This is a genomic window from Streptomyces tibetensis (assembly GCF_007655005.1).
Lineage (GTDB): Bacteria > Actinomycetota > Actinomycetes > Streptomycetales > Streptomycetaceae > Streptomyces > Streptomyces tibetensis.
Genome location: NZ_SZVW01000002.1, coordinates 169,193 through 226,863 on the forward strand (window position 1 = coordinate 169,193; position 57,671 = coordinate 226,863).

Below are 57,671 nucleotides of genomic sequence, written 5' to 3' on the forward strand. Positions count from 1 at the left end.
GGGCCGAGCGCGAGGGGCGTGGCCTTGCCCTGGTGCACGAAGCCGGACTTGTAGAAACCGATGAGGGCGATGAACAGGCCGATGCCCATGGTGATGCCGTGCTTGAGCGCGAGCGGGATCGCGTTCATGATCATCTCGCGCAGGCCGGTGACGACGAGCAGCATGATGACCACGCCGTACATCACGCACATGCCCATCGCCTGCGGCCAGGTCATCTGGGGGGCGACCTGGGAGGCGAGCACGCCGGAGACGGAGAGGCCGGCGGCGAGCGCGAGCGGCACCTTGCCGACGAAGCCCATCAGCAGGGTGGTGAAGGCCGCCGCGAACGCGGTCGCGGTGATCAGGGCCGGCTGGGCGAGCGTCGCCCCGGCCGCGTCCTTGCCGGACAGGATCAGCGGGTTGAGCAGGAGGATGTACGCCATCGCCATGAAGGTCGTGACGCCGCCGCGCACTTCACGGGCGACCGTGGACCCTCTGTGGGATATGTGGAAGTACCGGTCGAGCCAGGACCGCCCGGCCGGGACGCGGGTGCCTTCACCCGCGTCGTCGGCTGTGGTCCTCGGCTCTACTGACTGCTGGGTCATGTGGGCCTACTCCCAAGGTTCAAAGGGGCACCCGCGTCTTGCCTTGGCGCTTGCGGGATTTGGGAAGGTGCTGCGGCCGCACGACCCGGGGGACGGCCCGAGGCGAACGATGCGATCTTGCGGGGACCGCGAGCGGTGCGGTGCCCGGTACTCCGGGCGGCGCGGAGTGTGTGACGTTCCGTTGCGCCGCCCGGAGAGCTCTTACGCGGTGCCGGTCAGGTGCTCGGGGCGGACCGGCGTCCTGTTCAGCTCCAGACCGGTCGCCGCGCGGATCGCCGCGAGGACCGCAGGAGTCGACGACAGGGTGGGTGCCTCGCCGATGCCGCGCAGCCCGTACGGGGCGTGCTCGTCGGCGAGTTCGAGGACGTCGACCGGGATGGTCGGCGTGTCGAGGATGGTGGGGATCAGGTAGTCGGTGAAGGAGGGGTTCTTGACCTTCGCCGTCTTCGGGTCGACGACGATCTCCTCCATGACCGCCACGCCCAGTCCCTGCGTGGTGCCGCCCTGGATCTGGCCGAGCACCGACAGCGGATTGAGCGCCTTGCCGACGTCCTGGGCGCAGGCCAGTTCGATGACCTTGACCAGGCCGAGCTCGGTGTCGACCTCGACGACCGCCCGGTGCGCGGCGAAGGAGTACTGCACGTGCCCGTTGCCCTGGCCGGTGCGCAGGTCGAAGGGCTCGGTCGGCCGGTGCCGCCACTCCGCCTCGACCTCCACCGTCTCGCCCTCCAGCACGTCGGCCAGGTCGCCGAGGACCTCGCCGGCGTCGGTGACGACCTTGCCGCCCTCCAGGAGCAGTTCGGCCGTCGCCCAGGCGGGGTGGTAGGAGCCGAACTTGCGGCGCCCGATCTCCAGGACCTTCTCGCGGACCAGCTCGCAGGAGTTCTTCACCGCGCCGCCGGTGACGTACGTCTGCCGCGAGGCCGAGGTCGAACCGGCGCTGCCCACCTGGGTGTCGGCCGGGTGGATGGTCACCTGCGTGACGCCCAGCTCGGTGCGGGCGATCTGCGCGTGGACGGTGACGCCTCCCTGGCCGACCTCCGCCATGGCGGTGTGCACGGTGGCGACCGGCTCGCCGGCGACGACCTCCATGCGCACCTTGGCGGTGGAGTAGTCGTCGAACCCCTCGGAGAAGCCCACGTTCTTGATGCCCACCGCGTAGCCGACCCCGCGTACCACGCCCTCGCCGTGCGTGGTGTTGGACAGGCCGCCCGGCAGCTGCCGTACGTCGGCGCCCTCGCTGGACTCCCACTGGCGCTCCGGCGGCATCGGCATCGCCTTGACGCGGCGCAGCAGTTCGGCGACCGGGGCCGGGGAGTCGACGGGCTGCCCGGTCGGCAGGAGCGTGCCCTGCTCCATGGCGTTGAGCCGGCGGAACTCCACCGGGTCCATGCCGAGCTTCGCGGCGAGCTTGTCCATCTGCGCCTCGTAGGCGAAGCACGCCTGGACCGCGCCGAAGCCGCGCATCGCGCCGCAGGGCGGGTTGTTGGTGTAGAGGGCGATGGCCTCGATGTCCACGTCCTCGACCACGTACGGGCCGACGGACAGGGAGGAGGCGTTGCCGACGACGGCCGGGGAGGCGGAGGCGTAGGCGCCGCCGTCCAGGACGATCCGGCACTTCAGGTGGGTGAGCTTGCCGTCCTTGGTGGCCCCGTGCTCGTAGTACAGCTTCGCGGGGTGGCGGTGGACGTGCCCGAAGAACGACTCGAACCGGTTGTAGACGATCTTGACGGGCTTGCCGGTGCGCAGGGCCAGCAGGCAGGCGTGGATCTGCATCGACAGGTCCTCGCGGCCGCCGAACGCGCCGCCGACGCCGGACAGCGTCATCCGCACCTTGTCCTCGGGCAGGCCGAGCACGGGCGCCATCTGGCGCAGGTCGCTGTGCAGCCACTGGGTGGCGATGTACAGGTGGACGCCGCCGTCCTCCTCCGGCACGGCGAGTCCGGACTCGGGGCCGAGGAAGGCCTGGTCCTGCATGCCGAAGGTGTACTCGCCCGTGACGATCACGTCGGCCCGCTCGCGGGCCGCGGCGACGTCACCGCGGACGATCGGCTGGCGGTGGACGATGTTGGGGTGCGGGACGTGACCCGCGTGGTGGTCGTCGCGGTTCTCGTGGACGAGGAGCGCGTCCGGGGCGGTGGCGGAGGCCTCGTCGGTGATGACGGGCAGTTCGCGGTAGTCGACCTTGATCTTCGCGGCGGCCCGGCGCGCGGTCTCCGGGTGGTCGGCGGCGACGAGGGCGACCGGCTCGCCGTGGTGGCGGACCTTGCCGTGGGCGAGGACCGGGGTGTCCTGGATCTCCAGCCCGTAGTTCTTCACGTCGGTCGGCAGGTCGTCGTACGTCATGACGGCGTACACGCCCGGCGTGGCCAGGGCCTCGCTCGTGTCGATGGACACGATCTCGGCGTGCGCGACGGTCGAGCGGAGGATCTGCCCCCACAGCATGTCCTCGTGCCACATGTCGGACGAGTACGCGAACTCGCCGGTGACCTTGAGGGTGCCGTCGGGGCGGAGCGTGGACTCGCCGATGCCGCCCTTGGTCTGGGAGCCCTGGGTGATCTTCGTGGGGGTTCCGCTGGGGGAAGCCATGATCAGACCGCCTCTGACTGCCGGGCGGCCGCGAGGCGGACCGCGTCCATGATCTTCTCGTAGCCGGTGCAGCGGCACAGGTTGCCCGACAGGGCCTCGCGGATGTCCGCGTCGCTCGGGTTCGGGTTGCGCTCCAGCATCTCGTCGGCCGCGACCAGCAGACCGGGTGTGCAGAAGCCGCACTGCACCGCGCCGGCGTCGATGAACGCCTGTTGGATCGTGGACAGCTCGGTGCCCTCGCCGGTCTGCGAGTCGCTGCCCTTGGCGTCCCAGCCCTGGGCGTTCTGCGACGACGTACCGCAGGCGCCGGAGGCGCAGCCCCCCTCGGCGCGCTGCTTGGCGAAGTCGGCGAGCCCCTCGACGGTGACGACCTCGCGGCCCTCCACCTGCCCGGCGGCGACCAGGCACGAGCACACCGGCACGCCGTCCAGACGGACCGTGCACGAGCCGCACTCGCCCTGCTCGCAGGCGTTCTTCGAACCGGGCAGCCCGAGCCGCTCCCTCAGCACGTACAGCAGGGACTCGCCCTCCCACACGTCGTCGGCTTCCTGCGGACGGCCGTTGACCGTGAAGTTGACACGCATCACGCAGCTCCCTCGGTGAGGCGGCGGGCGCCGCGGTAGGACTCCCAGGTCCAGGTCAGCGTGCGGCGGGCCATGACGCCGACCGCGTGGCGGCGGTAGCTCGCGGTGCCCCGGACGTCGTCGATCGGGTTGCAGGCGGCGGAGCACAGGTTCGCGAACTGCTTGGCGACCGACGGGGTGATGATCTGCCCGTTGTCCCAGAAGCCGCCCTCCTCCAGCGCGGCGGTCAGGAATTCCTCGGCGGCCTTGGCCCGGACGGGTGTCGGGGCGGCCGAGCCGATCCCGGTCCGCACGGTCCGCGTCTCGGGATGCAGCGCGAGCCCGAAGGCGCACACGGCGATCACCATCGCGTTCCTGGTGCCCACCTTGGAGAACTGCTGCGGTCCGTCGGCCTTCTTCACGTGCACGGCGCGGATCAGCTCGTCGGCGGCCAGCGCGTTGCGCTTCACGCCCGTGTAGAACGCGTCGATCGGGATGCGGCGCGAGCCGCGCACCGACTCGACCTCCACCTCGGCGCCCGCGGCGAGCAGGGCGGGGTGGGCGTCACCGGCCGGGGAGGCGGTGCCGAGGTTGCCGCCGACGCCGCCGCGGTTGCGGATCTGCGGGGAGGCGACCGTGTGCGAGGCGAGGGCGAGACCCGGCAGCTCGGCGCGCAGGTTCTCCATGATCTTCGTGTACGGCACGGAGGCACCGAGCCGCACGCTCTCCTCGCCGACCTCCCACTCGCAGAGGTCGCCGATGCGGTTCAGGTCCAGAAGGTACTCGGGCCGGCGGTGGTCGAAGTTGATCTCGACCATTACGTCGGTGCCACCCGCAATCGGCACAGCGGTGGGGTGCTCGGCTTTCGCTGCGAGCGCCTCCTCCCAGCTGGCGGGGCGAAGGAAGTCCATGACCGGCTCTCTTCTTCGTCTTCTCGTGGGGCGTTCAGATTGAGCCAATCCGTGTGCGGCGGTCCCGGCTCGTTCATGTGCTGTTTACGCGTAGTGGCCTCAGTACACAGCGCGCTGCGCCGAGCGAGTCAGTCACGGAAACCATGAAGGAGTTGGCTGGCCACGACAGGCATCTTGTAGATTCGTATGAACGGAGGCCCTTGGAAACCTCCTCGTTCTCCTGTGGAAACGCGCGACACAGCCGCGTGACCTGGGACACAGCCGGAGCGCGGTCCGGGGGTCGACGGGCATCGCCCACCAGCCCGCCGAACAGGCGTTCCCCGCACATCCCTCCAAGATCCACCATAGATTTCGAGACAAAGAACGGCGGCGACGAGAATGCGGCTGCGCGCACTGCTGGACACCGACGCGCTGGGCCTCAAGCTGCTCGGCGGCGAGGACGAGCTGGACCGCACCGTGCGGGGTGTGATGACCACCGACCTGCGCGACCCCAGCCGCTACCTCGGGGGCGGCGAACTGGTGCTCACGGGCCTGGCCTGGCGCCGGGACGCAGGCGACTCGGAGTCGTTCGTCCGGATCCTGGTGCAGGCGGGTGTGACGGCGCTCGCCGCGGGCGAGGCCGAGCTCGGTGATGTGCCGGAGGACCTGGTCGTGGCCTGCGCCCGCCATCGTCTGCCGCTCTTCGCGGTCCACGAGTCGGTGGCTTTCGCGACGATCACCGAGCACGTCGTACGGCAGGTCTCCGGCGAGCGCGCCGGAGACCTCGCGGCGGTGGTCGACCGCCACCGCCGCATGATGACCGCGGGCCCGGCGGGCGGCGGCCCCGACGTGGTCCTGGACCTGCTCGGCACGGACCTGGACCTGCGGGCCTGGGTCCTCTCCCCCACCGGCCGCCTGATCGCGGGCTCGAAGGCGACAGGGCCCGCTCTGCCGGCCGAGGCGTGCTCCCGGCTCGCCGGGGAGCACCTGGCCGCCACCCGGACGGGCCGCCGCGGTCCCCACCGCGTCGTCCTGGGCGCCACGACGTACTCCCTGTTCCCGGTGCGCTCCACGGGCCGTTCCCCGCAGCCGGCCCGGGACGTGCGCGGATTCGTCCTGGCAGACTGGCTGCTGGCCGTGGAGGCGGACGCCGGGGACTGGCCCGAGGAGCGCCTGGACCTGCTCTACGGCGTCACCCAGCTGATCGCGGTCGAACGCGACCGCCGCGACGCGGCCCGCACGGTCCGCCGCCGCCTGGCCCAGGAGGTCCTGGAACTGGTCCAGACGGGCGCGGCACCCGCCGAGATCGCCGCCCGCCTGCGCGTGGCCGCGCCGGTACTGCTGCCCGGTCTGGGCACCGCGCCGCACTGGCAGGTGGTCGTGGCCCGCGTCGACTGGGAGGGCGGGGAGATCGAGGGCGGCCCGGTGGCACAGGCCCTGCTGGAGGAGGTCCTCGTCGATCCCGCGGTCGCGGGACCCGAGCACTCCGACCGCATCGCGGTGGCCCACACGGGCGACGAGGCCATCGCCCTGGTCCCCCTCGCTGCCGTCTCGACGGAGCACGACGGCTCGGAGACGGGCGTCCTCGCGGACACGCTCCTGGCATCGGTACGGGACCCCCTCACAGCGGGCCTAGACGACGACGGCCGGCTCACCCTGGGCGTCAGCGCGCCCGTCCACTCGGCGGAGGGTCTGCGCGGCGCGCTGGAGGAGGCCCGCCACGCCCGGCGCGTCGCCGCGGCCCGGCCCGGCCGGGTCTGCGCGGCGGGCCACCAGGAACTGGCCTCGCACGTCCTGCTGCTGCCCTTCGTCCCGGACGACGTCCGCCGGGCCTTCACGGCCCGCCTCCTGGACCCCCTGCGCGACTACGACCGCCGCCACCGCGCCGAGCTGATCCCCACCCTGGAGGCGTTCCTCGACTGCGACGGCTCCTGGACCCGCTGCGCCGCCCGTCTGCACCTGCACGTCAACACGCTGCGCTACCGGGTCGGACGGATCGAGCAGTTGACGAGTCGTGACCTGTCACGCCTCGAGGACAAGCTGGACTTCTTCCTGGCACTGCGCATGAGCTGATACGCGGGGTGTCCCGGCGGCAAACCCGGGGCGCCCCCGCGTCCCACGACTTTGTGAAATCCTTCACCCACCCCCTTGGCCCGGCACGCCGATTCATGCTGAGATGCCGCCACCACTCAACAGCTCGATGGCGTGCTCGGGGAGGGCAACGTGGCGCATACCGCCATGTCTGGTAACGGAACGACCGCCGGTGACGATCCCCTCCAGACCGCGGTATGGCGGCTGCGCTCCCGCGGGTGCTGGGCCGACGCGGCGGCCCTGCTGCTGCCCGCCACACCGGCGGCGGCGCTGCAACGCGCGTCGCTGCTGGTGGAACGGTGTCTGTACACCGAGCAGGGCTGGGAGGAGGCCGAGGACGCGCTGCGCACGGCCGAGGCGATGGCCCACAGCGACGACGAACGGGGCGCGGCCGCTTGTGAACGCGGGTACTTGGCCTACGCGGCGACACTGCTCGCGGTACGGGACCGGGCCGACGAGGCACGGGCCGCGCTCGGCCGGGCGGCGGCGCTGGTCCCTCCGGGGGCTCCGGCGCGGGCTCTGCTGGACTTCCGTCGCGGGCTCCTGGCGGAGAACCTGACGAGCGCGCCCCAGGCCGCACGGGCCGCGTACCGCCGGGCCCACGCGGGCGCGACGGCGCACTCCGACCCGCTGCTGCTGTCCTTCACATGGCGTCACCTCGCGGGACTCGCCCTGCGGGAAGGGGAGTTGGCGGAGGCGCGGCACGGTTTCGCGGAGTCGCTGCGGATCCGGGAGGAGCTGGGCTATCTCGTCGGCACCGCCCCGGCGTTGGTGTCCCTGGCCGACACCGAGACGGAGCCGGAGGCGTCCCGGTTGCGCGAGGAGGCCCGCCGCCTGTTCCGCCTCCTCGGGGGCGTACCGACGTGGCTGTCCCGCCAGTTGGCTCCGCCGGTACCGCCGGCTGCGACGGCTTGACACCCGGCGGCGGGGCCGGGGGCGGGTGGGTCCGCAGCCCGGCGTAGCGGCGTACTCGGCGTCGGTGCTGAGGCGGGGTGGGCCGCGACCCTGCGTCGCGGGGTGCCGGTGCGTGGACGCCGGGGCGGGTGGGTCCGAAGCCCGGCGGAGCGGGGTGCCGCTGCGCCCACCGGTGCCGCCCCTGGCGGCATGCATGCCCGCAGCCAGGGCGAGGGGCACGTATGCCCGCAGCCGGGGCGAGCCACGACGCTCCCGCGGCCGCCGTCGTACGGAAGGGGACGTGTCGGGGGGTGTCCGCCCGCAGCGGTTGGCGCGTCGACGCCAGTCAGTCGGTAAAAGGGTCCATCGCGCCGTTCCGAGGACGGACACCCCCCGGCGCGGCCCCGACCCACACCCGGCGTCACGCGAAGACGCACACCCCCACCCGGCGCGGCACCGACCCGCACCCGCGTCCTGCGAAGACGCGCACCCTCACCCGGCGCGGCCCGACCCACCACCGCCGAGAAGGCGCGACATCACCGCTCAGCCCGCGGCAGCCGCCCCCGCGAAGTGCTCGCCCACCAGCGCCCGCACCACATCCAGATCCCGTACGACCAGCGCGTCCAGCAACGCCGTGTGCTCGTGCGCGTCCGCCAGCAGCTCGGCCCGCCCCCGAACTCCCCGTCCACCCCCGACCAGCGGCCACTGCGCCCTGCGGTGCAGGTCCTCCGCGATCTGGACCAGCTGCACGTTGCCCGAGAGGGACAGCACAGCCCGGTGGAACCCCCGGTCGGACTCCGCGTAGGTCGCGCGGCAGCCCGAGGACGCCGCGCGGACCGTCGCCTCGGCGAGAGGGCGCAGCTCGGCCCAGCGTTCGGCGGGCACGGTACGGGCCAGCCGCAGCATCACCGGGACTTCGATCAGCGCCCGGACCTCGGCCAGCTCGGCCAGTTCCCGCACGCCCCGCTCGACCACCCGGAACCCACGGTTCGGCACGACCTCGACGGCCCCTTCGAGGGCCAGTTGCTGCATGGCCTCCCGGACCGGCGTCGCCGACACCCCGAACCGCTCGCCCAGCACCGGCGCCGAGTACACCTCTCCGGGCCGTAGATCCCCCGCCACCAGCGCGGCACGCAGCGCGTCCAGGATCTGCCCGCGCACCGAGGCCCGCTGGACCACCGGCCGCACCCGGGGGGCGACCGGCGCGGGCGGCTCACTGTGCGTGTGCTCGCCCCGCACGGCCCCGGTCTGCCGCGGCACCCGCGTCTGCCCCGCCCCCACCGCACCACCCGACGCAACCGGCCCACCTGAGGCGACCGGACCACCCGGCGCGGCCGCTTTCGCCGCTGACCACGGAGTCCCCGTTCCCGCGGAGCCCTGCGCTCCCTGCCTCACGGGTCCTCCTCCGGACGTATCGGTACTTGGCGTCATTACGGCGGGTTGTTACTCGTCCGTCAAGCACCATAAGCGTCCCGGCCCCCAGTTCAAATCCTCCTTCAACTTTTCAGGATCTTGAGTAAGGTTAGGCTTACCTTCAAGAATCCCGTTTTCACCCGACGGATCGGTGATCACATGCCTGCGCCCCTCTCGGCCGTCTCCGGCGCCTACGCTCGCCTGGCCGAGGTCCTCCCGGGGCTCGCCGTCACCGAACTGAGCGCAGCCGACGAGACCCCGCACGGCCACGGCTGGACCACGGCCGCCGACCTCGCAGCCGCCGGCCCCGCCCTCGACCGCTTCCTGGCGTGGGACGTGGACCAGATCCAGCGGGACTACGGCACACAGGCCCGCCCCGACGTCGTCGCCGGCTTCGGCCTGCACCGCTACGCGTGGCCCGCCTGCCTCCTGATCACCGTGCCGTGGTTCCTGCACCGCCGGGTCCCCCGCTACCCCGTGACCCATGTCTCCTACGACCGCACCGCCCCGGGCCACACCCTCGGGCACCTGGCCGTCCGCCCCGCGGGCTTCACCTGCCTGCCCGGCGACGAGGCAGCCGCGCTGCCGGGCGCCCGGGTCGTCCCCGACGAGGAGGCGCTACGGGCCGAGGTCCGGGCCGCGGTCGCCGAGCACCTGGAACCGGTACTGACCGGTTTCGGTCCCCTGATGCGGCGCCGTGGGCGCGCCCTGTGGGGTATGGCGACCGACGAGATCGTCGAGGGGTTGTGGTACATCGCCCAGCTGCTAGGCGAGATCGAGGAGCGGCGCGCGATGCGCGAACTGGAGCTGCTGCTGCCGGGGGCGACCAAGCCGTACGTCGGCACGGCGGCGTTCCGGGAGCTGACCGGCCCCGGCGGCGAGCCGCTGCTCACCCGGGACCGCGCGAGCTGCTGCATGTTCTACACACTGCGCCCGGAGGACACCTGCACCACCTGCCCGCGCACCTGCGACACGGGCCGCGTCACCAAGCTGCTGGCGACCGCCGGTTGAGGCACGGGCGAGGGTCGTCTCGTCTCCCCCGCCGTCCCGTAAGGTCATCGCGGAACCGGGCACCCTCCTACCCACAGGCGATTCACATCATCCTCACGTGTCACGGGAACTTTCCGGAGAACCACTCGTACAGGTAGTCTTGTTCGAACTCAACTCCCGAACCTCAAGCGGCAGTTCGAGCAGAACGCCGCCTTTGGCATTCCCTTGCACTTCCTTGGCGGCCTCTTGCCCCGAAACCCCCTGAGGGTCGATGGGATTGGGCCACTATGGCGGGCGTTACGCCCTATCCCAATGCAAGGGACCACCCAGATGAGACTGACCGACATATCGCTGAACTGGCTGCTTCCGGGCGCCGTGCTTCTCCTGGGCATGCTGGCGGCGGTGGCGGTGCTCGCGCGCGGCAAGCGCTCCTCGGTCAAGGACACGAGCGCGGACGACTCCTGGGAGCGCAGCGAGGAACGCCGCAGACGCAAGGAAGCCCTCTACGGCACCCTTTCCTACCTTCTCCTCTTCTGCTGTGCGGCTGTCGCCGCCCTGCTCTCCTTCCACGGTCTGGTCGGCTTCGGCGAGCAGAACCTCGGACTGTCCGGCGGCTGGCAGTACCTCGTCCCGTTCGGCCTGGACGGCGCGGCGATGTTCTGCTCCGTCCTCGCGGTGCGCGAGGCCAGCCACGGTGACGCGGCGCTCGGCTCCCGGATACTGGTCTGGACGTTCGCCTTCGCCGCGGCCTGGTTCAACTGGGTGCACGCGCCCCGGGGCATCGGCCACGCGGGTGCCCCCCACTTCTTCGCGGGCATGTCCCTGTCGGCGGCGGTCCTCTTCGACCGCGCGCTGAAGCAGACCCGCCGCGCCGCACTGCGGGAGCAGGGTCTGGTGCCCCGTCCGCTGCCGCAGATCCGCATGGTGCGCTGGCTGCGGGCCCCTCGCGAGACCTACCGCGCCTGGTCGCTGATGCTTCTCGAAGGTGTGCGCAGCCTGGACGAGGCGGTCGACGAGGTGCGCGACGACAGGCGCAAGAAGGAAGAGACCCGGCAGCGGCGGCGCGACCAGCAGCGTGTGGAGCGAGCCCAGTTGAAGGCCCTCAGCCGCGGTCACCGCGGCCACTTCGGCCGGGGTGGCGGACGGGAGCTGGAGGTACAGGTGGAGCGCGGCTCCTCGCAGGTCTCCGCGGAGCCTGCCATATCCGCGCCGGACCCCCTGCCCGTGCGCTCGCGTCCCTCCCTTCAGCCGGTGCGCAAAGGAGCTGACCCGGTGACCGTCGACCTCACCGCGGAGGACGACACCATGGCGCTGCCGCGTCTGGACTCCCTGGAGCGCAAGCTCAAGGACCTTGAGCAGCAGTTCGGTTAGCCGGGCCGTAGCGGAGCGGCGAGGGGGGCGTGGCCTGCGGGCCGCGCCCCCTCGGCGTTCACGCCGCCTCGGCCCCCAGCTCGAACCAGACGGACTTGCCCACGCCGTGCGGCCGGACACCCCAGGCGTCCGCGAGGGACTGGACCAGGAACAGACCCCTGCCGTTCGTGCCCTCGTCGGCGACCGGTGCGCGCAGTCGGGGTCTGCGGGCGACGAAGTCCCGGACCTCCACCCGCAGTCCGCGAGGTCCGACGGTGGCCGTGAGAACCGCGTCGTGGTCGGTGTGGACGATCGCGTTGGTGACGAGCTCGCTGGTGAGCAGTTCGGCCACGTCGGACTGCCCCTGCTTCCCCCACTGCCCGAGCAGTTCCCGCAGGGCCCTGCGGGCTTCCGGGACGGCCCGCAGGTCCGCCCGCCCGAGTCGGCGCCTCAACTGCGGCCCCGCTTCGTGTTCCGTGACATCGTCGGTCCTGTCCTCCACCGTCTTCGCCGAGAAGCCCCCGATCGCTATGGGACCGCCTCGTCGTGCCTGCCTCTCCATGACCCCCGCCCGCGCGCCGATGTCGGTTCCCCTCCTGCTCGAACACGTTCACGGGGATCCATGCCCCATCAAAAACGCGGCAGTCATGTCGAATCGTCAACGACCGGGTGTTCGGCCACTGGAACGCGGCGGGTGGCCCGGGTGGCGGGTCGCCGAGCGGTAGGGCGAGGAAGGGAAGGGGGACAAGAGGGTAGCCGGTCATCGTCCCCGGACGGACCCTGACCGCCGGAGATCGGACGATGGGCCGACGGCCGGCTGCCGATCGCTGCGTACGCGGTGAAGGGCCGGGGCGACACGCCCCCGTGCGCCGCACTCCGGTGAAGTTGGCCGAAGTACGACGGTCTTGACAGCCGCCGGAACCGGTACGGGGCCGTCCTCCCCACCCCCGTGGCGGGAGGACGGCCCCTGGTCTTCCGTCGGGCTCGGTCAGTACAGCTTGTTGACGGCGGTGGTCGTCGTCTTCTTGAAGGCGCCGACGGGGGCGTCGTCGAAGTCGCCCATCTGACCCCACCGCACGACGGTGACCGTCCTGCCGTCGCGCCCGACGGACAGCAGCGAGATGTCCGTGGCGCCCCACGACGTCTCGGTGTGCAGGCCGCGAACGCGGGCGCCCTCCTCGACCGGCAGGGTGCCGTAGTCCCGGCCCTCGGCCTCGACCTCGGGGTCGTTCTTCTCGATGCGGTCGGCGCAGGTGCGGATCAGGTCGTCGTAGTGCTTCGCCAGCGCCTTGGCCAGGGCGGCCGTGTCCGCCACGACGGTCAGCTGCACGGCGCCCGTGTCCACGTCGGTCCGGAACTCCCGGTGCCGGTAGTCGTAGGAGGGCACGCCCTCCGTGCTCACGCAGGAGCCGAGTCCCTCCGGGAACCCTTCGGTGACCGGGCCGGCCGTCCAGGCCGAGGTCGGGTGCGGCGGCAGCTGGGACGCCGACAGGAACTTCGGTGCGGCGGCGTTCGGCGCGGCCCCGGCGGCCGGTGCCGTGAGGACGGTGCCCGCCGCGAGGGCGGCGACGGTGAGTGCGGTGAGCGCGCTGGCTCGGATGTGCTCGGGCATGGGTGTCCCCCGTGGGTGAATGCGTGGATGTCGGATGCCGCTCCGAGGCCGGCTGGTCGGCCCGGACCTGGTCGGTGCGGCACCAAGAGCATCAGCGGTCCCACCGGGCGGATGCAACAGCCCGCATCGGATCGGTCCCGGTGGAACCATCCCAGCCCATCTGACGTGCAGGTACATGGAGTGCCTGGGATACCGTTCCGGGCCCGGTCGGACCTGGGAGACGGGGGAACGGTGTCGGCACAGCACGACGTCGACGACGTCGGGGAGTTCGCGGCGCTGCTGAGGACGTTCAAGGAGCGCACGGACCGCAGTTACGGTTCGCTGGCCCGCCGCCTGGCCATGAACACCTCGACCCTGCACCGCTATTGCGCGGGCGACGCGGTCCCGGTCGACTTCGCCCCCGTGGAGCGCTTCGCCGCCCTGTGCGGGGCGTCCCCGGAGGAACGCCTGGAACTCCACCGCCGCTGGCTCCTGGCGGTCGCGGCCCGCCGGCGGCCCCGAGCGGTGGGCCCGGCCGGTACGGCACAGCAGGAGACGGCCTGCGCCACGGCGGACGAGCCGGAGCGCGCACCGGACGTCGTCGACAGCCCGGCCGGCCGCCCCGCGCCGGAACCCCCGCCGCCCGGCCACCGGCCCTGGTACCGCCGCAGACGCGTCGCGGTCGGACTGGCCGCCGTCTGCGCGGCGCTCGCGGCCCTCGGGAGCCTCGCCGTGCTGCCGGACGATCGGCGTACCACCGGCGACCGGACCCCTGTGACCGGGCCGGCCCCGTCCGGCACGGCGACGGCCGAAACCCGGGACCGAGAGAGCGCCTCACCCACCCCGAGCGACAGCTCCTCCACCACTCGGCGGCCCTCGCCGTCCGCAACCCCGAAGCAGCCGAAGCCCTCACCGTCCCCCTCTGCCCGCACCAGCCCGCCACCCGGAGGACCCGCCTCCGCCCCACCTCTGACCTGGTCCGCCGACTCCCAGGCCTGGAAGCTCGGCTGCGGTCACGACTACGTCGTCGCCAAGCCGCCCGCGCAGGTCCCACCGCCGCCGGTCCCCCAGGACGCCGGGGTCTGGGCGGCGACGCAGAACGCGGTGCACGGCGGCGAGACGCTCGTACGGCTGACCGTGCAGGGGCGCACCGGCACAGCCGTCGTGCTGGAGGCGCTGCGCGTGCGCGTGGTGGGGCGGACGGCCCCGGCGCAGGGCACCGCCTATGCCATGGACCGGGGCTGCGGCGGTGCGATCACCCCGCGTTCCTTCGACGTGAACCTGGACAAGGACCGCCCCATCGCCCGCGCTGTCGCCGGGAGCGACACCGGTACGCCGATCCCGGCGGTGCGCATGCCCTACCGGGTGTCCGCCCAGGACCCCGAGGTGCTGCTGGTCAACGCCAGGACCCAGGCGTGCGACTGCCGCTGGTACCTGGAGCTGGACTGGTCCTCCCAGGGCCGCGAGGGGACGGTCCGGATCGACGACGACGGCCGCCCGTTCCGGACCAGCGGCATCAAGGGCCTGTCCCGCTACGTGTACGACACCTCGGCACGCCAGTGGAAGCCGTACCGCTAGTACTCCAGCCGTAGATCGTGATCTTGTTGCCGGAGGGCGGTGGAGAGGGGGCCGCCGTAGGTCGTCGACGAGATCGGGCTGGGCAGCAGAGGCGTCCGCTACTCGAGTCCTCCGAGACGGCGGGCATCTTTGATCTCGCGGAGCCTGGCAGCCGTCATCGGGGTCCACTCCCTCCTCTGTCCAGCGGTATGGAGGGCGGCTCCAACCTCGCTGAGCTTCGCGGAGGACAACACGCCCGCTCGCTCGATCAGGTCGTCCCGGGCGACAGTGGTCAGCCAGGTGCAAGGAGTAAAGCCTGGACGCGGGAACGCGAACCGCAGCACGCCTTCGAAGGGCAGCCCTTCCCGGGCGCCTATCGCCACTTCAACACCCAGGCCGCTGATGTCGACGCCCGCCGGCGCAACGACCTGCATGACCTGGAACCCGGATGACTCGTCGTCCGACAGCAGCACGACCGGGCGTCGCTCGTCGAAGTCGACCCACCAGACTTCGCCGCGTTGCATGTGTCCTCCTGGTACGAGTCGGCGGGCGGACGCTGCATGCCCGAGCGGGACACCTGATGCGGCCCCGTCTTCGCACGTCGTGATCGAGGGGGTGGTGAAGACGGGTGCGGCCACCGGTGATCATCGTGTGTGCAGACTGAAGATCATGCGGTAGCCGCGGGTCACAGCGTAGACCCTGTCCGCCGGCGGGAGGCGTTCGAGGTCGTGATGGGCCGGATAGCGGGCCGGTTCGCGCGGGTTGAACCCCGGCGCCGGGTGCGGGACTTGCTCGGCCGGGCCAGGTGGGATGCCGGACACCGTGCGTGACGACGTGCGTGAGTACGTACTGGAGCACCTGCATGACGATTGTTCATGACGGTGGTCGTCCGGCCCGTGCACGATGCGGCCCGCCGGCCCGGCTGGTCCGCCTGGCGACGCCGCCATCAGGCCCGAGCCCAGGCCGGCCATTACCGCCGACTGACCGCTGTTCGTGGTGCGTCGTAACGGCGTCACCGTTCCGCGACCTGCAGTCATAAGCTGAGACTTATCAACCGGCGGCAATGATAGCTGATCACGGCCACTGACAACGGTGCGCTCGGGCTGAAAGGATCCGAGCACCGCACCGAGAGGACTGACAGAGGGTGGAAAGCATCATCTCTTTCACAGTTTCTCATTCGGGCACCGCGTAATCGAAAAGGAGATGTCTTGCCCGCCATTCGGAAGACCATGCTCACGGTTGCGGCTCTGGCCGGAATCGTCATCACCACCCAGCCGGCCTTCGCCCAGCCCCAGGCAAGCGGCAGCTGGCGCGCCTACAGCGAGACCAACTACGAGGGTCCGGACACGACGTTCTCCGGGGAGGTGGGGGCATGTAAGTACGTCGGCGACAACTGGAACGACAAGACCCGGTCCGCCAAGTCGTCGAGCGCCACCACCAGGGTGGAGTTGTGGGACAACTCCGACTGCACCGGTGGCTCGATCGTCATCGACGGATCCGGCTACTACGCCATCGGTGCGTGGGTCAGCGGCTACCGGGTCACGAGCGTCTAGCGGGAACGCCACGGAGGGGCGGTCCACCGGCGAAGTCGGCTGACCGCCGCCGGTTCCCGCCTCCCGCTCACCGGCCGCCCGCCTCCTGGAGTCCGCAGCTGCGGGTGACTCTGCGGGCGGCCTGCCGGATGGCGGTGATGGCGGGCTCGTCACGGCGCGCGGCGAGCCAGGCCAGGGCCGACGTGCAGGGCGGCAGGTCCATGACATCGACGTAGCGAACGCCTGGACGGGGAAACAGGTCGCGGGCCGCGGCCGGCAGGAAGGCCATGGCTTCCCCCCGGGCCACGGTGTGCAGCAGCGTCTCCATGTCCGTGACTACGGGCCCGTACCGCACGGGGCTGCCGTCAGGGCGGGGATCGACGGCCCAGAACTCCCTCCAGGCGCGCGGCACCTGTGGGGGCCAGTCGACCACGGGGTGGCCGACGAAGTGGGCGAGAGCGGTGTCGGCCAGCCGGGCCAGGGGATCGTCGGCCGGAAGAGACGCCACCCGGGGCTCGGTGGCCAGACGCTGTTGCTCGATGCCCTCCGGCACAGGAGGTCGCCCGAACACCACGTCGACTTCCTTGTCCTGCAGGGCGGCAGCGAACCGGTAGGCGTCCAGGGTGACCATGTGCACCGTCAGCAGCGGGTGGCCTTCCTCCTGCAGGGCCCGCAGCACGGCGTGCGTATGAGGCATGGCGGCCTCTGCTCCGACGGTCCCCACGACGAGCCGGCCCGAGACGCTACGCACCTGCGAGTCGGCGGTGCGGCGCAGCTGAACCATGGCGTCGACCGCCGCCCTGGCCGCGGGGAGCAGCGTCCGCCCGGCGTCTGTCAGATCGACCATCCGGTTGGTGCGCTCGAACAAGCGCACCCCCAGTCGTTTCTCCAGGCCACGAATCTGCTGGCTCAACGCGGACTGGGTGATGAAAAGAGAGGCGGCAGCGCGCCCGAAATGGCGCATTTCCCCGAGAACGATGAACAAACGTAATTGATGAATACTCGGCTCAGCCTCACTACCTGTAGTCATCGACACACCACCGAACCAGCGAATCGAAGGAGACAGGGAAAGTGAAGAAGCGTATGTGGGGGTCGCTGCTGGCGGCCGCTTTCACCAGCATTCTGGTCACCGCGCCGACGGCGTCGGCGGCACCCGATCCGGAAGGCTGCACCAAGGGCAATTTCTGTGTGTACAGCAACGCCAATTTCACGGGGCTGGTGCTGCGCAGCGGCGGCGACTGGTCCGGAAGCGTTCCGTTCCGCTCCATTTTCAACAACGGCGTGCCCTATCCGGGTCTGGACCACATCGAGGTCCACTGGCACTGGGCGGGGGACACGACCCGGGTCCAGTGCCTGCACTACAACCCCGACCCGAATGGCCACTCGATGGTCGCGGACTATCCGGGAGCCCAGGCCTACGTCACGAAGGTGCGGTGGCGGGGCGAGTGCTGACGCCTCATCGGACCGGCCCTCCTCGCTCGGCATGGCGCTCCTTGCGGCTGGCCTGGTGGGGGTGTGCTCACGCCCCCACCAGGCTAGGAGGATGCCGACCGGGCCGGTCCTGACAGACGTCAGGGTCAGGGCCGGGGCACGTTGCGCAGGTTGGAGCGGGCCATCTGCAGCATCCGGCCGACCCCGCCGTCCAGCACCATCTTCGAGGCGGACAGGGCGAACCCGGTCACCATCTCGGCCTTGATCTTCGGCGGGATGGACAGCGCGTTGGGATCGGTGACGATGTCGACGAGGGCGGGCCCCTTGTGCTTGAAGGCGTCCTTCAGTGCCCCGGGGAGGTCCTTGGGCTTCTCGACGCGCACCCCGTACGCACCGCAGGCACGGGCCACGGCGGCGAAGTCGGGGTTCTTGTTCGTGGTGCCGTACGACGGAAGGCCGGCGACCAGCATCTCCAACTCGACCATGCCGAGCGAGGAGTTGTTGAACAGGACGACCTTCACGGGCAGGTCGTACTGCACCAGCGTCAGGAAGTCGCCCATCAGCATGGAGAAGCCACCATCGCCGGACATCGACACGACCTGCCGCTTGCGGTCGGTGAACTGGGCGCCGATGGCCATGGGAAGCGCGTTCGCCATCGAGCCGTGGGAGAAGGAACCGATGACGCGGCGGCGGCCGTTGGGGGAGATGTAGCGGGCGGCCCAGACGTTGCACATGCCGGTGTCCACGGTGAACACGGCGTCGTCGGCGGCCACTTCGTCGAGCACGGACGCCACGTACTCGGGGTGGATCGGCGTGTGCTTCTCGACCTTGCGGGTGTACGCCTTGACCACCCCCTCCAGCGCGTCGGCGTGCTTCTTCAGCATCCGGTCGAGGAAGCGCCGGTTCTTCTTCTCCTGCACGCGCGGGATCAGGCAGCGCAGCGTCTCCCGTACGTCGCCCCACACCGCGAGGTCCAGCTTCGAGCGGCGGCCGAGGTTCTCCGGCCGGACGTCGACCTGGACGATCTTCACGTCGTCGGGGAGGAAGGCGTTGTAAGGGAAGTCGGTGCCGAGCAGGATCAGCAGGTCGCACTCGTGAGTGGCCTCGTAGGCGGCCCCGTAACCGAGCAGTCCGCTCATGCCGACGTCGAAGGGGTTGTCGTACTGGATCCACTCCTTGCCGCGCAGGGCGTGCCCCACCGGGGACTTGATCTTCCCGGCGAACTCCATGACCTCGGCGTGCGCTCCGGCGGTGCCGCTGCCGCAGAAGAGGGTGACCTTGCCGGCCTCGTCGATCATCTCGACGAGCCGGTCGATCTCTGCGTCGCCCGGGCGGACCGTCGGACGGGAGGTCACGAGGGCGGTCTCGGCGGCCTTTTCCGGAGCGGGCCGGTCGGCGATGTCGCCGGGCAGGGTGACGACGCTGACGCCGCTGCGGCCGACGGCGTTCTGGATCGCGGTCTGGAGCAGCCGTGGCATCTGCTGCGGGCTGGAGATCATCTCGCTGTAGTGGCTGCACTCGGCGAACAGCCGGTCGGGGTGGGTCTCCTGGAAGTAGCCGAGGCCGATCTCGCTGGACGGGATGTGCGAGGCGAGGGCGAGGACCGGGGCCATGGAGCGGTGGGCGTCGTAGAGGCCGTTGATGAGGTGGAGGTTGCCGGGGCCGCAGGAGCCGGCGCAGGCGGCGAGCCCTCCGGTGATCTGTGCCTCGGCGCTGGCGGCGAAGGCGGCGGTCTCCTCGTGCCGGACGTGGATCCAGTCGATGGCGGAGTTGCGGCGGACGGCGTCGACGATCGGGTTGAGGCTGTCGCCGACGACTCCGTAGAGCCGTTTGACTCCGGCGCGGGTCAGGATGTCGACGAACTGTTCCGCGACGTTCTGTTTGGCCATGCTTGTCGTCTGCCCCTTCGGTCTCCTGGGATCCCTCCGGGTTCCATCAAGTCACACGGGTCGCCTTCACGCCTCCCACACCGCGGCGGCCGTACGGTCGTCCGCATAACCCTTGACCCGTACTTGGGAGTCGGCGAGGAACGCGGCGAGACCGGGCGGGTCGGGGCGGGACCAGCGCTCGGCGAGGTACTCGCCCAGTTCGGGCTCGCCGCGCAGGGGGTCGGCGAGGCCGCCGCTGCACATCAGGAGCGTGTCACCCGGGCGGGCGACGGAGGTCCGGAAGCGGAAGGGCTCCCGGGGCGGCTCCGGGGCCGGTTCGTACGGGCTGGGCGGGGTCGGGATGCCCAGGTCCATGGTGAGCCGGTCCCCCTCGGGGGTCTCGGAGGGCGGCGAGCCGAAGCCCACGACGGGGTCGCCCTTGACCTCGGCGACCTGCGGTTCGATGTCCTGCCACTCCCCCTCCCGCAGCCGGAACAGTCCGCCCGGCCCGACCCCGAAGAACACCCGCGTCCGGCACCCGGGGTCGGCCGACAGCAGCAGACAGCGCAGGCTGGCCGCGTACTCCCCGGGGTCGACGCCCTGCTCGGAGGCGCTGGCCCGCAGCTTGCCGAGGCTGCGGTCGGTGAGCCGGTGCAGTCCTGACTTCAGGTCACCGCGCCGGCCGTCCCTTATGTCGTCCACCAGCCGTGCGTGGCTGCGTCCGACGGCTCGCCCGATCCAGTGACAGGCCTCGGCGGCGGCCCGGTGCGCCCCGGGCGCCGCCCGGGCGCCGGTCGCCATCGCCACCAGCAGCAGCGCGTGCTCCCCCGCGCCGAACCGGGCGGTGAGCAGCGCGTCCCGGCGGGGTTCTCCGCGATACCGCGCGGAGTCCCCCCGCAGCGAGACGGCCCGCACCGTACAGGCCCCGTACCGGGCCCCGTCCAGCACGGTGTCCGCCACGAGATCGTCGAGATCGTCCGGATCGGCGGCCGGGAGAGCGGTGGGTTCGGCGTCGTACGTGGGCGGCCGAGTGCCGACGTGACCACGCGACCGCGAGACGGGCGCGGGGCGCTCGATCCGGGGGCTGTACTGGTCGGGAGAGGGGTCGGTGGTCGGAGGTGAGGGCACGTCGGGCGGCGGCTCGACGGGACGCGCACGTACGGACGGCGGCTCTTCGGGCGACGGGACCACGGACGGCGGATCGACGGGACGCGCGCGTACGGACGGCGGCGCTTCGGGCGGCGGGACCACGGACGGCGGCTCGACGGGACGCGCACGTACGGACGGCGGCTCTTCGGGCGATGGGACCACGGACGGCGGATCGACGGGACGCGCAGGTACGGACGGCGGCTCTTCGGGCGGCGGGACCACGGACGGCGGATCGACGGGACGCGCACGTACGGACGGCGGCTCTTCGGGCGGCGGGACCACGGACGGCGGATCGACGGGACGCGCAGGTACGGACGGCGGCTCTTCGGGCGGCGGGACCACGGACGGCGGATCGACGGGACGCGCACGTACGGACGGCGGCTCTTCGGGCGGCGGGACCACGGACGGCGGATCGACGGGACGCGCAGGTACGGACGGCGGCTCTTCGGGCGGCGGGACCACGGACGGCGGATCGACGGGACGCGCACGTACGGACGGCGGCTCTTCGGGCGGCGGGACCACGGACGGCGGATCGACGGGACGCGCAGGTACGGACGGCGGCTCTTCGGGCGGCGGGACCACGGACGGCGGATCGACGGGACGCGCACGTACGGACGGCGGCTCTTCGGGCGGCGGGACCACGGACGGCGGATCGACGGGACGCGCAGGTACGGACGGCGGCTCTTCGGGCGGCGGGACCACGGACGGCGGATCGACGGGACGCGCACGTACGGACGGCGGCTCTTCGGGCGGCGGGACCACGGACGGCGGATCGACGGGACGCGCAGGTACGGACGGCGGCTCTTCGGGCGGCGGGACCACGGACGGCGGATCGACGGGACGCGCACGTACGGACGGCGGCTCTTCCGGCGGCGGGACCACGGACGGCGGATCGACGGGACGCGCAGGTACGGACGGCGGCTCTTCGGGCGGCGGGACCACGGACGGCGGATCGACGGGACGCGCACGTACGGACGGCGGCTCTTCCGGCGGCGGGACCACGGACGGCGGATCGACGGGACGCGCAGGGGCGGCTCCGACCGGGCCGGGCGACCGGGACGCCGACTCGCCGGGTTCGGCGGCCGCGGGCGCCGGGGCGGCCCCCGTAGCCGGGTGGGTTTCGGGGTTCGGCCAGGTCGGAGGGGTTGTGGGAGGGGGCGGGATCCGAGGCGTCCCCACGCCGGGAACCGTCGGCGCAGGCGGCGGCCCGGAGCTCTCCGAGGCCGAGGCGAAGGCGCCCGGGGGCTCGTCCGAGGGTGCGTGGGCGGGGGGCTGGCCGGCCCGCTGCGGTGGGCGCGCCGTCATCGGGAAGCTCGTCGGCCCGGTGGAGCCGGGCGGTGGCGGCTCCCAAGGCGCGCGGTGCGGAGGCCTGCCGCCAGGGCGGGGCGTGTCCGGCATGTCGTCGGCACCGGCCCGGGGCGCCGGGATCACCGTTTCCGCTCCGGAGTCTCGCCCCGCCGACCGGTCCGAGAAGCCGGGACGGTCCGTGGGGCCCGGCCCGTCCGAGAAGCCGGGACGGTCCGTGGGACCCGGCCGGTCCGAGGAGCCGGGGCGGTCCGTGGGACCCGGCCGGTCCGAGGAGCCGGGGCGGTCCGTGGGACCCGGCCGGTCCGAGAAGCCGGGACGGTCCGAGAAGTCCGGACTGCCCGAGGGGCCCGACCGGTCCGAGGAGCCGGGACGGTCCGTGGGGCCCGGCCGGTCCGAGGAGCCGGTTCGCGTCTCCGTCCCGTCTCCCACCGCCCCCGACGCCGACGCGAAGCGGTCGTCGAGGGAATCCCGCGCCGGTGCGGGACCCGTGTCGTCGGTGGAGTCGTCGTACAACTCCCTCCACCAGTCGTCTTCGTGACCGGTGGGCCTTCCCCCCTGCTGGCTCATGCCCGTAATTGTCCACCGCACGAGCCGGATGAAAACGGGGCTTGTGGAAAAAACCGGCCCACCAAGGGGCGGTGAACGGCACGTCGAGTGAGCCGTAGAACGGTCATGCGAAATGCGGAGCCCGGCGCGGCGCGGCTGGCTGACCTGCGGGTCTGAGCCTTGGCCACGCTTCTGACCTGCGCGTTCTCCGGTGTTCCGGCAGGCTGGTCAGATGGGAGTGTGGGACCTCCTGCTGGTCGGGCTGGTCATCCTGCTCGGGCTGTGCGGAGTGCTGCTGCCTGCCATGCCGGGATCGTTGCTGGTGTGGGCAGCGGTCATGTGGTGGGCGCTGAAGGATCCGCAGCCCGTCGCCTGGTGGGTCCTGGTCGGAGCCACGGTCCTGCTGCTCGTCTCCCACGCCGTCCGCTGGGCGCTCCCGCCCCGGCGGCTGCGTATGAACAGCACCACCCGCCGCATGCTGGCCTGCGCCGGGACCGGTTCCGTCCTGGGCTTCGTCCTGATACCCGTCCTCGGCGCCGTCCCCGGCTTCCTGGGCGGTGTGTACCTCTTCGAACGGCTCCGCCTCGGCCGCCACACCGACGCGGTGGCCGCCCTGCGCACGGTCATGCGCGCGGGCGGCTCCGGCATCCTGACCGAACTGTTCACCTGCCAGCTGATCGCGGCGGCCTGGCTGGGCGCGGTCCTGTGGGGCTGAGCCGGCGGCCCTCAGGAAGGCAGCACCCCCTCGTGGGTCAGCAGCCGGATCTTGCGGTCCAGGCCGCCCGCATACCCGGTCAGTGCGCCGTCCGCCCCGATCACCCGGTGGCACGGGCGGACCACCAGCAGCGGGTTCGCCCCGATCGCACCGCCGACGGCTCGCACGGCGGCCCGGGGCGCTCCGATGCGCGCGGCGATCTCGCCGTACGTGACGGTCGAGCCGTACGGGATGTCGTCCAGCGCGGCCCAGACCTTCTCACGGAAGGCGGTGCCCTCGGTGCGCCAGGTCAGGCGGAACTCCTTCAGTTCCCCGGCGAAGTACGCGGCGAGCTGCTCCTCGGCCTCCCGGAAGGGCCCGGGGTCGCGCCGCCAGTCGTCCCGCACCACGCGTCCGCCCTTCTGCCCGGGCACGGACAGGGAGGTCAGCTCGCCGGTCGGGGCGGCGGTGAGAAGCAGCGGCCCGAGGGGGCCGGGCACACTCGTCCAGTAGGTCGGGCAGGTCATCACTACTCCCACTCCCCTGCTGCGCGCAGGTGGTTCACGGCGTACGAGCGCCAGGGGCGCCAGCTGTCGGGGACGTCGAGGCCCGGCGGGGCCACGTCCGGGTCGCCGAGGGCCCGGGTGCGGATCTCGGCGACTGTACGGGCGTCCAGGCCGGGCACGGCCCGCAGAGCCTCCTGCGCGTCGTCCCGGTCGGCGCCCGGGTCCAGGCGTACGGCCTGGTCGGCGAGGGCGGCGGTGAGTGCGCCGAGGGTGCCGGCGGGTTCGGCCCCGGCCAGCACGGCCGGCTCGGGGAAGAGGTGGGTGAGGCTGCCGCAGGGGGCGTCGAGGGCCTTGCCGTAGCGGCGTACGAGCCGTTCCGCCTCCGTCCGGCCGATCAGGGCGCGCACCGCGAGTTCCTCCGGGTCGGCGGTGCCCGGCGAGCGCAGCCCGGGCCGGGCGGCGACCAGGGGTGCGAGCCGCGGGTCGGACGCGAGGCGCTCGTCGACGGCGTAGGGGTCGGCGTCGAGGTCGAACAGCCGTCGCAGCCGCTGCACGGCGGTGGTGAGGTCGCGCGGGTCGGTGAGGTGCAGCCGGGCGTCGAGCCAGCCTCCCGGGTGGGCGCCGAGCCCGGTCCGGGCGGTGCCGGGGCGTTCGTCGACGGCGACGATGCCGGTGCCGTACGGGAGGCGGAGGGTGCGCCGGTAGGTGCGGGCGCCGGGTGGTCCGCTCACCTCCTCGATGCCGGGTACGGCCTGGTGTTCCAGCAGGTCGAAGACGGGTCCGGCCCGGTAGGGGCCACGGTGGGCGAGCCGCAGCGGGATGCCGGCGTTCGGGGTCGCCGTACGGTGGCCCCTGCCGTTGCGCGGCGCGGTGGCGCGCAGTTCGCTCGGCGTCGAGGCGTACACCGCCCGGATCGTGTCGTTGAACTGCCGCACGCTGGCGAAGCCCGACGCGAACGCGATCTCGGTGATGGGCAGCTCGGTGGTCTGCACGAGGACGCGCGCGGTGTGGGCCCGCTGGGCCCGGGCGAGGGCGACCGGCCCGGCGCCGAGTTCGGCGGTGAGCTGCCGCTGCACCTGCCGTGCGCTGTAGCCGAGGCGTCCGGCGAGTCCGGCGACGCCCTCCCGGTCGACGACGCCGTCGGCGATCAGCCGTACGGCCCGCCCCACCACGTCCGCGCGGACGTTCCACTCGGCGGAGCCGGGCACGGCGTCCGGGCGGCACCGCCGGCAGGCCCGGAAGCCCGAGCCCTGCGCGGCGGCCGCCGTGGCGAAGAACCGTACGTTGGCCCGCTTCGGGGTGACCGCGGGGCAGCTCGGCCGGCAGTAGATGCCGGTCGTCTCGACGGCGAAGAAGAACACGCCGTCGAAACGGGCGTCCCGGCTGCGTACGGCCTCGTACCTGGTGTCCTCGTCCGTGTCCTGGTTCGTCACAGGTCCAGTCTCCCGCCCGCGACCGCACGACCGCTGGCGGAAATCGGACACCGCGGTGGGACTGGGCATGCGTGCGGGGCGAGACCCCCACGACCGACCACCGGGGCACCCGCGGGGCAAGCCCCTGACGCCCGCCAGGGCAGCCGTGCGGCGGCCGTGAGACCGCGCGGCACCAGGTCCGTGCGGTGGCCGCGAGACCCCCATGACCGACCACCGGGGCACCCGCGGGGCACGCCCCTGACGCCCGCCAGGGCAGCCGTGCGGCGGCCGTGAGACCGCGCGGCACCAGGTCCGTGCGGTGGCCGCGAGACCCCCATGACCGACCACCGGGGCACCCGCGGGGCGAGCCCCTCACGCCCGCCAGGGCAGCCGTTGCGGCGGCCGTGAGACCGCGCGAGCACCAGGTGTCCGTGCGGCGGGCGGCGAGACCCTCACGACCGTGAGGGCACCCGCGCGGCACGAGGCGCGATCCTCACGCGCGCCAGTGCGCTCCCCGCTTCGCCTCCATCGCGGCACGGCCGATCGCCCCCTTCCGCTTCCAGTCCCTGCGGATCTCGGCCCGGAGGCGGGCGTCGGTCTTGGCGACGATGCGCTGGTTCTCCCGCAACAGCTTGCGATAGCTCTCCAGCCGCCGCTGCGGCAGCTCGCCGCTGTCGACGGCGGCCAGCACGGCGCATCCCGGCTCCGCCTCGTGGGCGCAGTCGTGGAAGCGGCACCGCTCGGACAGTTCCGCGATCTCGGAGAACACCTGCCCGACGCCGGTCTCGGCGTCCCACAGGCCGACGCCGCGCAGCCCCGGGGTGTCGATCAGGACGCCCCCGCCGGGCAGGAGGAGCAGGTTGCGCGTGGTGGTGGTGTGGCGGCCCTTGCCGTCGACGTCGCGGGTGGCCCGGACGTCCATGACGTCCTCGCCGAGCAGCGCGTTGGCGAGGGTCGACTTGCCCGCGCCGGACTGCCCGAGCAGCACGGACGTCCCGCCGCCGACGATCGCGGCGAGCACGTCGAGTCCGTCGCCGTCGTGGGAGCTGACGGGCACGACCGGCACGCCGGGCGCGGTCGTCTCCACGTCCTGGACGAGGTGCGCGAGGGTCACGGCGTCCGGCACGAGGTCGGCCTTGGAGAGGACGACGACGGGCTGGGCCCCGGACTCCCAGGAGAGGGCGAGGAAGCGCTCGATGCGCCCGAGGTCCAGTTCGAGCGCGAGGGACACGGCGATGACGGCGTGGTCGACGTTGGCCGCGAGGATCTGTCCCTCGGACCGCTGGGAGGAGGTGGAGCGGACGAAGGCGGTGCGGCGCGGCAGGCAGGTGCGGACGTAGCGCGGGTTCCCACCGGGTTCGACGGCGACCCAGTCGCCGGTGCACACCACCCGCAGGGGGTCGTGCGGGGTGACGAACGCGGTGTCGGCGCGCAGCATGCCGTCGGCGGTGACGACGTCGCACTGCCCGCGGTCGACCCGCACGACCCGGCCGGGCAGCAGCCCGTCGGCCTCGTACGGGGCGAACGCCTCGGCCCAGGCCTCGTCCCAGCCGTAGGGAGCGAGCGCGGAGGAAACGGATGAAGCAGAGGAGGAAGACAAGGGTGACCCTTCCGAGGTCGGCCCCCGGTCCGACAGTCGGTCGGATCAGCCGGCGGCCATGGAGGTGGACTTCATGAACTGGTTGCGGGCAGCGCTCATCGCAATGACAGCCATCGGTCGACACCTCCTCGTCGCTCGGTTCTTCTCTGCGCGGGACCGCGGTGTGCGCGGAACCGACGTCACGGTATCCCGCCGGGGCGCGGGTGCGTCAACCGCTTTTCACGCAGGTGTGGCCGTTCAACTCGAAGTCGTACGGCGGGGAGTTCTCGCCGCGCCAGGAGGCCAGGAAGCCGAAGGCCAGGTCGCCGCCCGCGGGGACCGACTTGTTGTAGTCGGCGGCCGTGGCGCTGACGCGGGAGCCGTCCTGGGAGACGGAGGCGTCCCACATCTGGCCGACCTGCTGGCCGTCCCGGAAGGACCAGACGACGCGCCAGGCGTCGAGGGGCCGGGTGCTGGTGACGGTGACGGTGGCCTGGAAGCCGTCGGGCCACTGGTTGACCAGGTCGTACTCGACCCGGCAGACGGGGTCCTCGTTCTCGTCGGGTTCGGCCCGGCCGGTGGGCGATGAGGTGCCCTGCGGTTCGGTGTGGCGGTTCTTGTCCTCGGGCTTGCGGGGTTTGTCCGGCTGCTTCGAGGTCGGGGTGTTCCGGTCGGCCGGCTTCGAGGTCGCGGGCGGCAGGGAGGGGACGGACGGCAGGGGCGGAGCGCTGTCGGCCACCGGCTGCCGGTCGACGCCGGGTGCGCCGAGGTCGTCGCCGTCGCCGCCGAAGGGCATCAGGGAGACCCCGAGGGCCAGTACGGAGACCAGGACCGCGGCGACGAGGAGTCCGTTGCGGGCGACGCGCGCCTTCTGCTCGCCGTCCTCCGGCTCTGCGCCCGCCCGGCCGGTCGAGCCGGGCCGGCCGGCACCGAGCCGCACCTCGGCGGCGCGGCGGCGGCGCTCCAGGTAGGCGAGGCCTCCCCAGCCGATCACCCCGCCGGCCAGCGCCCCGGGCAGGGCGCCGCCGTGCAGGCGCAGACAGGCGGCGGCCTCGGCGCACTGCACGCAGGTGGCGAGGTGCCGGGAGAGGTCACCGGGAGCCTCGGCGGCGGAGGAGCGGGTGACCGCGTCGAGCAGCCGGGCGTAGCTGCGGCACCGACCGTCCATGGGCGTGTCGAGGTGGTTGCGGTGGCAGCGGTCCCGGAACAGGGTGCGCACCTGCTGGAGTTCCTCGGCGACGCCGGCCGGATCGAGTCCGAGGCGGCGGGCGACCAGGGGCAGCGGCAGCGCCTCCACCTCGGCGAACCAGAGCAGTTCGGCGTCCGGCTGCTGCAGATCGCGCAGGCCGCGCAGCGCGAGCGGGCGCTGCAGGGGCGGGCCGGTGTAGCGGGCGGCCGCGTCCGAGTTGAGCCACAGGCGCAGGTCGGGGTCGAGTTTGTGGCCCTGCCCCTCCTCCTCCCAGGCCGCGGCCGTGGTGCGCACGGAGGTCAGCAGCAGGGGTATGCGGGGCAGCCGCGCCGGGCGCCGGGCGGTGCCGCGGACCTGGCCGGCCTCGGCGGCTCGGGCCTCGCGCACGCCGTGTGCGAACGCCTCACGGCCGAGCTGCGCGGCGGCCGTGGAACCGGACGTGCACAGGTCCGCGTACGCGAGGACCGCGTCCCAGCACTCGGAGAACAGCGCTGCCTCGGTGGCGTCCTGAGGGGTCGGCAGGTCGGGCATGAGTCTCCTGCATCCACAAGCGAGGTCAACTCACCACATCGGCATTGGAGTTGGGGGGAACCTCGCGGCAGGGGGAGAGCTTTTCACGCCACCCACACAACTGACAAGCGCCCTGTTCAGATATCACGACAGGGCGGCCGCACCCCATGACTCCGGTCTCGGAGTGCCATACGGATGCGGCCGCCCTGCGACTCAATCCCGTGTCGCCACACGGGGCGATGTCATCGAAGCGTTATCAAACGGCGGTGGGTGCGTCGGCCGGGAGGCTGTCCATGAAGGAGCTCACCGAGAAGACCGCGTTGCCGGCGCCGGGCGGGCCGTAGCCGGGGGGCGAGGAGAGACCGAAGTCCTCCATGGTCTGCCGGTAGGCCTGGAGCAGGCGGATGTGGTACTCCAGCGGCGCACCCTGCGGGTTGGCCTTGCCGAGCGGCGTCGTGGGCTCCGGGCACCAGGTGGTGAAGCGGGGCGTGATGCCGTGCGACATGAAGAAGCGCAGGCCCTCGGTGGTGGAGTCGATGGCCTCGTCGACCGTCTTGAAGCCGAACGGCTCGGCCATCTCCACGCCCGCCACGAAGTTGGGGATGACGTTGCGCGCGCCGAAGATCTCGGCCGAGTCGAGGATCCGCTTGTGCCACTCGTCCCGGCCGACGTACCGCTCCTTGCCGGGGCAGTACATCTTGAACAGGTACTCGTCCCACACCTCGTAATTGGGGTGGTAGATCTGCACGCCGTAGTCCTTGAAGCGCTGCACGTCGTCCTTGGGCAGCGCCTGGGCGACGACCTTGCCGATCCAGCGGCCGGGGAAGTGCTCCTCGATGGCCTTGGCGTAGCGCCCGTAGAAGTCCGCCTCGTCCAGGCCCTGGACCTTCGAGGTGATCGCGCCACCGGTGAGCGTGTACGCGGTGGACACCTTCGCGGTGTCGTACTTGTCGATGATGTCGAGCGCCTCGAGGACCTCGTCGACGTCCTTCACACCCGTGTAGGGGCGCCCGGCCGCCTTGTGCTGGCGCCAGTTGTGGTTGATGTCGCAGTACTGGCACTCCTCCTTGGCGCCGAAGTACTGGCAGACGCGGAACGCGGTCAGGTAGATCAGGTAGCCCCACTGAATGGTGGGGGCCACCTCCATGACCGACTTTCCGTTGGAGAGCTTGTGGCGGTAGTACTCCGGCATCGGCGGCACGCCCACGTCGGAGATGCGCTTGCCGTCGAGGTAGAGGCCGAGCATGCCGTCCTCGTTCGCGGCGACGCGGTACGGCGACGACGGGTTCACCCGGACCGAGACGACGGTGCGCCGCAGGTCGTAGGGGCCGCCGGTGAGGATGATCTCCTCGGGCGGCCGGCGCAGTGCGGCCTCGCCCAGTTCGGGCAGGGTGCCGTGGTCGAAGGAGAAGATGAAGTACGACTTCGGCTTGACCTCGCCGCCTTCGTTGTCGCTGAGCGCGGAGGGGTCGAAGGCGACGCCGCCGCGGAGCAGGTCCTCCTTGAAGACGGCCTCCCGCGGTACATGCGGGAACCGCTCCATCAGATCCTCGACCAGCGCGGTACGGCTGCCCATCCCGTCTCTCCTCCCGGTTCGGACGTACGACTCCTCACGGTATGCCCCTGGGTGCGCGGAGCCGGTACCCGGGTCCCCCCGAGCCGGTGCAATGCCCTGTTCATCACCCTCTGTCCTGGGGTGATCGTCAGGCTTCACGCTCCAGCGCCGCCCAGTCGACCGCGTACGCCGGTTCCTCTCCGGCCAGCAGCCGTTCCGCCTCCTGCGCGACCGTCAGTCCGAGCCGGGCCAGCTCGTTGCCCTGGGAGCCGGCGAGGTGGGGGGTGACGAAGGCGCCGGGCAGGTCGTAGAGGGGCGAGTCGGCGGGGAGCGGCTCCGGGTCGGTGACGTCGAGGATCGCGGTCAGGCGCCCGGTGCGCAGTTCCGCCACGAGGGCGTCGTGGTCGACCAGCGCACCGCGCGCGGTGTTGATCAGCACCGCCCCGTCGGGCATCAGGGCCAGCTCACGGCGGCCGATCATGTGGTGGGTCTCGGACGTCTCGGGGGCGTGCACGGTGACGATGCCGGACGTGCGCAGCAACTCGTCCAGGGGCAGCAGGGGGACTCCGAGCGCGGCGGCCCGGCGTTCGTCGACGTAGGGGTCGGTGAGGACCGGCCGCAGATCGAAGGGGCGGAGCAGTTCCAGGACGCGGCTGCCGATGCGGGAGGCGCCGATGACGCCGACCCGGCGGCCGTAGTTGCCGATGCCGGGGATGACGCCCCAGCCCGCGGAGGTGCGCTCGGTGCGCATCCGGTCGCGGGCGGCGAGGACGTCCTTCCCGGCGAGCAGGATCATGGCGAGGGTGTACTCGGCGACCGGCAGCGCGTTGGCGGCGGCCGCCGAGGAGACGGCGATGCCCCGCTCCCAGAGGGCGTGGGTGGCGAAGGACTTCACGGATCCTGCCGAGTGCAGCACCGCCCGCAGCCGGGGAGCGGCGTCGAGCACCGTCTCGTCGATCCGGGGGCAGCCCCAGCCGGTCACCAGGACCTCCGTCCGGGCCAGCGCACCGAGGACCCGCGGGTCGGTGAAGTCCCGGACCACGAGGCCCGGATCGATGTCCACGGACTTCTGCAGCCGCGCCAGCACCTCGGGCGGGAAGACCTGCGGCACGTTCTCGGCGTCCAGGGCGAACAGTGCCTGGGGGCGCTGGCTCAAGGAGGTGACCTTCCGGCTCGGGGGGCGCTGTGGAACAGCTCCCGCACCCCATGTAGAAACCGCTCTCTACCGTCCCTACCGTAGGCCGGTCCGGACGGCGGCGGCAATGGACCCCGGGCCGGGGTAGGTTCCGCCCCGGGGGCTTTCCTGTCCCCGCTGCCTCGGGGAAGGACGACGGATGAACGGGACCGTGACCAACTGGGCGGGCAACATCACCTACGCGGCCAAGGAACTGCACCGGCCCGCCTCGTCGACCGCGCTGCGAGCGCTCGTCGCGGACAGCGACCGGGTGCGGGTCCTGGGCAGCGGGCACTCGTTCAACGAGATCGCCGAACCCGGCCCCGAGGGCGTCCTGGTGTCGCTGGCGGACCTGCCCCCGCAGGTGGAGGTCGACACGGTGGCCCGGACGGTCCGGGTCGGCGGCGGTGTGCGCTACGCGGAACTGGCCCGCCGGGTCCACGGGCAGGGACTCGCGCTGCACAACATGGCTTCCCTGCCGCACATCTCGGTGGCCGGGTCGGTCGCGACCGGCACGCACGGCTCGGGGGTGCTCAACGGTCCGCTCTCGGCCTCCGTGCGCGAGGTGGAGCTGGTCACGGCCGACGGCTCGGTGGTGACCATAGGGCGGGACGAGGAGCGGTTCGGCGGGGCCGTCACCTCACTCGGCGCGCTCGGCGTCGTCACCGCGCTCACCCTGGACCTGGAGCCGGCCTACGAGGTCGAGCAGCACGTGTTCACCGGACTGCCCCTGGAGGGCCTGGACTCCGGGGTGTTCGAGACGGTGATGGCGACGGGGTACAGCGTCAGCCTGTTCACCGACTGGCGCGAGCCGGGCTTCGGGCAGGTGTGGCTCAAGCGGCGTACGGACCAGCCGCTGCCCGCCTTCCCCTGGGCCGCTCCCGCCACGGAGAAGATGCACCCGGTGCCGGGCATGCCCGCGGTCAACTGCACGGAGCAGTTCGGTGTGCCGGGGCCGTGGCACCAGCGGCTTCCGCACTTCCGGGCGGAGTTCGTGCCGAGCAGCGGGGCGGAGCTGCAGTCGGAGTACCTGCTGCCGCGCGGGCATGCCGTGGAGATGCTGCACGCGCTCGACGCGATCCGGGAGCACGTCGCCCCCGTCCTGCAGACCTGCGAGGTCCGCACGGTCGCCGGTGACGACCAGTGGCTGAGCCCCTCGCACGGGCGGGACACCGTCGCGGCGCACTTCACGTGGGTCGAGGACACGCGGGCGGTCCTGCCGGTGGTGCGGCGGGTCGAGGCGGCACTGGCCCCCTTCGAGGCCCGCCCGCACTGGGGCAAGGTCTTCACCCTGCCCGCTTCCGACCTGCGCGAGCTGTACCCGCGCCTTTGCGACTTCCGCACGCTGACGCAGGACCTGGACCCGCGGGGGAAGTTCGCCAACGCCTTCGTGCGGGACGTGCTCGCGCGGGCGTAGGCGAGGCGAGGGCGGCGGGGGCCTGCCGGTCACCGAGGGCGGCGGGGGCCTGCCGGTCGCCCAGGGGCGGCGGCTCGCCCCGTCGTCCGTGGCGTGTGCGGGGGGGGCCGGTCAGGTCGTGGCGTGCGGCCGGCCACGGCGGGCGGGTGCCCCCGTGGTCACGTCGTGGCGTGCGGGCGGGTGCGGGTGGCGGAGATCGCGGCGCGGTCGACCTCGTCCTTGACGAGCAGGGACATCAGGGACGCCACGGTCAGCCCCGCCTCGGCCGGGTGGCGCAGTACCTTGCCCGGGTCGATCCGGTACGTGTTGGTGCGCCCCTCCCGGGTGTGGGAGAGGTATCCGTCCTGCTCCAGGTCGGCGATGATCTTCTGCACGGCTCGTTCGGTGAGCCGGCAGTGGGCCGCTATGTCCCGGATACGGGCACTGTGATTGTCGGCAATGGCGGCCAGCACGCGCGCATGGTTGGTGAGGAAGGTCCATCCGGTGTGTGGCTCGGGCACTCCATCCATGCGCCCAACTCTAGCGACAGGACATTCACGCACCCAAAAACACGTACTGCATTTCATGTATTGGTTGACGGGCATGGGGTAGAGGGGCAACGCTGGAAGCGGAGGCAAGGCGAACGGACGAGGGAGAACAGGGCCATGCCGGAGCCTGCGTACTCTGCGCGGTCTCACACCCGAGAGGACGCCGCACCCGCGGCGGACGACTGCGCACCGACGGCGATCCCGCCCTGCATGGCGACCATGGACGTCGTTGCGGACGGCGACCGGATGACCGTGACGATGTGGGGTGAACTGGACCTGGGCAGCCGGCGGTTGCTGCCCGAGCTGTACGACATGCTCGCCCTGTCGGGCGGCGGCATCGACCTGTGTCTGGACGCCGTCGGATTTTGCGACTGTGCCGGCCTCAACGCACTGCTGGACCTGCACGCCCGCGCCGTCGACCAGGGCAAGTCGGTCATCGTCCGGTCCTGCGGGGTCGCGGTCGAGCGCGTCCTCGACCTGACCGGCACGCGGGAGACGTTGACGGACTCCGGCCGGCCGGACGACGACGCACCCCCGGCTCTGTCCGGCACAGCCCCGTCCGGCACGGCCCCGTCCGCCACGACCCCGTCCGGCACAGCACCGTCCGCCACGACCCCGTCCGGCACAGCACCGTCCGGCACAGCACCGTCCGGCACGGCCCCGCCGGAGGAGGACGGCAAGGATCTGCGCGCCGAAGTCGCCCAGTTGCGCCGCGCCATGCAGACCCGGCCCACCATCGACCTGGCCCGCGGCATCCTGATGGCCTCCTTCGGGCTGACCCCCGAGGCGGCCTGGAGCGTGCTGGTCAGGACCTCCCAGAACACCAACACCAAACTGCACGATCTGGCCCGGGACCTGGTGGGCACCGTACGCGGCACGACGCTGCCGGAGCAGGTGCAGCGGCAGCTGGGCGCCGCGATCGCCGACACGGACCGCCGGGACGAGGTGGGGGCGTACCCCACGGGCGGTCCGGCCGAGCAGCGGGACTGACCCGCCGGGGGCCGGAGCACCCGCACTGAGGCATCATGGTCAGGCCACGGTCGGCCGTCACCGGCCCTTACCGGGCGGGACTTTATAAAGCCCCTTTCCAAACCCCTTGTCGAAAGTCCCGGCAGCCCATAGCCTTGCGCCGCGCCGGTGCCGACGTCGATCCGGCCCGGCCGGTCTGGGAAGGAATGGGGCACCCCGGTGAAGCGCACATCACGTGACATCCGCACCGCGAACCGCTACGAGGTGCTGCGCCAGATCATCGCGGAGTCACCCACGTCCCGGCAGGAGCTGGCAGCGGCCACGGGGCTCAGCCTCGCGACGGTCGCCACCCTCGTCGGCGAGCTGCTCGACCTGCGCATGATCACCGAGGTCGGCTTCGAGGACTCGGCGGGCGGCCGCCCCAGGGGCCTGGTCGCGGTCAACGCCTCGGGCGGCGCACTGATCGGCGTCGACATCGCCGAGACGTACGTCCATGTGGAGCTGTTCGACCTCGGACTGAACGTGCTGGCCCGCGCCGAGGAGGACGTCCGGCCCGGCGAGAGCCTGCCCGAGCAGGTGGTCGGCCACGTGGTCACCGCCGTCGGCTCGGTCGTCACGCAGGCCGGCATCGAGGGCGCCCGGGTACTGGGGGTCGGCGTGAGCGTGCCGGGGCAGGTGGACCGCGCCACCGGCGTCTCCGAGTACGCGCCCAACTGGGACTGGCACGACGTACCGCTCCTCGACCTGCTCACCGAGCACATCGCCTACCCGCTGTACCTGGACAACCCGCTGCGCGCCAGCGCGGTCGCCGAGCTGTGGTTCGGGGCCGCCCGCGGGCGCGGGAACGCCGTGGTGGTCAACCTGGGCACCGGCGTGGGCGCCGGTCTCGTCCTGGGCGGCGGACTGCACCGAGGGGTCAGCAACAGCGCCGGCGAGTGGGGCCACACCACGATGGTGCTGGACGGACGCCTGTGCCGGTGCGGCAACCACGGGTGCGTGGAGACGTACATCGGAGCGCGCGGCATCATGCTGAACCTGCGCGAGATCGCTCCCGACAGCGCGCTGCTGCACGCCGAGGACCAGACGGCGACCATCGACGCCCTGGCCCGCGGGGTCGCGGCGGACGACCCCGTGGCGCGCCGGGTCGTCCACGAGACCGCCCGCTATCTGGGCGCCGGCGTCGCGGACCTCGTCAACCTGTTCAACCCCGAGATCGTCGTGCTGAGCAGTTGGGTCGCCCGCACCCTGGGCGAGCCGCTGCTGCACGAGGTGCGCGAGGCCGTGACCCGGCACGCGCTGCCACGGCCGCTGGCCGCCACCGAGGTCGTCCTCTCCCCGATCCCCACCGACCCGGTGTGCCTCGGTGCGGCGACGTTCGCGCTCGAAGGCGCGCTGCAGACCGTCGGGCAGAAGAACGGCAAACGCACCGCCCCCGTGAGGAGCCGTACCACCACCCCACCCTCGTAACGGCGGAACCAACTCCTCCACTCCGCCTTCGCGTTCGAAATCACGAACGGGATACAACGCTTCGCACAGACTTCGTCCAACCCCTTGCCGAAGCCTTAGCCGAAGCTCTAGCGTCCCGCACCGCACCTCTCTTTGAGCCATCTGGCGCGAGCCTTCGGGCCGTGAGCCATCAGGCAGTGAGCCGCAGAGCCGCAGCCGCACTCGAGACAAGGACGTCAGCATGTCGGCATCGAGCAACATGAACTGGGACCGCCGGAACGTACTGCGGGCCGCGATGGGCCTGGCCGCCGCGGGCGGACTCGCCGCGTGCGGCAGCAACACCGGCCGGAGCGGCGGCGGGTCGGGCGACGGCCTCGTCCAGTACTTCCACGCGTACGGCGAGGCCGGTGTCGAGCAGGCCGTGAAGCGGTACGCGAAGGACTACAAGGACGCCGACGTCACCACGCAGTGGATCACCGGCAACAACTACGAGCAGAAGCTCTTCGCCGCGCTGCTCACCAAGAACGCGCCGGACGTCTTCGAGTTCCACCCGCAGATCCAGCTCGTCAAGAGCGGCCAGGTGGCCGACCTCACGGACATCATCGAGCCGGTCAAGGACGACTTCAACCAGGCCGACATCAAGTCGCACACGGTCGACGGCAAGATATACGGCGTCCGGATGATCGACGACCCGCAGTTCCTCTTCTACCGGCCGTCGCTGTTCAAGAAGGCCGGGGTCGAGGTGCCGACCACCCTGGAAGAGCTGATCGAGGCCGCCGACAAGCTGACCACCAGCAAGGTCAAGGGCATCTTCCTCGGCAACGACCTGACCTCGATCGACCGCCCGCTGATCTGGTCGGCCGGCGCCGACACGCTCACCGCCGACAACAAGCCCGCCTTCAACACCGACGCGGTCGCCGAGGGCCTCAAGCAGATGCGTGGCCTGTTCACCAGCGGCAACCTGCTCCTCGACGCCCCCGCCGACTCGTGGGATCCCAGCGCCTTCATCCAGGGCCTTACGGCGATCCAGTGGTGTGGCATGTGGGCCATGCCGGCCATGCAGAAGGCGCTCGGCGACGACATCGGCATCTTCCCCTTCCCGAAGGTCGGCTCGGCCGGCAGGCAGTCGGTCTACAACGGCGGCTGGTCGATGTTCGTCAACGCCAAGAGCAAGAACGTCGAGGCGGCCAAGGAATACGTCAAGTGGCTGTGGATCGACCAGAAGAAGTACCAGGAGGACTTCGCCACCTCCTACGGCTTCCACATCCCGCCGCGCACCTCGCTCGCCGCGTCCGCGACCAAGCTGAAGTCCGGCCTGCCGGCCGAGGGCGTCAAGCTCTTCAACGAGTTCGGCCACTTCGACAACATCGGCTGGACCCAAGCCATGATCGCCGCGTTCTGGGACGTGATCGCCAACACCATCCGCAAGGACGGTGACCCGAAGGCCCAGCTCGACGCCTGCGAGAAGAAGGTCAACGCCGAACTCAAGAAGCTCTTCGGATAGACCACCGGACGGATCTCGACATGTCGACCACCACCACACGCGGGGTCGCCCAGCCCGCCGCGGCCAAGGTCTCCCGGCCTCGGCCGCGGCGGGGCCTGAAGGCGAGCAGCACCTTCAACTTCTGGCTCTTCACCGGGCCGTTCCTGATCGGCCTGGTGATCTTCGTCTTCGTGCCGATCGGCTGGAGCATCTGGCTCAGCTTCTTCGAGGCACGCTTCACTGTGACGCCGAGCGAGTTCGTCGGCTTCGACAATTACAAGCAGATTCTTACGGACACGAACTTCCGGAACTCGCTGGTCACGTTCACCGTGTTCGCCGCGTTCATCGTGCCCGCCACCTGGGCCCTCTCGCTGGCGCTGGCGCTGCTGGTCAACCGGCTGCGGTTCATGCGGGCGTTCTTCCGGTCGGTGTTCTTCCTGCCGACCGCGGTCAGCTACGTCGCCGCCGCACTGATCTGGAAGATGTCCATCTTCAACGGCGTCCGCTTCGGTCTGGCCAACACCGTCCTCGGCTGGTTCGGCATCGACAACATCGCCTGGCTGGCCAACCCCGACCCGCCCTGGTACTGGCTGGTCATCGTGACCGTCCGCCTCTGGCTGCAGTCGGGTTTCTACATGATCCTCTTCATCGCGGCGCTCCAGAACATCCCGCGGGAGCTGTACGAGGCCGCCTCGATCGACGGCGCCAAGCCGGGCTGGCAGACCTTCCGGCACATCACGCTGCCACAGCTGCGGGCCACGTCCACCGCGGTGATCCTGCTGCTGCTGGTCGCCGCCTACCAGGCCTTCGACGAGTTCTTCAACCTGCTCGGCAAGGCCACCTGGGGCCAGCCGCCGCTGGTCGAGCTCTACAAGATGGCCCTCGGCCAGAACCAGAACTACGGCGCGGGCAGCGCGGGCGCGGTCGTGCTGACCCTGCTCATCTGCGTCGTCACACTGCTCCAGGGCAAGATCATGGGCTTCGGAAGGGGTGAGGAGTCCAAGTGACCACCACGGCACCCGACATCACCAAGGCGACGAAGCCGGCCAAGGCCAAGCGCGGCGGCGGCGTCATGGGCAGCACCGGTCTGTACATCGCGACCGGCGTCGCCGCCCTCCTCTTCCTGATCCCCTTCTATCTGATCGTCCGCAACGCGCTGATGACGGACCCGGAGATCACGGGCGAGACCTGGAAGTGGTTCCCCACGTCCATCCAGTGGGGAAACGTCACCGAACCGTTCGACGACGTCACCGTCGACTTCGCGCAGTCCCTGTGGAACTCCGTGGTCGTCGCCGTCCTCCACACGGCGGGAATCCTGCTGATCTGCTCGATGGCCGGGTACGGCCTCGCCCGCATCCCGTACAAGCACGCCAACAAGGTGTTCTACGCCGTCCTGGTGACCCTGATGGTTCCCACGGCCGTCACCTTCGTGCCGAGCTTCGTGCTGGTCTCGTCCCTCGGCTGGGTCGACAGTTACCGGGGTCTGATCATCCCGGGCCTCTTCAGTGGTTTCACCTGCTTCCTGTTCCGGCAGTACTTCCTGGGGTTCCCGAAGGAGCTCGAGGAGGCGGCGCGGGTGGACGGGCTCGGCTACTGGGGCGCGTACTGGCGGATCGTCGTACCCAACTCTCTGAACTTCTTCGCCGCCATCGCCACGATCACCTTCATCAACGGCTGGAACGCCTTCCTGTGGCCCCTGGTCATCGGACAGGATCCGAGTGCCTGGACAGTCCAGGTGGCACTGTCGTCGTATATGACGAACCAGACCGTCAACTACCACCTGATCTTCATGGCCACCGCCATCTCGATCCTGCCCCTGGTCTTCGTCTTCCTCTTCCTCCAGCGCTGGCTGGTGCAGGGGATCGCACAGACCGGCATCAAGGGCTGAGCTAGGAGACCGATGTCTTACCGCACGACCCCATCCGTCGATTACGTCGAGGACGTCTCCCCGGGCAGCGGGGCCCTGCCGCCCCGCGCCTGGTACGCGTCCTCCGACGCGCGGTCCCTGTCGCTGAACGGCAGCTGGCGCCTGCGGGTGTCGGCCACCGCCGACGCCGAGGACGAGTCGTTCGCCGAGGAGGGCTACGACGCCGGGAACTGGGCCGAGGTCACGGTCCCCGGGCACTGGGTTCTCCAGGGCGACGGGGCGTTCGGCTCCCCGATCTACACCAATCACCTCTACCCCTTCCCGGTGGACCCGCCGTACGTCCCGACGGAGAACCCGACCGGTGACCACCTGCGCGTCTTCGACCTGCCGACCGACTGGCCGTCGGACGGCGGAGCGGTGCTGCGCTTCGACGGTGTCGAGTCGTGCGCCCGCGTCTGGCTGAACGGCACGGAGCTCGGCGAGTTCAAGGGCTCCCGGCTCGCGCACGAGTTCACGGTCGGTGAGCTGCTCAAGCCCGGCCGCAACGTGCTCGCCGTGCGCGTGCACCAGTGGTCGGCGGGGTCGTACCTGGAGGACCAGGACCAGTGGTGGCTGCCGGGCATCTTCCGTGACGTGACGCTGCTGCACCGCCCGGCGGGCAGCCCGGGCGACTTCTTCGTCCACGCCTCCTACGACCACACCACCGGCGAGGGCACCCTGCGCGTCGACTCCGACGTCGAGGGGCGGGTGACCGTCCCGGCCCTGGGCATCGATGTCGCGACCGGCGAGCCGATCACGGTCGCCGTCGAGCCCTGGACCGCCGAGACGCCGCGGCTGTACGACGGCGTGCTGGCCACCGAGGGTGAGCGGGTACCGCTGCGGATCGGTTTCCGCACCGTCGTCCTGGAGGACGGGCTCGTCAAGGTCAACGGCAGGGCGATCCTGTTCCGGGGCGTCAACCGGCACGAGTGGCACCCCCGGCACGGCCGGGCGCTCGACCTGGAGACCATGCGCGAGGACGTGCTGCTGATGAAGCGGCACAACCTCAACGCCGTGCGCACCTCGCACTACCCGCCGCACCCGGCCTTCCTGGACCTGTGCGACGAGTACGGCCTGTGGGTCATCGACGAGTGCGACCTGGAGACCCACGGCTTCGTCGAGCAGGACTGGCGGGACAACCCGGTCGACGACGAGCGCTGGACACCGGCCCTGCTGGACCGCGCCGCGCGCATGGTCGAGCGGGACAAGAACCACCCCTCGATCGTGTTCTGGTCGCTGGGCAACGAGGCCGGCACCGGCCGCGGGCTCACCGCCATGGCCGAGTGGATCCACGGCCGCGACCCCGAGCGGCTGGTGCACTACGAGGGCGACTGGAACTGCCGCGACACGGACGTCTACTCGCGGATGTACGCCTCCCACGAGGAGGTCGCGGGGATCGGGCAGCGGCTCGACGGCGGTACCCACAAGCGCCGCGAACTGCCTTTCATCCAGTGCGAGTACGGCCACGCCATGGGCAACGGCCCCGGCGGCCTGGCCGACTACCAGGAGCTGTTCGAGAAGCACGAGCGGCTCCAGGGCGGATTCATCTGGGAGTGGATCGACCACGGCGTCGAGCACGCCGAGCTCGGCTATGCCTACGGCGGTGACTTCGGCGAGGAGCTGCACGACGGCAACTTCGTGTGCGACGGCCTGATCTTCCCGGACCGGACGCCGTCGCCGGGCCTGATCGAGTACAAGAAGGTCATCGAGCCGGTCCTGATCGAGGGCGACGGCACCAACGGCGCCGTGTGGGTCACCAACAAGCACGACTTCGCCGACCTGTCCGCGCTGGCCTTCGAGTGGTCGTGCCAGGTGGACGGCGAGACCGTCGAGTCGGGTTCGCTCGCTGTGCCGGCGCTCGCGCCGGGCGAGAGCGCCGAGGTCAAGCTGCCGGAGCCGCCCGCGGACGGCCGGGGCGGCGAGCGGCAGTGGACGGTGCGGGCCCTGCTCGCGGACGACACGTCCTGGGCCGCGAAGGGGCACGTGGTGGCCTGGGGCCAGTTCGCGGCAGGGGCGCGGCCACTGCCGTCCATCCCCGCGACCGACCGGCCCGTGCGGGACGGCGACCGGATCACGCTCGGCCCGGCCGGGTTCGACGCCCGTACCGGTGCGCTGCTGTCGATCGGCGGGGTGGCGGTCGGCGCGGCACCGCGGCTGGACGTGTGGCGGGCGACGACCGACAACGACGACGGCGCCGAGTGGCAGACCGACACCCGCTACGGGATGCTGTGGCGCACGCTCGGCCTGCACCGGATGCGGCACCGCCTGGTCTCGGTCGAGGCGGGCGACGACGCGCTGACGGTGCGGACCCGGGTGGCGCCCGCCGCCCGCGAGGTGGGTCTGGACACGGTGTACCGCTGGACGTCCGACGGCGAGCGGCTGCGGCTGACCGTGTCCGTGACGCCGGAGGGCGACTGGACGGTGCCGCTGCCCCGGCTCGGCGTGCGCTTCGGGCTGCCGGAGGCGGACCGGGTGGAGTGGTTCGGCGGCGGTCCCGGCGAGGCCTACCCGGACACCAGGGCGGCGTCCATGGTGGGTCGCTGGCAGTCCACGGTGGACGGGCTGCAGACGCCGTACGTCCGTCCGCAGGAGAACGGCGCCCGTGCCGATGTGCGCTGGGTGGAGCTCGGCGGCCTCAGGATCGAGGGGGACCCGGAGTTCTGGTTCACCGCGCGGCGCTGGACGACCGAGCAGCTCGACGCGGCCCGGCACCGCACCGACCTCACGGCCGGGGACACGGTGTGGGTCAACCTCGACCACGGGCTGCACGGCATCGGCTCGCAGTCCTGCGGTCCGGGTCCGCTGCCGCAGTACTTCCTGAAGGCGGAGCCGGTGGAGTTCTCGTTCGTGTTCTCGACCACCGAGTAAGAAACGCGATTAATCGATTGACCGATTGATCGACATTCCGACAGTGTCGGGGTGTCATCCGCGGCCGGTCGGCCCCCCAGCCGACCGGCCGCCACTGTGTTCACCGCAAGGAAGCTGGTGGGTCAGTTGAGTGTCGCCATCGAGGTCCGCGGGCTGTCCCGTACCTTCCACACCACCGTCCGCCGCCCCGGGTTCGCGGGCGCCGTCCGTTCCCTGGTCAACCCCGAGCGGGTGGCCAAGCACGCCGTCTGCGACATCACCTTCGACGTGGCCGCGGGCGAACTCCTCGCCCTGCTCGGGCCGAACGGCGCCGGCAAGTCCACCACCATCAAGATCCTCACCGGCATCCTCACGCCCACGTCCGGCGAGGCCCGGGTCGCGGGCGTGGTGCCGTACCGGGAGCGGGAGCGCAACGCCCGTAACGTGGGCGCGGTGTTCGGGCAGCGCACCCAGTTGTGGTGGGACCTGCCGGTGCGCGAGTCGTTCGCGATCCTGCGGGACATCTACGAGGTCCCCAAGTCCGAACACACCGCGCGGCTGAAGGACTTCGACGAGATTCTGGAGCTGTCCTCGTTCTGGGACACCCGGGTCCGTCATCTCTCGCTCGGCCAGCGGGTGCGCAGCGATCTGGCCGCCGCCCTGCTCCACGACCCGCCGGTGGTGTTCCTCGACGAGCCGACCATCGGCATGGACGTGGTGGTGAAGGAACAGGTGCGGGAGTTCCTGCGGTACCAGGTCGAACAGCGCGGCCGTACGGTGCTGCTGACCACGCACGACATGACGGAGGTCGAGCGGCTCGCCGAGCGGGTCGTGCTGGTGAACCACGGCCGGCTGGTGCTGGACGGCACGCTCGACGAGATCCGCCGGAAGTTCGGCTCGACCTGGCAGGTGCGGGCCACGCTGGCATCGCCGGACGCCGAGGTCGTACCGCCGCCGGGCACCACCCTGCTGCGGCACACCGGCGCGCAGATCGTCCTCGGCCCCGACGGGCCGGACGCGCCGACCGTCCAGCAGGCGCTGAAAGCGGTGATCGAGCGGTTCGAGGTGACGGACATCGCGCTGGACGAGGCGGACCTCGAGGACGTGATGCGGGCCGCTTACGTGCACGCCGGGGAGGTCTGAGGTGGCCGTGCTCCATGCCTGGCGCGCCGCCCGGGTCACCCCGCTCGGCGAGCTGAACGCACCGCCCCGGATGACCGCCGTCGCCCTCCGGCTGGCCGTGCAGGTGGTGCTGGTCTGGTCGCTGTGGCGGGGCCTGTACGCGCAGTCCGGCACGACCGCGGGGCTCAGCCGCGACCAGGCGGTCACGTACGCCGTACTGGCGGTCCTGGCGTCCCGGCTGCGCGAGCTGGACCAGTACGCGGGCCGGGACACGGTCCTGCAGCACATGCACTTCGGCACCATCGTCTACTGGTACCTGCGCCCGCTGTCACCGCAGCGCTACTACGCCCTGCGCGCCGCCGGCGAGCAACTGTACGGCCTGGCTTGGGCGTTGACGGGGTACGCGATCTGCCTGGCCGCGGGCCTCGTCGAGCCGCCCGGATCGCCCGCCGTGGCGGGGGTGTTCCTGCTCAGCATGCTGCTGGGCCAGTGGATCCTGTACTACGTGATGCTGGTCCTGGACCAGTTGTGCTTCTGGACGGTCCGCAACACCGCGGCCATGCTCATCCTGCTGTTCGCGCAGAACCTGCTGTCCGGGGTGTACGCGCCGCTGTGGTTCTTCCCGGACTGGTTCGTGACGATGAGCGCCTTCCTCCCCTTCCAGGCCACGCTGAGCGTGCCGCTGTCGCTGTACGTGGGGCGCGTTCCGCTGTCGGACGCGGCGTTCCAGCTCTCCGTGCAGGCCGCGTGGGTCGTGGCGCTGGCGTTGTTCACCCGGTTGCTGTGGCGGCGGGCCGCCCGGCGCGTGATCTCGCAGGGAGGCTGAGATGTCGCTCAAGGCTCTGCGGATCGTGTGGCGCGTGACGGCGCTCAACTTCCGCGCGCAGCTGGAGTACCGCACCGAGTTCCTGCTGATGATCGCGATCGGGGCGATCTGGCAGGTGTCGGTGATCGTGTTCGCGACGGTGCTGTTGTCCCGGTTCGCCGGGATGGGCGGCTGGGACAGCTCCGACGTGCTGCTGATCCCGGCGACGCGGATGCTGGCGCACGGGCTGTTCGTGCTGTTCCTGGGGCGCATGCACTGGGCCGGCCGGCAGATCCAGGAGGGCCGGATCGACATCTACCTGATGCGTCCGATGCCGGTCCACCGCCAGATTCAGCTGGCGTTCTTCCCGACCAACGCCATCGGGGACCTGACGGTGGCGGCGGGCCTGATGGTGGGCGCGCTCTCCCGCAGCGACCTTAACTGGACGACGGGCCGGATCACCTACCTCATCGCGGCCGTCCTCGGCGGCATGCTGCTGGAGGCCGCCCTGTTCACGGTCGTGGCCAGTGCGTCCCTGCGCTTCCCCGCCGCCGACATGTGGGGCCGCTGGCTGGAGGAACTCCTCGGCACCTTCGGCAGCTACCCGCTGAACGTCCTGCCGAGGGCGGTGGGCGGATTCCTCACCTTCGGCCTCCCGCTCGCGTTCGTCGCCTACTTCCCGGCGGCGGTCCTGACGGGCCACGGCCACTCGACCGGAGTCCCCTACTGGCTCGCGGCGGCCTCACCGCTGCTCGGACTGCTGGCGTACCTGGCGGCGCGGCTGGTGTGGCGGTGGAGTCTGCGGCACTACAGCGGCATCAACGGCTGACGGTCCGGCCCGCGCCGCGGACCGGGGTGAACAGGGCCGCCCCGGCGAGCAGGACGCAGGCCGCTCCGGCGGCCAGGGCGACCGGCGTCGTGCCCCGTACCTCCGCGGCCCAGGTCAGCACGGCGGCACCGATCGGTGCCGCCGCGTAGTGCAGGGTCCAGAACGCGGAGGTGACCCGGCCCAGGAGGTGTTCCGGGGTCACTTCCTGACGGAGTGACATCGAGCAGGTGCCTCCCACGGCGGCGCAGGCGAGGAAGGCGGCGCTCAGGGCCGCGACGACCGGCACGTCACGGGCCCAGCCGAGACCCGCGAAGGCGAGCCCGCAGCCCGCGACCGAGCCGGTCCACGTCGGCCCGAAGCCGAGGCGGCGGCGGATCCTGGCCGCGAGCAGGGCCCCGGTGATGGTGCCGAGTGCGCCGGCCGCCATGACGGTGCCGACGGTGCCGTCGTCGTGCCCGAGGTCGTGCCTGAGGTGATAGATGACCAGGTCGTGGATACCGAGGGTGAGGAAGCTGAAGACGAACAGCAGGACGGTGAGCGAGCGCAGCACGCGGTGGCCGTGGAGGAAGGCGATGCCGGTGCGCAGGTCCCGCCACAGTCCGGTGCGCTCGCCCGGCTGTTCGTCCGGAGTGCGTCGGCGGAACCGTACGAAGAACAGGCACGTCGCCGACACCCCGAAACTGGCCGCGTCCACGCCGACGGCCGCGGCCGGGCCGGACCACGCGGCGACCAGCCCCGCGCACAGCGGCCCGAGGACACCCGCAGCGGCGGCGGTGGCGTTGAGCCGCCCGTTGGCCTCGGTGAGCCGCTCGGTGCCGACCAGGCCGCGCACGACCGTGACGTAGCCGACGGCGAACAGCATGCCGACGGCCTCGCACAGCGGCAGCACCACGTACAGCAGCCAGATCTGCGGGCCGAACAGCCACACCAGCGGGACGGCCCCGTACAGGCCCATGCGCAGCAGGTCGCAGGCGATGAGCAGGCGGCGCCGGTCCACGCGGTCCACGACCGCCCCGGCGAACACCGCCGCCACGACGGCCGCGGCCCCTCCCACTGCTGTCAGCAGACCCATCCGCGCGAGGGACCCGGTGGCCTCCAGGACCAGCAGGGGCAGGGCGATCAGCGCGAACGAGTCGCCGAGGACGGAGAGGGTCTGGGCGGCCCAGAAGATCCCGAAGTCGCGCTGCCGCCACAGCGGACGCCCCTCGCGTAAGCCGTCGTCGGGGGGCTCCGCGAAGCCGCCGGATTCGTCCTCGCGCCGCGCCGCCCCGTGCGTCATGCCGCCTCCCCCGTGTCCCGGGCCCGTTTCCCCCGGGCCACCTTAGGGCTGTGCGGTGGCCGGGAGATGCCGTGCAGGCGCCCCGCCGCCCGCGCCGGATCTGCCCGACGGGCTGAGCCCGAGGACCGGGACGGGTAGTCTCGGCAGCGTGCAGTGACCTCTCCGGCGGCGCTCCCCCGGCGCCGCGGACGCGAACCGATCCGTACCCGCGGCCGCCGCCTGCGCGCGTGCCGCGGACGTTTCCGCCTGGAGAGATCACCATGGTGCGCGACAACCACGTCCCCGTCCCCGGCGCGACCCCCGAGGAGACGCTGCGGGCGTTCACCTCACGGGCGACCGCCGACCCCGCTGTCGTCGGGCTCGTCCTCAGCGGCTCCAGGGTCTACGCCGGCATGCCGACGGCCCACTCCGACTACGACCTGCACGTCGTCGTCCATGACGAGAGCGTGCCGGCCCTCGCCGCACTCGACCGCTTCCGCTCGGACCACCTCGACCTCGTCGTCATCCCCCTGGCGGAGTTCCGCACCCGTGGGATGCCCGGCCGGCCGGACAGCTTCGCGCGGTACTCCTACGTCCACGCCGAAGTGCTCTTCGACCGGCTGGACGGGACCGTCGCCCACATCCTCGACGACAAGCGCACCCTCGGCGTCGACGAGGCCCGGGACGCCGTCGCCGGCTGGCTCGACGCCTACGTCAACCAGACCTACCGCTCGCTGAAGAGCTACCGCGACGACCGCCCGGACATGGGTCACCTGGACGCCGCCGAGAGCGTCCCATACGTCCTGGAGGTGCTCTTCGCGCTGCACCGCCGCGTCCGGCCCTACAACAAGTTCCTGCGGTGGGAGCTCGAACTGCAGCCGCTGGGCGACCCCCGGTGGGCCGCGAACCGGCTCCTGCCGGTCCTGCGGCGCGTCCTGGCCGACGGCGATCCGCCCTCCCAGCGCGCCCTCTTCAACGGGATCGAGGAGGCGGCGCGCCGAGCAGGGCACGACCAGGTCCTCGACGCCTGGGGCACGGACCTGGAGCTCCTGCGCCACCGGTGACGGACCGGCGCTGGAGGTCACGGTCGGCGCCGATGGGTTCCGGGACGCCGACGAGTCGGGACTCCGGGTCGGGACTCCGGGTCGGGACGCCGGGCCGGGACGCCGGACCGGGACGCCGGACCGGGACGCCGGACCGGGACGCCGGACCGGGACTCCGGGCCGGGACTCCGGGCCGGGACTCCGGGCCGGGACTCCGGGCCGGGACTCCGGGCCGGGACTCCGGGCCGGGGCGCCGATGAGGCGGGACGTGGGCACGGCCCTGCGCGACGGCGTAGGGCACCGCCTCGAGCCGCACCGCCCGCTGGCGCTGCGCTGCACCGCCCGCTGCACCGCCCGCTGCGCTGCCGACGGTGTGGAAGAGCCGGCCGTGGCATGGCGAAGGGGCTGGTGTGACCCATGCGGTCCGACGCTCCCACGCGCCCGCAGACGGCTACGATCACGTGGTGCGTCCGAGGGTCTCGCCCTCGGCACGGCGCTCTTCGAGAGGTGATCCCCGACCCCATGCCCAGAGCCGGTCTCACCCCCGAGCGCCTCGTCGCGGCCGCGGTCGAGCTCGCCGACGAGGCCGGGTTCGAGGGCGTCACCCTGTCCGCGCTGGCCCGCCGGTTCGGAGTGAAGGACGCGAGTCTGTACAGCCACGTCCGGAGTCTGAAGGACCTGCGGACCCGCATGGCCCTCCTCGCCGGTGGCGAGATGATCGACCGGATCGCGGAGGCGGTCGAGGGGCGGGAGGCCGGCCGGGACACGCTCGCCGCCTTCGCCGCCGCCTACCGGGCCTACGCCCTGGAGCACCCCGGCCGGTACGCGGCGACCCAGATCGCCATCGACCGGGAACTCGTCACGGACTCCCCCGCGATGCGGCGAACGGCGGACGTCACGTACGGCATGCTCCGCGCCTACGGCCTGGAGGAACCCGACCTCACCGACGCCGTGCGCCTGCTGCGCAGCACCTTCCACGGCTACTGCGCCCTGGAGTCCACCGGCGCCTTCGGCGCACCCCGTGACGTGCAGGTCTCCTGGGACAGGGCGATCGACGCCCTGCACGTACTGCTTTTGAACTGGCCGGGCGAGAAGAGGACATGCGATGGCTGAACGCACCCGATCCGACGAGAGGGCCGGTGACATAGCGGAGCTCCACCGCCTCGGCACCGGCCCGTGGACCATGGCCCCTGTCACCCGGGGCGCCCTCGGCCAGATCTGGAAACTCTCCGGGAACGGCCGCTCCTGGGCCGTGAAGGAACTCCTCTTCGGCTGCGACGAGGCCCAGGTCGCCCGCGAGGCCGCCTTACGGGACGCCGCGGCGGATCTGGGCATCGCCTCGCCCCGGCTCCACCCCGACCGGCACGGCGCCCACGTCTCCCGCCTCGACTCCCCGGGCGGCGGCTCCTGGGTGAAGCTGTACGACTGGGTCGACGGCGCCGAGGCGGACGCCCGCGACCCGGACGTCCTGGACTGGTTCGGCCGGACCATGGCACTGCTCCACCAGGCCGGCGAGGGAGCCGTCGAGACCCCGGGCGACTGGTACGAGCGGTGCCCCGACGACGCCGACTGGGAGGACGTCCTCAAGAAGGTGCGGGACGCCGGCCTGCCGTGGTCGGACCAACTGGAGCGGTTCGTCGCCACGTCCGCGCCGCCGCTGGCCTACTGGGTGACCCCCTCACCGCCCGGCGACCTGGTGATCTCCCACCTCGACCTCCAGCCTCAGAACGTGCTGATCGGCCGGGACGGGCCCGTCCTCCTGGACTGGGACAACGCCGGTCCCGTCGCGGCGGAGCGGGAGTTCGCACGCGCCCTCTACGTCTGGTCCGGCGGCAACGACGTGGACATAGCCTGCGCACGGCGCCTGGCCCGGGCGTACCGCGAGGCCGGCGGCCGGGCCGTCCTCACCGGCCCGGAATCCTTCTCGATGCTCTTCGCCACGGCCCTGAACTACATTCATGTGCAGGCCGCGACGGCCGTCGATCCCGCCGTGACGGCCGCGCAGCGCGAGTTCGGCGGACGGCAGGCCGTGACCTGCCTGCGCGACGCTCCCGACCTCGCCGCCGTCTCCCTGCTGGTCGCCGCGCTCGACACCTAGGGCCGCCTGGTCCGGGTGCCGGCCCTGCCGGGGACGCGGTTCGGCGCGGCGAGCCCCGCCACGTCGTCGTACGGCGGTGTGGTGCCCGTCGGTGGCCGGCCCGCGCGGATGTCGGCCGCGGCCTCCAGCGCCGCGCCCAGTGCCCGCCGGTACAGCAGCGAGCCGAGGCTGACCCGGCGTACGCCGGCGTCGGCGAGGAGGGCGACGGACGGGCCGCCGGGCGAGTAGAGGACGTTGAGGGGCACCTCCAGGTGGCGCACCAGCGACTCGATCCCCCGCATGTCGGTGAGGCCGGGCACGAACACCCCGTCCGCGCCCGCCTGTTGATAGGCGTCCAGGCGCGCCAGGGTGCCGTCGCCGTCGCCCAGCCAGTGGGTGTCGGTACGGGCGTTGACGAACAGGCCGGGAGCGGCCCGCTTGACCGCCGCGATCTTCGCCGCGTGCCGGGCGGTCGGCCCGAGACCGTCCTCCAGATTGATACCGACCGCTCCGACGGCGTACAACTCCCGTGCGAACTCGGCCACCTCGTCCGGGTCGTCGCTGAATCCGCCCTCCGCGTCGACGGACAGCAGAAACGGCTCGGATCCCAGGGCCACGGCCAGCCGCAGCGTCTCCTCCCGGGTCGCCGCCGCACCGTCGGGCAGACCCGCCGCCGCGGCGACGCCGAGGCTCGTCGTCCCGACCGCCGCGAAGCCCTGCCCCGCGAGGGCCCGGGCGGATGCGTGATCCCAGGCGCCTGGCAGGAGCAGGGGCTCCGCGGCCCGGTGAAGGGCGGTGAAGGCGGTGGCGGACCGGCGGGACGGCGGCTGCTGCGGATCTGCGGTCATGGCGTCAGGCTAGGCCGGGTTCGCTTCGGCGCGGACCGAAGGACGACGGACCACGGGCCACGACCCCGTCCGGTTCGAGGTTGCGACCGAGGGTGGTGTGCGGTCCCCCGGATCGCCCACTCAGCCGACGTGCACGCCGGTCGCGTCCAGCCGGACCTCCACCTCGGGCCCGCCACTCCAGCGGACCGTCAGCCGCTCGTCCCCGGAAGCGGTTACCGCGACCGTTTCCGCCAGCGGGACCGGATCCGCCTCGGCGGTGAGCCGGGCCAGGGCGACGAACAGGGTGGAGTCCCCGGTGGTGACGCCGCAGAGGTCGGCGTCGAGACCGACGGCGGGCAGCAGTTCCGCCCGGGTGCCGTCCGGCGCGGCCCAGCCGGTCACGCGGACCTCCGTTCCCGGCTCCACTCCCGAGACCAGATGCGCCCGCACCTCCGCCGCCCCGCGCACCAGCACCACACTCGTCACCCGCGCTCCCCCGCCGGCCGTGTGCCGGGAAGCCGCCCAGCCCTCGCCCACGCCGAGCGGTTCGATGCCCGTGCGGCTCGGGTCGCCGCCGACGAGGACGCTGTTGTCGTACGAGTCCGCGGGTGTCGTCACGGTGGAGTACGCCAGCCGCGTGTAGTACGGGTCGTAGCGGACGTCCTCGCTGCCGTGGTTGTGGAGGCGGACCACACCGTCGGAACGGGTGGACTGGAGCAGCCAGTTGGGAGGGCCGACGGGGGTGACGAAGTCCGCGCGTTCGGCTGGGGCGGGTTCCTCCGGTGCCGTCCACACCTCGTGGTCGGGGGGCAGGAGCAGGCCGAGGAAGCCCTTGCTCGCCCAGTACGGCGAGGCCGGGCCCGAATAGCCCTGCAGGACGGACTCGTCGTAGCCGTGCCAGCCGAGGGAGAGCAGGCCCCGGTCGTCCACCGCGCCCCGGTCCAGGAAGTACTTCAGCGCACCCGAGGCCAGCCGCCGGGTCTCGCCGGGGGGCAGCGGCGTACGGCCGGTCAGCGCGCCGAGCCACAGCGGGGCCGTCGTGGCGAAGCGGTACGTCAGCGAACGGCCCTGATGCATGGGGGCGCCGTCGCCGCCGAACAGGCGGGCGTAGTCGGAAAGGTGCCGGCAGAGGCGGTCGCCGTACAGCTCCAGCAGTCGCTCGTCGCGCTCCAGCCAGGCGTGCAGCACCGGGTAGAGGTGCATCGCCCAGCCGTTGTAGTAGTCGTACTTGCGGCCGTCGCCGTCGGTGTACCAGCCGTCGCCGACGTACCACTGCTCGATGCGTTCCAGGCCGCGGTCGATCGCCGCGCGGGAGGCGCCCGCCTCGTGGCCGATCTCGGCCAGGAAGCCGCCCACGGTGACCGGGAACAGCTCCCAGTTGCAGGGCCAGGGCTCGGCCGTGAGGGCGTCGGCCAGCCAGGCGGCCGTCCGCTGGCGCACGCCCTCGTCCAGGCGGTCCCAAAGCAGGTCCCGCGTGAGGCGCAGGGCCAGGGCGATGGACGCCGCCTCCACCAGGGACTGGTGGCGGTCCTCGATGCCGGGCCAGACGCCCGAGACGCCGGCGGCGAGGCCGGTCGCGTAACGCTCCAGGGCCTTCTCGTCGCGGCGGAAGGCGGCGAGCAGCAGGGTGCGGGCGTAGCCCTCCAGGCCGTCGGAGAGGCGGCCCGTCCAGCTGGCCCGGTCGCCGGGCAGGTGGTAGAGCGCGCGGTCCTCGGTGGCGTACGGCTCGACGGCGGTGAGCAGGGAGTCGGCCGCCGCCTCCCAGTGGGCGCGGGTGTAGCCGGTGAACGGGGACGTCGTGCGGTCGGCGGGAGGCAGGTGCATCGGGTGTCTTTCGTGCTCGGGCCGGTGGATACGGATCGGACCTGGAGCGCCCCGGTTCCGGTCGGGGCGCCCCAGGGGCTCATCCCACCCGCACGGTGCCCTTCGGCACCAGATGCCGGGTGACGAGTTCGTCGCGGACGAGGCCCGCGTAGGCCGTCGCCCCGCGCACGGAGGTGTGCGTGTTGTCCCGCGCCTCGTTGGTGAGGTACAGCGCCTTGGAGCCTTCCACGCCGAGGGACTCCACCAGCGCCTTGGTCTTCGCCGTGAGGTCGATCAGCGGGACGCCCCGGGCCGCGGCGACCTCGCGGATGACGGCCGGGTGGTCGACACCGAGGCCGTTGACCAGGAGCGCGGTTCCGTTGTTCAGCGTGCCGTCGGGGTTGAACCAGCGCCGCACGATGGGAGTGACAAGGACCGGCTGTCCGCCCTGTTCCCGGACGCCGGCCACCAGGGTTTCCAGGTTGGCCCGGTAGGTGGCCTCGTCCGTGGTCTTGTCGTTGTGGGCGAGCTGGACCAGGACCAGATCACCGGGGCGGATCAGGGGCCGTACGGTGGCCCACAGCTGCGGGTTCCCCAGATACGTGACCGTACTCTCCCCGGAATCGGCGTAGTTGGCGACGGACACGCCTTTGCGGAGGTACTGGGGCAGTTGCTGGCCCCAGCCGGAGTACGGGTCGCCGGGCTGGTCGCAGACGGTGGAGTCGCCGACCAGGAAGATCTGGCGGGCGTGCCGGGCCCGCTTGACCTCGATCCCGGCGAGGGCGGGGGCGGTCCCGCCGATCCTCAGGTCGAGACCGGGGGTTCCCTCGGGGCCGGTGGGCTCACCCTCGGGGGTGCGCACGTTCACCGTGAAACTGCGGGTGACGCGTCGTCCGGCCGGTGCGGCCGTCTCGGGGAGCAGGGAGCGGCGGCTCTCACCGGTGACGCTCGTGCTGGACGCCGCCTTGCCGCCGAGTGTGACCCGTACGTCGTACGTGCCCGGCGGGACGTCGAAGTGGCAGGCGCCGGCGGCACAGTGGGCGAGGCCTCGGTCCCCGCTCCTCGCATCCGCGTGGGCGGGTACGGACGACAACGCGGTCCCCAGGGTCACCGCCGCGACGACGGCGATGCTGAAACGTCTCACTCCAGGCTCCTCCCGGCACACGACACGACCTGGAGGGGGACCGTACTCCGCCGGACAAGCGCTTTCTAGACCCCGAACAGCATTCACCAGATCTACCTCCCGGCATGAGTGAAAGCCCTTTCGCGAAATCGATTCAACTGTCACTCTCGCTCCCACCGCACTCCCCCCACCTTGCGCAGGAGGCACCCCCCATGCCCGGAGCCACGAACAGACCGGTCGGCCGCCGCGCCGTCGTCCTCGCCGCCACGGCCGGTGCCGTCGGCGCGACCCTCGCCCGCCCGGCGCACGCCGCCGGTTTCGGCTGGACCGACGACGGCGCGAACTACGTCGTCGACACCGGCGCCCAGCTCGTCTTCAAGGTCGCCAAATCCACCGGCGACCTGACCTCCCTGGTCTACCGGGGCACGGAGTACCAGGGCTACGGGGGCATGAACTCGCACATCGAGTCGGGCCTCGGCGCCTCCACCGTGAGTATCAAGCAGTCCGGTACGACGATCCTGGTCTCCGTCACGCACGGCACGCTGAGGCACTACTACGCGGCCCGCAGCGGCGAGAACAACGTCTACCTGTGGACGAACAAGGCCGACACGTCCGTCACCGCGAGCCGGTACATCGTGCGGGTGCGAAAGGGCGCCTTCCTCAACGACGAGCCCGACTCCTACACCTACGCGCCCACCACCATCGAGGCCTCGGACGTCTTCAGGAAGTCCGACGGCCAGACCCGCTCCAAGCACTACTCCAAGCTGCGCGTCATGGACTACGACCACATCGGCTGGTCCGCCGGCGGTGTCGGCCTGTGGATGGTGCGCAGCAACCACGAGAAGGCCGCCGGCGGCCCCTTCTACCGCTCCCTGCTGCGCCACCAGAGCGCGGACGGCGGGGGTCTCTACGAGATCCTCCACTACGGCCAGAACCAGACCGAGGCGCAGCGCTTTGGGCTCCAGGGGCCGTACGTCATCGCCTTCACGGACGGCGGGGCGCCCTCCTCGGCGCTGCACGCGGGCACGCTGACGACACCCTGGGCCGACTCGCTCGGCATCGCGGGGTACGTGCCGGCGAGCGGGCGGGGCAAGGTGGCGGGCGTCGGGATCTCCGGGCGGAATACGGCGTACCCGTACACGGTCGGGCTCGCCAACGCGTCGGCGCAGTACTGGGGTCCGGCACGTTCCTCGGACGGCTGGTTCTCCCTTTCCGGTGTGCTGCCGGGCACGTACACGCTGACGGTGTACAAGGGCGAGCTCGCGGTGTACACCACGTCGGTGAGCGTGTCGGCCGGGGGCACGACGACCCTGAACACGATCGCGATCCCGTCCTCCAACGACCCCTCCAACGCCAACGTGATCTGGCGGATCGGCGACTGGAACGGCACGCCCGGCGGGTTCAAGAACGCGGACCTGATGACCTACGCGCATCCGTCCGACACGCGGGCCGCGTCCTGGACCGGGAACGTGGTCGTCGGCAACGGCGAGACGGCGGCCTTCCCCTGCTACCTCTGGAAGGACGTCAACAGCGGGATCCTGGTGTATTTCAAGCTGACGGCGGCCCAGGCGGCCGCCGCGCACACCCTGCGCATCGGGGTGACGACGGCGTACGCGAACGGCCGGCCCCAGGTCACCGTCAACGACGCCTGGACCTCGGCGATCCCCGCCCCGCCCACCCAGCCGGACACCCGGTCGCTGACCAACGGTTCCTACCGGGGCAACAACCACACGTTCACGTACAGCGTCCCGGCGTCCGCCTGGAAGACGGACACGAGTCAGTACAACGTGCTCAGGATCGACGTGGTGAGCGGGTCGGGGGCGAGCGGGTTCCTCAGCGCGGGGACGGCCATCGACGCGATCGACCTGCTGGCCTGAGCGCCCTCGTGACCGCCCGGGTCGTCATGTTCCGCGTGTCCACTGCTGGTTGGTGCCGCCGTTGCACGTGTACGTGAGGAGCGCGGCGCCGTTGGCGGTGGACGCCCCGTTCACGTCCAGGCACTCGCCGCTCGCGCGGGACCTGACGTTCACGTACGAGCCGGTGGTGGTCAGCGACCACTGCTGACTCGTCGCGGAGGACGTGCAGTTCTCCTGCGTGACCGTGCTCGCGTTCTCCTGCACGCACAGGCTGCTGTTCCTGACCATCAGCTGGTAGTAACCGCTTCCGACGGACTTGAACCAGTACTTCTGGTTGGCGCCTCCGTTGCAGTCGTACTGCTTGATCTGGGCGCCCGCCCAGAGCGACTGGCTCGTGACGTCCGCGCACTTGGACGAGTGGCGGGCGATCAGCGTGTTGTACGGGGCGCCGGTGCCGGTGACGGTTCCGGCGGCCGTGTCGATCGTGACCTCCGGCGACCAGGACATGGCCATCGTGGTCGAGTTGGAGAAGGTCAGCGGCAGCCACACGTACCGCGAGTCGTTGACCGTGCCGCCGAAGGAGTTGCCCCAGCGGTCGCCCAGGTAGAGGTACGAGGTGCCCGAAGTGCCCTGCACGGGCAGCACGAAGGCGGTCTGCGAGCCGTACGCCGTCGAGTCGCCGATGTTCTTCATGGCCGACCAGGGGCCGGCGATGCTGGTGGCCGTGGCGTACTGCTGCTGGTTGGGGTCCCAGCCCGTCGCGCCCGAGGTCAGCATGAAGTACACGCCGCCCCGCTTGAACAGCGCCGGTGCCTCGCGGTGGCCACCGGGCCAGGGGTTGGCGACCAGGCTCGCGACGCCGGTGTAGTCGGCGGTGAGGCGGTAGATCTGCAGGTCGTAGTTCTCGCGGGCGGCGGAGACCATGTATCCGGCTCCGTCGGTGTCGACGAAGACCGTGATGTCACGGGACATGTGCTGGCCGAGCGGGCGGAAACTGCCCTTCCAGGTGTAGTTGCCGTCCACGGTGTCGGAGACGGCGACGGCCGCGCGGGCCTCGCTGTAGTCGGTGCCGTTCTCCTTGTGCATCCACATCACGAACGTGCCGGTGGAGGCGTTGTACATGACCTTCGGCCGCTCGATGTTGGCCGTCGCGAGCTCGGGGGCGCTCGCCTCGGTCAGGACGTGGTTGCGGAACTCCCAGTTCTTCAGGTCGCTCGAGCGGTAGGCGTCGACGTACCGGAAGGTGTTGTCGGCGTTGCGGTGCTCTCCGAACCAGTAGTAGTAGCTGCCGATCTTGAGGACTCCGCCGCCGTGCGCGTGGACGGGGCCGCCCGAGGTGTCGGTGAACTGGGTGCCGTTGGTGATCGTCTGAGGCGCGGCCTGGGCGGGCCCGGCGGTGGCGAGGGCGCCGAACAGACCGAGGCAGAGGGCGAGAAGGGTGGTGCAGGCGCGTCTCATGTCAGTCACCCGCCGTTGCGGTGTCGGCGAGCGGTATGCCGAAGTCGGGGGTGCCGTCGCGCTTCCAGCCGAGCTTCTGGACGCGGGTGTGGCGGTTGGGGTCGTTCAGCGGGTCGCCGTTGATGTGCTTGTACTGGCGGGCGTGGTAGACGAGGACGTCGGTGCGGCCGTCCTCGGCGACGGTGAAACAGTTGTGGCCGGGGCCGTACTGCTTGGTCGTGTCGTTGCTCGTGAAGACCGGGGTCGGCGACTTGGACCAGCTCAGGGGATCCAGGAGGTGGCTGTCGGCGTCGGCGGTCAGCAGGCCCACGCAGTAGTTGAAGTCGGTGGCGCTGGCCGAGTACGTCATGAAGAGGCGGCCGTTGCGCTTGAGGACGTATGGGCCCTCGTTGACCTTGAAGCCGATGCACTCCCAGTCGTACTCCGGGGTGGAGAGGCGCACCTGCGGGCCCTTCAGGGTCCACGGGTCGGCCATCTCCGAGAGGAAGATGCCGGTGTTGTTGTCCAGGCCGGGCTCGTGCTGGGCCCAGGCGAGGTAACGCTTGCCCCGGTGGGTGAAGGTCGTGGCGTCCAGGGAGAAGGTTTCCCACGCCGTCTTGACCTGGCCCTTCTCCACCCAGGTGCCCTGGAAGGGGTTGGGGTGGGAGTTTTCCAGCACCCAGATGCGGATCGCCCAGATGTCCTCGGCGGGCGCGGAGGCGAAGTAGATGTACCACTTGCCGCCGATGCGGTGGAGTTCGGGCGCCCAGATGTGGGCGCCCATGGGGCCGGTGGCGTGGGCGCGCCAGATGACGGACTCGTCCGTCGTGCCGAGGCCGCGCAGGGTGCGGGAGCGGCGCAGGATGATGCGGTCGTACTCGGGGGCGGTGGCGGTGAAGTAGTAGAAACCGTCCTTGTGCCGGTTGATGTGCGGATCGGCACGGTTGCGGACCAGGGGGTTCACGAAGGGGGCCGGCTTCGGGTGCCCGGCGGTTGTTGCGGCAGCGGTTGTTACGGCAGCGGTTTCTCCCCGGGGCGCCGCCTCGGCGACGACAGGGAGGGCGGGGACGGCGGCGAAGGCGCCGGCGGCCGCGGCGCCCTTCAACAGCATTCTGCGGCTGGGGGGTTCGGGCAGAGCGTGGTCGCGGTCGCGGCTCATGCGGTGGGGCCTGCCTCTCACTGGGGGACACACGGCGTCGTCGTCGGATGCGACGTCTGATATCTCGAACGCCATCTGTCATTACGAACGCCGAAAAGGTAAGGGGGTGACACGTGGAGGTCAACGGGTCTGACGGGACGAACCCGCCCCGCTCGGTGACGAATCCGCCGTGCTCGATGACGAGTCCGCCCGGCTCGGTGACGAATCCGCCCGGCTCGGTGACGGATGCGCACGCCTGGGTGACGAATGCGCTCGCCCCGTTTCGGAAACAGCGAGCGCCAATTTTCTGTTATCGGCGCAGACATGGGCCGTCTCCGCTCATGTGCGCAGCCTGATCCACACCACAGCAGCGGCCGCGGGCGTCCTCGCGGCGGTCGCGTCCCTGGTCACCGCTCCCCCGGCGGCGGCCGCCGGCGCCCGGGACGTCACGGCCGACGTGCTGGCCGGCCGGGACGTGACGCTCGGCGGCGACACGGTCGTCACCGTGCCGCCCGGGACGACGACGTACGACGGCGTGTTCCGCGGCGAGGGCACGCTCACGGTGCGCGGCAGCGGGACGCTGGTCCTCACCAGGGACAGCGACTTCACGCTCCCCCGGGCCCGGCAGCGGCAACGGGTGCGGACGGCGGGCGGCAATCACCCGTACGTCGCGGTCAGCCGGCCCGACCCCCCGGCGGTCACCGTCGAGCGCGGCGCGACGCTCCAGTACGGCGACGGCGGCACGACCGGCCTGATCGGCCACTTCCCGTACGACACCCCGGCGTTCCGCCTC

General features: G+C 71.7%; 48 protein-coding genes and 1 pseudogene (2 of these 49 running past the window's edge). 25 read left to right on the forward strand and 24 right to left on the reverse strand.

The features are described 5' to 3' along the window. The 4 genes from FDO69_RS03260 to FDO69_RS03275 form a co-directional block, all read right to left on the reverse strand. Positions 1-584: the 5' end (the start) of an NCS2 family permease gene (locus tag FDO69_RS03260; RefSeq protein ID WP_104778064.1), read on the reverse strand. 874 nt of this gene lie to the left of the window's left edge; only the first 584 of its 1,458 coding nucleotides appear in the window; the start codon lies at positions 582-584; its stop codon lies off the left edge, out of view. A 201-nt stretch (positions 585-785) separates the two neighbouring features. After that, on the reverse strand, positions 786-3,173 hold the full coding sequence (locus FDO69_RS03265) for a xanthine dehydrogenase family protein molybdopterin-binding subunit (protein ID WP_104778065.1): 2,388 nt from the start codon (positions 3,171-3,173) through the stop codon (positions 786-788). A gap of 2 nt (positions 3,174-3,175) precedes the next feature. Beyond that, the gene (locus FDO69_RS03270; RefSeq protein ID WP_104778066.1) at positions 3,176-3,757 is read right to left on the reverse strand and encodes a (2Fe-2S)-binding protein; all 582 of its coding nucleotides are present in this window, start codon (positions 3,755-3,757) and stop codon (positions 3,176-3,178) included. Continuing rightward, complete coding sequence (locus FDO69_RS03275) at positions 3,757-4,647, reverse strand: FAD binding domain-containing protein (RefSeq protein ID WP_104778067.1); 891 nt, start codon at positions 4,645-4,647, stop codon at positions 3,757-3,759. Before FDO69_RS03275 ends, FDO69_RS03270 begins: the two co-directional genes overlap by 1 nt. Positions 4,648-5,025: 378 nt before the next feature. On the opposite strand from FDO69_RS03275, the gene FDO69_RS03285 reads away from it, so the two are divergent. Continuing rightward, positions 5,026-6,699, forward strand: a complete 1,674-nt coding sequence (locus FDO69_RS03285; protein ID WP_104778069.1) for a PucR family transcriptional regulator — start codon at positions 5,026-5,028, stop codon at positions 6,697-6,699. A 165-nt stretch (positions 6,700-6,864) separates the two neighbouring features. Next, positions 6,865-7,632, forward strand: coding sequence for a hypothetical protein (locus FDO69_RS03290; RefSeq protein ID WP_221513064.1), 768 nt, complete (start codon positions 6,865-6,867; stop codon positions 7,630-7,632). 522 nt (positions 7,633-8,154) lie between these two features. Here the strand turns inward: FDO69_RS03290 and FDO69_RS03295 are convergent. Beyond that, a complete protein-coding gene (locus FDO69_RS03295) occupies positions 8,155-9,006 on the reverse strand; it encodes a GntR family transcriptional regulator (RefSeq protein ID WP_104778070.1) in 852 nt (283 codons plus the stop codon). A 177-nt stretch (positions 9,007-9,183) separates the two neighbouring features. Between FDO69_RS03295 and FDO69_RS03300 the strand changes: the two genes are divergently transcribed. Both FDO69_RS03300 and FDO69_RS03305 read left to right on the forward strand, forming a co-directional pair. Continuing rightward, complete coding sequence (locus FDO69_RS03300) at positions 9,184-10,035, forward strand: (2Fe-2S)-binding protein (protein WP_104778071.1); 852 nt, start codon at positions 9,184-9,186, stop codon at positions 10,033-10,035. 309 nt (positions 10,036-10,344) lie between these two features. Then, a complete protein-coding gene (locus FDO69_RS03305) occupies positions 10,345-11,385 on the forward strand; it encodes a DUF2637 domain-containing protein (RefSeq protein WP_104778072.1) in 1,041 nt (346 codons plus the stop codon). 58 nt (positions 11,386-11,443) lie between these two features. Here FDO69_RS03305 and FDO69_RS03310 read toward each other — a convergent pair whose 3' ends face one another. Next, positions 11,444-11,926 (reverse strand): ATP-binding protein, encoded by a 483-nt coding sequence (locus FDO69_RS03310; protein WP_170320830.1) that lies wholly within the window; start codon positions 11,924-11,926, stop codon positions 11,444-11,446. A 426-nt stretch (positions 11,927-12,352) separates the two neighbouring features. Beyond that, positions 12,353-12,976, reverse strand: a complete 624-nt coding sequence (locus tag FDO69_RS03315) for a hypothetical protein (RefSeq protein WP_104778073.1) — start codon at positions 12,974-12,976, stop codon at positions 12,353-12,355. Positions 12,977-13,207: 231 nt separating this feature from the next. Between FDO69_RS03315 and FDO69_RS03320 the strand changes: the two genes are divergently transcribed. Further along, positions 13,208-14,533: a helix-turn-helix domain-containing protein gene (locus FDO69_RS03320; protein WP_234387827.1), complete on the forward strand. Its 1,326-nt coding sequence runs from the start codon at positions 13,208-13,210 to the stop codon at positions 14,531-14,533. A gap of 98 nt (positions 14,534-14,631) precedes the next feature. Here FDO69_RS03320 and FDO69_RS03325 read toward each other — a convergent pair whose 3' ends face one another. Next, positions 14,632-15,036 carry a type II toxin-antitoxin system PemK/MazF family toxin gene (locus tag FDO69_RS03325; protein WP_037713353.1) on the reverse strand — a complete coding sequence of 135 codons (405 nt, stop codon included), beginning with the start codon at positions 15,034-15,036 and terminating at the stop codon, positions 14,632-14,634. 207 nt (positions 15,037-15,243) lie between these two features. Between FDO69_RS03325 and FDO69_RS42980 the strand changes: the two are divergent. Beyond that, positions 15,244-15,382 (forward strand): annotated as a pseudogene (locus FDO69_RS42980) (IS701 family transposase); the annotation flags it as partial. A 338-nt stretch (positions 15,383-15,720) separates the two neighbouring features. After that, entirely contained in the window at positions 15,721-16,065 is a 345-nt protein-coding gene (locus FDO69_RS03335) for a peptidase inhibitor family I36 protein (protein ID WP_138430041.1), read from the forward strand. 67 nt (positions 16,066-16,132) lie between these two features. On the opposite strand, the gene FDO69_RS03340 is transcribed toward FDO69_RS03335, so the two are convergent. Further along, complete coding sequence (locus FDO69_RS03340) at positions 16,133-17,074, reverse strand: LysR family transcriptional regulator (RefSeq protein WP_104778076.1); 942 nt, start codon at positions 17,072-17,074, stop codon at positions 16,133-16,135. 41 nt (positions 17,075-17,115) lie between these two features. Here FDO69_RS03340 and FDO69_RS03345 point away from each other — a divergent pair, with 41 nt between their 5' ends. Next, positions 17,116-17,496 (forward strand): peptidase inhibitor family I36 protein, encoded by a 381-nt coding sequence (locus tag FDO69_RS03345; RefSeq protein WP_234387828.1) that lies wholly within the window; start codon positions 17,116-17,118, stop codon positions 17,494-17,496. Positions 17,497-17,621: 125 nt separating this feature from the next. Here the strand turns inward: FDO69_RS03345 and FDO69_RS03350 are convergent, their stop codons facing one another. Continuing rightward, on the reverse strand, positions 17,622-19,364 hold the full coding sequence (locus FDO69_RS03350) for a pyruvate dehydrogenase (protein WP_104778078.1): 1,743 nt from the start codon (positions 19,362-19,364) through the stop codon (positions 17,622-17,624). A gap of 66 nt (positions 19,365-19,430) precedes the next feature. Beyond that, complete coding sequence (locus FDO69_RS03355; RefSeq protein WP_420878484.1) at positions 19,431-20,954, reverse strand: protein phosphatase 2C domain-containing protein; 1,524 nt, start codon at positions 20,952-20,954, stop codon at positions 19,431-19,433. A 1,132-nt stretch (positions 20,955-22,086) separates the two neighbouring features. On the opposite strand from FDO69_RS03355, the gene FDO69_RS41060 reads away from it, so the two are divergent. Together FDO69_RS41060 and FDO69_RS03365 are read left to right on the forward strand one after the other, a co-directional pair. After that, the gene (locus FDO69_RS41060; protein ID WP_159030588.1) at positions 22,087-22,338 is read left to right on the forward strand and encodes a hypothetical protein; all 252 of its coding nucleotides are present in this window, start codon (positions 22,087-22,089) and stop codon (positions 22,336-22,338) included. Between the two features lie 240 nt (positions 22,339-22,578). Further along, the gene (locus tag FDO69_RS03365; protein WP_104778079.1) at positions 22,579-23,061 is read left to right on the forward strand and encodes a DUF456 domain-containing protein; all 483 of its coding nucleotides are present in this window, start codon (positions 22,579-22,581) and stop codon (positions 23,059-23,061) included. Between the two features lie 11 nt (positions 23,062-23,072). Here the strand turns inward: FDO69_RS03365 and FDO69_RS03370 are convergent, their stop codons facing one another. From FDO69_RS03370 to FDO69_RS03395, 6 genes are all read right to left on the reverse strand, one after another. Beyond that, a complete protein-coding gene (locus tag FDO69_RS03370; protein ID WP_104778080.1) occupies positions 23,073-23,567 on the reverse strand; it encodes a methylated-DNA--[protein]-cysteine S-methyltransferase in 495 nt (164 codons plus the stop codon). Between the two features lie 2 nt (positions 23,568-23,569). Beyond that, positions 23,570-24,979: a DNA-3-methyladenine glycosylase 2 family protein gene (locus FDO69_RS03375; RefSeq protein ID WP_104778081.1), complete on the reverse strand. Its 1,410-nt coding sequence runs from the start codon at positions 24,977-24,979 to the stop codon at positions 23,570-23,572. A 472-nt stretch (positions 24,980-25,451) separates the two neighbouring features. Beyond that, positions 25,452-26,558, reverse strand: coding sequence for a ribosome small subunit-dependent GTPase A (rsgA, locus tag FDO69_RS03380; RefSeq protein WP_104778082.1), 1,107 nt, complete (start codon positions 26,556-26,558; stop codon positions 25,452-25,454). 208 nt (positions 26,559-26,766) lie between these two features. Beyond that, on the reverse strand, positions 26,767-28,257 hold the full coding sequence (locus tag FDO69_RS03385; protein ID WP_104778083.1) for a cellulose-binding domain-containing protein: 1,491 nt from the start codon (positions 28,255-28,257) through the stop codon (positions 26,767-26,769). A 235-nt stretch (positions 28,258-28,492) separates the two neighbouring features. Beyond that, positions 28,493-29,812, reverse strand: coding sequence for a radical SAM protein (locus tag FDO69_RS03390; RefSeq protein ID WP_104778084.1), 1,320 nt, complete (start codon positions 29,810-29,812; stop codon positions 28,493-28,495). A 127-nt stretch (positions 29,813-29,939) separates the two neighbouring features. Continuing rightward, positions 29,940-30,947 (reverse strand): hydroxyacid dehydrogenase, encoded by a 1,008-nt coding sequence (locus tag FDO69_RS03395; RefSeq protein ID WP_104778085.1) that lies wholly within the window; start codon positions 30,945-30,947, stop codon positions 29,940-29,942. A 178-nt stretch (positions 30,948-31,125) separates the two neighbouring features. Here FDO69_RS03395 and FDO69_RS03400 point away from each other — a divergent pair, with 178 nt between their 5' ends. After that, positions 31,126-32,382, forward strand: coding sequence for a D-arabinono-1,4-lactone oxidase (locus FDO69_RS03400; protein WP_104778086.1), 1,257 nt, complete (start codon positions 31,126-31,128; stop codon positions 32,380-32,382). A gap of 158 nt (positions 32,383-32,540) precedes the next feature. Here FDO69_RS03400 and FDO69_RS03405 read toward each other — a convergent pair whose 3' ends face one another. Beyond that, entirely contained in the window at positions 32,541-32,891 is a 351-nt protein-coding gene (locus FDO69_RS03405; RefSeq protein WP_104778087.1) for a helix-turn-helix transcriptional regulator, read from the reverse strand. Between the two features lie 228 nt (positions 32,892-33,119). Between FDO69_RS03405 and FDO69_RS03410 the strand changes: the two genes are divergently transcribed. The 9 genes from FDO69_RS03410 to FDO69_RS03450 all read left to right on the forward strand — a co-directional run bounded on the left by FDO69_RS03410 (position 33,120) and on the right by FDO69_RS03450 (position 44,316). Then, positions 33,120-33,899, forward strand: coding sequence for an ANTAR domain-containing protein (locus tag FDO69_RS03410; protein WP_104778088.1), 780 nt, complete (start codon positions 33,120-33,122; stop codon positions 33,897-33,899). Positions 33,900-34,097: 198 nt separating this feature from the next. Continuing rightward, positions 34,098-35,345, forward strand: coding sequence for an ROK family transcriptional regulator (locus tag FDO69_RS03415; RefSeq protein WP_104778089.1), 1,248 nt, complete (start codon positions 34,098-34,100; stop codon positions 35,343-35,345). 220 nt (positions 35,346-35,565) lie between these two features. Continuing rightward, the gene (locus tag FDO69_RS03420; RefSeq protein ID WP_104778090.1) at positions 35,566-36,828 is read left to right on the forward strand and encodes an ABC transporter substrate-binding protein; all 1,263 of its coding nucleotides are present in this window, start codon (positions 35,566-35,568) and stop codon (positions 36,826-36,828) included. 20 nt (positions 36,829-36,848) lie between these two features. Then, positions 36,849-37,814 carry a carbohydrate ABC transporter permease gene (locus FDO69_RS03425; protein WP_104778091.1) on the forward strand — a complete coding sequence of 322 codons (966 nt, stop codon included), beginning with the start codon at positions 36,849-36,851 and terminating at the stop codon, positions 37,812-37,814. Next, positions 37,811-38,695, forward strand: coding sequence for a carbohydrate ABC transporter permease (locus tag FDO69_RS03430; RefSeq protein WP_104778092.1), 885 nt, complete (start codon positions 37,811-37,813; stop codon positions 38,693-38,695). The genes FDO69_RS03425 and FDO69_RS03430 overlap by 4 nt, the downstream gene beginning before the upstream one ends. Positions 38,696-38,707: 12 nt before the next feature. Continuing rightward, entirely contained in the window at positions 38,708-41,581 is a 2,874-nt protein-coding gene (locus FDO69_RS03435) for a glycoside hydrolase family 2 TIM barrel-domain containing protein (protein ID WP_104778093.1), read from the forward strand. A 126-nt stretch (positions 41,582-41,707) separates the two neighbouring features. Beyond that, entirely contained in the window at positions 41,708-42,703 is a 996-nt protein-coding gene (locus FDO69_RS03440; RefSeq protein ID WP_104778094.1) for an ABC transporter ATP-binding protein, read from the forward strand. 1 nt (position 42,704) lies between these two features. After that, positions 42,705-43,508 carry an ABC-2 family transporter protein gene (locus FDO69_RS03445; RefSeq protein WP_104778095.1) on the forward strand — a complete coding sequence of 268 codons (804 nt, stop codon included), beginning with the start codon at positions 42,705-42,707 and terminating at the stop codon, positions 43,506-43,508. Position 43,509: 1 nt separating this feature from the next. Continuing rightward, positions 43,510-44,316, forward strand: coding sequence for an ABC transporter permease (locus FDO69_RS03450; RefSeq protein WP_104778096.1), 807 nt, complete (start codon positions 43,510-43,512; stop codon positions 44,314-44,316). On the opposite strand, the gene FDO69_RS03455 is transcribed toward FDO69_RS03450, so the two are convergent. Beyond that, entirely contained in the window at positions 44,306-45,595 is a 1,290-nt protein-coding gene (locus FDO69_RS03455) for an MFS transporter (RefSeq protein WP_104778097.1), read from the reverse strand. The genes FDO69_RS03450 and FDO69_RS03455 overlap by 11 nt on opposite strands. Before the next feature lie 260 nt (positions 45,596-45,855). Here FDO69_RS03455 and FDO69_RS03460 point away from each other — a divergent pair, with 260 nt between their 5' ends. From FDO69_RS03460 to FDO69_RS03470, 3 genes are all read left to right on the forward strand, one after another. Further along, positions 45,856-46,638 carry a hypothetical protein gene (locus FDO69_RS03460; RefSeq protein WP_234387831.1) on the forward strand — a complete coding sequence of 261 codons (783 nt, stop codon included), beginning with the start codon at positions 45,856-45,858 and terminating at the stop codon, positions 46,636-46,638. Between the two features lie 501 nt (positions 46,639-47,139). Beyond that, complete coding sequence (locus FDO69_RS03465) at positions 47,140-47,730, forward strand: TetR/AcrR family transcriptional regulator (RefSeq protein ID WP_104778099.1); 591 nt, start codon at positions 47,140-47,142, stop codon at positions 47,728-47,730. Then, positions 47,723-48,715 carry a phosphotransferase gene (locus FDO69_RS03470; RefSeq protein WP_104778100.1) on the forward strand — a complete coding sequence of 331 codons (993 nt, stop codon included), beginning with the start codon at positions 47,723-47,725 and terminating at the stop codon, positions 48,713-48,715. The genes FDO69_RS03465 and FDO69_RS03470 overlap by 8 nt, the downstream gene beginning before the upstream one ends. Here FDO69_RS03470 and FDO69_RS03475 read toward each other — a convergent pair. From FDO69_RS03475 to FDO69_RS03485, 3 genes are all read right to left on the reverse strand, one after another. Then, positions 48,712-49,542, reverse strand: a complete 831-nt coding sequence (locus FDO69_RS03475) for an isocitrate lyase/PEP mutase family protein (protein WP_104778101.1) — start codon at positions 49,540-49,542, stop codon at positions 48,712-48,714. The two genes, FDO69_RS03470 and FDO69_RS03475, sit on opposite strands and share 4 nt — an antisense overlap. A 120-nt stretch (positions 49,543-49,662) precedes the next feature. Beyond that, entirely contained in the window at positions 49,663-51,345 is a 1,683-nt protein-coding gene (locus tag FDO69_RS03480; protein ID WP_104778102.1) for a DUF2264 domain-containing protein, read from the reverse strand. Between the two features lie 79 nt (positions 51,346-51,424). Then, complete coding sequence (locus tag FDO69_RS03485) at positions 51,425-52,468, reverse strand: rhamnogalacturonan acetylesterase (RefSeq protein WP_104778103.1); 1,044 nt, start codon at positions 52,466-52,468, stop codon at positions 51,425-51,427. A 191-nt stretch (positions 52,469-52,659) separates the two neighbouring features. Here FDO69_RS03485 and FDO69_RS03490 point away from each other — a divergent pair, with 191 nt between their 5' ends. Then, positions 52,660-54,324, forward strand: a complete 1,665-nt coding sequence (locus FDO69_RS03490) for a rhamnogalacturonan lyase B N-terminal domain-containing protein (RefSeq protein ID WP_170320831.1) — start codon at positions 52,660-52,662, stop codon at positions 54,322-54,324. A gap of 24 nt (positions 54,325-54,348) precedes the next feature. Here FDO69_RS03490 and FDO69_RS03495 read toward each other — a convergent pair whose 3' ends face one another. Both FDO69_RS03495 and FDO69_RS03500 read right to left on the reverse strand, forming a co-directional pair. Further along, positions 54,349-55,761, reverse strand: a complete 1,413-nt coding sequence (locus FDO69_RS03495; RefSeq protein ID WP_104778104.1) for an RICIN domain-containing protein — start codon at positions 55,759-55,761, stop codon at positions 54,349-54,351. 1 nt (position 55,762) lies between these two features. Next, positions 55,763-56,899, reverse strand: a complete 1,137-nt coding sequence (locus FDO69_RS03500) for a glycoside hydrolase family 43 protein (RefSeq protein ID WP_104778105.1) — start codon at positions 56,897-56,899, stop codon at positions 55,763-55,765. A 322-nt stretch (positions 56,900-57,221) separates the two neighbouring features. On the opposite strand from FDO69_RS03500, the gene FDO69_RS03505 reads away from it, so the two are divergent. Further along, a protein-coding gene (locus FDO69_RS03505; protein WP_104778106.1) for an autotransporter crosses the window boundary here: on the forward strand, positions 57,222-57,671 show its 5' end (the start). It continues 1,641 nt past the right edge of the window; 450 of the gene's 2,091 nt are visible here — the first part of the coding sequence; it begins with the start codon at positions 57,222-57,224; its stop codon lies beyond the right edge, outside the window.

Coding starts and splice junctions, on each gene's coding strand:
- FDO69_RS03450 (WP_104778096.1), top strand. CDS start 43,510: ATGTCGCTCAAGGCTCTGCGGATCGTGTGGCGCGTGACGGCGCTCAAC.
- FDO69_RS03420 (WP_104778090.1), top strand. CDS start 35,566: ATGTCGGCATCGAGCAACATGAACTGGGACCGCCGGAACGTACTGCGG.
- FDO69_RS03385 (WP_104778083.1), bottom strand. CDS start 28,257: ATGCCCGACCTGCCGACCCCTCAGGACGCCACCGAGGCAGCGCTGTTC.
- FDO69_RS03350 (WP_104778078.1), bottom strand. CDS start 19,364: ATGGCCAAACAGAACGTCGCGGAACAGTTCGTCGACATCCTGACCCGC.
- FDO69_RS03425 (WP_104778091.1), top strand. CDS start 36,849: ATGTCGACCACCACCACACGCGGGGTCGCCCAGCCCGCCGCGGCCAAG.
- FDO69_RS03500 (WP_104778105.1), bottom strand. CDS start 56,899: ATGAGCCGCGACCGCGACCACGCTCTGCCCGAACCCCCCAGCCGCAGA.
- FDO69_RS03460 (WP_234387831.1), top strand. CDS start 45,856: ATGGTGCGCGACAACCACGTCCCCGTCCCCGGCGCGACCCCCGAGGAG.
- FDO69_RS03390 (WP_104778084.1), bottom strand. CDS start 29,812: ATGGGCAGCCGTACCGCGCTGGTCGAGGATCTGATGGAGCGGTTCCCG.
- FDO69_RS03275 (WP_104778067.1), bottom strand. CDS start 4,647: ATGGACTTCCTTCGCCCCGCCAGCTGGGAGGAGGCGCTCGCAGCGAAA.
- FDO69_RS03305 (WP_104778072.1), top strand. CDS start 10,345: ATGAGACTGACCGACATATCGCTGAACTGGCTGCTTCCGGGCGCCGTG.
- FDO69_RS03300 (WP_104778071.1), top strand. CDS start 9,184: ATGCCTGCGCCCCTCTCGGCCGTCTCCGGCGCCTACGCTCGCCTGGCC.
- FDO69_RS03435 (WP_104778093.1), top strand. CDS start 38,708: ATGTCTTACCGCACGACCCCATCCGTCGATTACGTCGAGGACGTCTCC.
- FDO69_RS03490 (WP_170320831.1), top strand. CDS start 52,660: ATGCCCGGAGCCACGAACAGACCGGTCGGCCGCCGCGCCGTCGTCCTC.
- FDO69_RS03285 (WP_104778069.1), top strand. CDS start 5,026: ATGCGGCTGCGCGCACTGCTGGACACCGACGCGCTGGGCCTCAAGCTG.
- FDO69_RS03270 (WP_104778066.1), bottom strand. CDS start 3,757: ATGCGTGTCAACTTCACGGTCAACGGCCGTCCGCAGGAAGCCGACGAC.
- FDO69_RS03475 (WP_104778101.1), bottom strand. CDS start 49,542: ATGACCGCAGATCCGCAGCAGCCGCCGTCCCGCCGGTCCGCCACCGCC.
- FDO69_RS03465 (WP_104778099.1), top strand. CDS start 47,140: ATGCCCAGAGCCGGTCTCACCCCCGAGCGCCTCGTCGCGGCCGCGGTC.
- FDO69_RS03405 (WP_104778087.1), bottom strand. CDS start 32,891: ATGGATGGAGTGCCCGAGCCACACACCGGATGGACCTTCCTCACCAAC.
- FDO69_RS03265 (WP_104778065.1), bottom strand. CDS start 3,173: ATGGCTTCCCCCAGCGGAACCCCCACGAAGATCACCCAGGGCTCCCAG.
- FDO69_RS03410 (WP_104778088.1), top strand. CDS start 33,120: ATGGCGACCATGGACGTCGTTGCGGACGGCGACCGGATGACCGTGACG.
- FDO69_RS03310 (WP_170320830.1), bottom strand. CDS start 11,926: ATGGAGAGGCAGGCACGACGAGGCGGTCCCATAGCGATCGGGGGCTTC.
- FDO69_RS03315 (WP_104778073.1), bottom strand. CDS start 12,976: ATGCCCGAGCACATCCGAGCCAGCGCGCTCACCGCACTCACCGTCGCC.
- FDO69_RS03455 (WP_104778097.1), bottom strand. CDS start 45,595: ATGACGCACGGGGCGGCGCGGCGCGAGGACGAATCCGGCGGCTTCGCG.
- FDO69_RS03325 (WP_037713353.1), bottom strand. CDS start 15,036: ATGCAACGCGGCGAAGTCTGGTGGGTCGACTTCGACGAGCGACGCCCG.
- FDO69_RS03340 (WP_104778076.1), bottom strand. CDS start 17,074: ATGACTACAGGTAGTGAGGCTGAGCCGAGTATTCATCAATTACGTTTG.
- FDO69_RS03480 (WP_104778102.1), bottom strand. CDS start 51,345: ATGCACCTGCCTCCCGCCGACCGCACGACGTCCCCGTTCACCGGCTAC.
- FDO69_RS03400 (WP_104778086.1), top strand. CDS start 31,126: ATGAACGGGACCGTGACCAACTGGGCGGGCAACATCACCTACGCGGCC.
- FDO69_RS03370 (WP_104778080.1), bottom strand. CDS start 23,567: ATGACCTGCCCGACCTACTGGACGAGTGTGCCCGGCCCCCTCGGGCCG.
- FDO69_RS03290 (WP_221513064.1), top strand. CDS start 6,865: ATGTCTGGTAACGGAACGACCGCCGGTGACGATCCCCTCCAGACCGCG.
- FDO69_RS03470 (WP_104778100.1), top strand. CDS start 47,723: ATGGCTGAACGCACCCGATCCGACGAGAGGGCCGGTGACATAGCGGAG.
- FDO69_RS03495 (WP_104778104.1), bottom strand. CDS start 55,761: ATGAGACGCGCCTGCACCACCCTTCTCGCCCTCTGCCTCGGTCTGTTC.
- FDO69_RS03365 (WP_104778079.1), top strand. CDS start 22,579: ATGGGAGTGTGGGACCTCCTGCTGGTCGGGCTGGTCATCCTGCTCGGG.